Source organism: Mesorhizobium sp. M0028 (genome assembly GCF_040323855.1).
Taxonomy (GTDB): domain Bacteria; phylum Pseudomonadota; class Alphaproteobacteria; order Rhizobiales; family Rhizobiaceae; genus Mesorhizobium.
Window position 1 is genome coordinate 55,588 of record NZ_JAMYVG010000023.1, and the last position, 53,591, is coordinate 109,178.

60 protein-coding genes and 1 pseudogene (2 of these 61 only partly in view) are annotated in these 53,591 nt (G+C 62.9%); 39 read left to right on the top strand and 22 right to left on the bottom strand.

Annotation, left to right across the window (positions count from 1 at the left end; all coding sequences use genetic code 11):
* Window positions 1-699 carry the 5' portion of a thioredoxin-disulfide reductase gene (gene trxB, locus NKJ93_RS28390; protein ID WP_023719101.1) on the bottom strand. 276 nt of this gene lie to the left of the window's left edge, so only the first 699 of its 975 coding nucleotides appear in the window; its start codon is at window positions 697-699; its stop codon lies beyond the left edge, outside the window.
* 268 nt (window positions 700-967) lie between these two features.
* On the opposite strand from trxB, the gene NKJ93_RS28395 reads away from it, so the two are divergent.
* Both NKJ93_RS28395 and NKJ93_RS28400 read left to right on the top strand, forming a co-directional pair.
* The gene (locus NKJ93_RS28395; protein WP_352494920.1) at window positions 968-1,444 is read left to right on the top strand and encodes an Lrp/AsnC family transcriptional regulator; all 477 of its coding nucleotides are present in this window, start codon (window positions 968-970) and stop codon (window positions 1,442-1,444) included.
* Between the two features lie 210 nt (window positions 1,445-1,654).
* Window positions 1,655-2,551, top strand: a complete 897-nt coding sequence (locus tag NKJ93_RS28400) for a DMT family transporter (RefSeq protein WP_352592447.1) — start codon at window positions 1,655-1,657, stop codon at window positions 2,549-2,551.
* A gap of 517 nt (window positions 2,552-3,068) precedes the next feature.
* Here NKJ93_RS28400 and NKJ93_RS28405 read toward each other — a convergent pair.
* From NKJ93_RS28405 to NKJ93_RS28415, 3 genes are all read right to left on the bottom strand, one after another.
* The gene (locus NKJ93_RS28405; protein ID WP_023678348.1) at window positions 3,069-3,644 is read right to left on the bottom strand and encodes a D-sedoheptulose-7-phosphate isomerase; all 576 of its coding nucleotides are present in this window, start codon (window positions 3,642-3,644) and stop codon (window positions 3,069-3,071) included.
* A gap of 7 nt (window positions 3,645-3,651) precedes the next feature.
* On the bottom strand, window positions 3,652-5,130 hold the full coding sequence (rfaE1, locus tag NKJ93_RS28410; RefSeq protein ID WP_352592450.1) for a D-glycero-beta-D-manno-heptose-7-phosphate kinase: 1,479 nt from the start codon (window positions 5,128-5,130) through the stop codon (window positions 3,652-3,654).
* 139 nt (window positions 5,131-5,269) lie between these two features.
* Window positions 5,270-5,902, bottom strand: a complete 633-nt coding sequence (locus NKJ93_RS28415) for a LysE family translocator (RefSeq protein ID WP_352592453.1) — start codon at window positions 5,900-5,902, stop codon at window positions 5,270-5,272.
* Window positions 5,903-6,077: 175 nt separating this feature from the next.
* Here NKJ93_RS28415 and rfaD point away from each other — a divergent pair, with 175 nt between their 5' ends.
* Genes rfaD through NKJ93_RS28435 form a run of 4 tightly spaced genes read left to right on the top strand, consistent with a single transcriptional unit; the run spans window position 6,078 to window position 9,407 of the window.
* A complete protein-coding gene (gene rfaD, locus NKJ93_RS28420; RefSeq protein ID WP_352592456.1) occupies window positions 6,078-7,028 on the top strand; it encodes an ADP-glyceromanno-heptose 6-epimerase in 951 nt (316 codons plus the stop codon).
* A complete protein-coding gene (gene waaF, locus NKJ93_RS28425) occupies window positions 7,001-8,008 on the top strand; it encodes a lipopolysaccharide heptosyltransferase II (RefSeq protein WP_352592459.1) in 1,008 nt (335 codons plus the stop codon). The genes rfaD and waaF overlap by 28 nt, the downstream gene beginning before the upstream one ends.
* Window positions 8,005-8,979, top strand: a complete 975-nt coding sequence (gene waaC / locus NKJ93_RS28430) for a lipopolysaccharide heptosyltransferase I (protein WP_352592461.1) — start codon at window positions 8,005-8,007, stop codon at window positions 8,977-8,979. The genes waaF and waaC overlap by 4 nt, the downstream gene beginning before the upstream one ends.
* A gap of 44 nt (window positions 8,980-9,023) precedes the next feature.
* Window positions 9,024-9,407, top strand: coding sequence for a hypothetical protein (locus NKJ93_RS28435; RefSeq protein ID WP_352592464.1), 384 nt, complete (start codon window positions 9,024-9,026; stop codon window positions 9,405-9,407).
* A 42-nt stretch (window positions 9,408-9,449) separates the two neighbouring features.
* On the opposite strand, the gene greA is transcribed toward NKJ93_RS28435, so the two are convergent.
* Entirely contained in the window at window positions 9,450-9,923 is a 474-nt protein-coding gene (gene greA, locus NKJ93_RS28440; protein WP_023719113.1) for a transcription elongation factor GreA, read from the bottom strand.
* A 330-nt stretch (window positions 9,924-10,253) separates the two neighbouring features.
* Window positions 10,254-10,811 (bottom strand): tetratricopeptide repeat protein, encoded by a 558-nt coding sequence (locus NKJ93_RS28445; protein WP_352592467.1) that lies wholly within the window; start codon window positions 10,809-10,811, stop codon window positions 10,254-10,256.
* A gap of 238 nt (window positions 10,812-11,049) precedes the next feature.
* Between NKJ93_RS28445 and NKJ93_RS28450 the strand changes: the two genes are divergently transcribed.
* The 3 genes from NKJ93_RS28450 to NKJ93_RS28460 all read left to right on the top strand — a co-directional run bounded on the left by NKJ93_RS28450 (window position 11,050) and on the right by NKJ93_RS28460 (window position 13,493).
* Window positions 11,050-11,475 (top strand): DUF3775 domain-containing protein, encoded by a 426-nt coding sequence (locus NKJ93_RS28450; RefSeq protein ID WP_023719115.1) that lies wholly within the window; start codon window positions 11,050-11,052, stop codon window positions 11,473-11,475.
* Window positions 11,476-11,551: 76 nt separating this feature from the next.
* On the top strand, window positions 11,552-12,523 hold the full coding sequence (locus NKJ93_RS28455) for an extensin-like domain-containing protein (RefSeq protein ID WP_352592470.1): 972 nt from the start codon (window positions 11,552-11,554) through the stop codon (window positions 12,521-12,523).
* Between the two features lie 115 nt (window positions 12,524-12,638).
* Window positions 12,639-13,493, top strand: coding sequence for an extensin-like domain-containing protein (locus NKJ93_RS28460; protein ID WP_352592473.1), 855 nt, complete (start codon window positions 12,639-12,641; stop codon window positions 13,491-13,493).
* A 53-nt stretch (window positions 13,494-13,546) separates the two neighbouring features.
* Here NKJ93_RS28460 and NKJ93_RS28465 read toward each other — a convergent pair whose 3' ends face one another.
* Window positions 13,547-14,266: a gamma-glutamylcyclotransferase gene (locus NKJ93_RS28465; protein ID WP_352483135.1), complete on the bottom strand. Its 720-nt coding sequence runs from the start codon at window positions 14,264-14,266 to the stop codon at window positions 13,547-13,549.
* 117 nt (window positions 14,267-14,383) lie between these two features.
* On the opposite strand from NKJ93_RS28465, the gene NKJ93_RS28470 reads away from it, so the two are divergent.
* Window positions 14,384-15,091 carry an LssY C-terminal domain-containing protein gene (locus NKJ93_RS28470; RefSeq protein WP_352483134.1) on the top strand — a complete coding sequence of 236 codons (708 nt, stop codon included), beginning with the start codon at window positions 14,384-14,386 and terminating at the stop codon, window positions 15,089-15,091.
* Window positions 15,092-15,138: 47 nt separating this feature from the next.
* Here the strand turns inward: NKJ93_RS28470 and NKJ93_RS28475 are convergent, their stop codons facing one another.
* Window positions 15,139-16,158, bottom strand: a complete 1,020-nt coding sequence (locus NKJ93_RS28475) for a zinc-dependent alcohol dehydrogenase family protein (protein WP_352592476.1) — start codon at window positions 16,156-16,158, stop codon at window positions 15,139-15,141.
* Between the two features lie 126 nt (window positions 16,159-16,284).
* Here NKJ93_RS28475 and NKJ93_RS28480 point away from each other — a divergent pair, with 126 nt between their 5' ends.
* The 3 genes from NKJ93_RS28480 (at window position 16,285) to NKJ93_RS28490 (ending at window position 19,514) form a co-directional block, all read left to right on the top strand.
* Window positions 16,285-17,199: a LysR family transcriptional regulator gene (locus tag NKJ93_RS28480; RefSeq protein WP_352592479.1), complete on the top strand. Its 915-nt coding sequence runs from the start codon at window positions 16,285-16,287 to the stop codon at window positions 17,197-17,199.
* A 190-nt stretch (window positions 17,200-17,389) separates the two neighbouring features.
* Entirely contained in the window at window positions 17,390-18,700 is a 1,311-nt protein-coding gene (locus tag NKJ93_RS28485; RefSeq protein ID WP_352592482.1) for a hemolysin family protein, read from the top strand.
* Between the two features lie 76 nt (window positions 18,701-18,776).
* On the top strand, window positions 18,777-19,514 hold the full coding sequence (locus NKJ93_RS28490) for a class I SAM-dependent DNA methyltransferase (protein WP_352592485.1): 738 nt from the start codon (window positions 18,777-18,779) through the stop codon (window positions 19,512-19,514).
* Window positions 19,515-19,646: 132 nt separating this feature from the next.
* Here the strand turns inward: NKJ93_RS28490 and arr are convergent, their stop codons facing one another.
* The gene (gene arr / locus NKJ93_RS28495) at window positions 19,647-20,054 is read right to left on the bottom strand and encodes an NAD(+)--rifampin ADP-ribosyltransferase (RefSeq protein WP_502895871.1); all 408 of its coding nucleotides are present in this window, start codon (window positions 20,052-20,054) and stop codon (window positions 19,647-19,649) included.
* Window positions 20,055-20,253: 199 nt separating this feature from the next.
* Here arr and NKJ93_RS28500 point away from each other — a divergent pair, with 199 nt between their 5' ends.
* Entirely contained in the window at window positions 20,254-20,547 is a 294-nt protein-coding gene (locus NKJ93_RS28500; RefSeq protein WP_352494911.1) for a hypothetical protein, read from the top strand.
* Between the two features lie 53 nt (window positions 20,548-20,600).
* Here the strand turns inward: NKJ93_RS28500 and NKJ93_RS28505 are convergent, their stop codons facing one another.
* The gene (locus tag NKJ93_RS28505; protein WP_352494910.1) at window positions 20,601-20,891 is read right to left on the bottom strand and encodes a hypothetical protein; all 291 of its coding nucleotides are present in this window, start codon (window positions 20,889-20,891) and stop codon (window positions 20,601-20,603) included.
* A 189-nt stretch (window positions 20,892-21,080) separates the two neighbouring features.
* On the opposite strand from NKJ93_RS28505, the gene NKJ93_RS28510 reads away from it, so the two are divergent.
* From NKJ93_RS28510 to NKJ93_RS28520, 3 genes are read left to right on the top strand one after another with little or no spacing between them, the layout of a single operon-like run.
* Window positions 21,081-21,923: an N-acyl homoserine lactonase family protein gene (locus NKJ93_RS28510; RefSeq protein ID WP_352494909.1), complete on the top strand. Its 843-nt coding sequence runs from the start codon at window positions 21,081-21,083 to the stop codon at window positions 21,921-21,923.
* Window positions 21,920-22,393, top strand: a complete 474-nt coding sequence (locus tag NKJ93_RS28515; protein ID WP_023719127.1) for a MarR family winged helix-turn-helix transcriptional regulator — start codon at window positions 21,920-21,922, stop codon at window positions 22,391-22,393. The genes NKJ93_RS28510 and NKJ93_RS28515 overlap by 4 nt, the downstream gene beginning before the upstream one ends.
* Before the next feature lie 7 nt (window positions 22,394-22,400).
* A complete protein-coding gene (locus tag NKJ93_RS28520; protein ID WP_023719128.1) occupies window positions 22,401-22,811 on the top strand; it encodes an SRPBCC family protein in 411 nt (136 codons plus the stop codon).
* Between the two features lie 58 nt (window positions 22,812-22,869).
* Here NKJ93_RS28520 and NKJ93_RS28525 read toward each other — a convergent pair whose 3' ends face one another.
* Window positions 22,870-23,346 (bottom strand): GFA family protein, encoded by a 477-nt coding sequence (locus NKJ93_RS28525; protein ID WP_352592488.1) that lies wholly within the window; start codon window positions 23,344-23,346, stop codon window positions 22,870-22,872.
* Window positions 23,273-24,187, bottom strand: coding sequence for an NAD(P)-dependent oxidoreductase (locus NKJ93_RS28530; RefSeq protein WP_352592491.1), 915 nt, complete (start codon window positions 24,185-24,187; stop codon window positions 23,273-23,275). The genes NKJ93_RS28525 and NKJ93_RS28530 overlap by 74 nt, the downstream gene beginning before the upstream one ends.
* A 142-nt stretch (window positions 24,188-24,329) precedes the next feature.
* On the opposite strand from NKJ93_RS28530, the gene NKJ93_RS28535 reads away from it, so the two are divergent.
* Together NKJ93_RS28535 and NKJ93_RS28540 are read left to right on the top strand one after the other, a co-directional pair.
* Window positions 24,330-24,668 (top strand): winged helix-turn-helix transcriptional regulator, encoded by a 339-nt coding sequence (locus NKJ93_RS28535; protein WP_352592494.1) that lies wholly within the window; start codon window positions 24,330-24,332, stop codon window positions 24,666-24,668.
* Between the two features lie 143 nt (window positions 24,669-24,811).
* A complete protein-coding gene (locus NKJ93_RS28540) occupies window positions 24,812-26,857 on the top strand; it encodes an ABC transporter ATP-binding protein/permease (RefSeq protein ID WP_352592497.1) in 2,046 nt (681 codons plus the stop codon).
* 41 nt (window positions 26,858-26,898) lie between these two features.
* Here the strand turns inward: NKJ93_RS28540 and NKJ93_RS28545 are convergent, their stop codons facing one another.
* Window positions 26,899-27,150, bottom strand: coding sequence for a hypothetical protein (locus NKJ93_RS28545; RefSeq protein WP_156948077.1), 252 nt, complete (start codon window positions 27,148-27,150; stop codon window positions 26,899-26,901).
* Here NKJ93_RS28545 and NKJ93_RS28550 point away from each other — a divergent pair.
* Entirely contained in the window at window positions 27,143-27,616 is a 474-nt protein-coding gene (locus tag NKJ93_RS28550; RefSeq protein WP_352483215.1) for a VOC family protein, read from the top strand. The two genes, NKJ93_RS28545 and NKJ93_RS28550, sit on opposite strands and share 8 nt — an antisense overlap.
* 120 nt (window positions 27,617-27,736) lie before the next feature.
* Window positions 27,737-28,513, top strand: coding sequence for a class I SAM-dependent methyltransferase (locus tag NKJ93_RS28555; protein WP_023719131.1), 777 nt, complete (start codon window positions 27,737-27,739; stop codon window positions 28,511-28,513).
* 61 nt (window positions 28,514-28,574) lie between these two features.
* On the opposite strand, the gene NKJ93_RS28560 is transcribed toward NKJ93_RS28555, so the two are convergent.
* Window positions 28,575-29,468, bottom strand: a complete 894-nt coding sequence (locus NKJ93_RS28560; protein WP_352592530.1) for a transcriptional regulator GcvA — start codon at window positions 29,466-29,468, stop codon at window positions 28,575-28,577.
* Between the two features lie 206 nt (window positions 29,469-29,674).
* Between NKJ93_RS28560 and NKJ93_RS28565 the strand changes: the two genes are divergently transcribed.
* The 6 genes and pseudogenes from NKJ93_RS28565 to NKJ93_RS28590 all read left to right on the top strand — a co-directional run bounded on the left by NKJ93_RS28565 (window position 29,675) and on the right by NKJ93_RS28590 (window position 32,789).
* Window positions 29,675-29,860: a DUF1127 domain-containing protein gene (locus NKJ93_RS28565; protein WP_352592500.1), complete on the top strand. Its 186-nt coding sequence runs from the start codon at window positions 29,675-29,677 to the stop codon at window positions 29,858-29,860.
* Between the two features lie 72 nt (window positions 29,861-29,932).
* Entirely contained in the window at window positions 29,933-30,418 is a 486-nt protein-coding gene (locus tag NKJ93_RS28570) for a VOC family protein (protein ID WP_352483124.1), read from the top strand.
* Window positions 30,419-30,453: 35 nt separating this feature from the next.
* Entirely contained in the window at window positions 30,454-31,182 is a 729-nt protein-coding gene (locus NKJ93_RS28575; protein ID WP_352592503.1) for an SDR family oxidoreductase, read from the top strand.
* Window positions 31,183-31,419: 237 nt separating this feature from the next.
* A complete protein-coding gene (locus NKJ93_RS28580; protein WP_023719136.1) occupies window positions 31,420-31,854 on the top strand; it encodes an FKBP-type peptidyl-prolyl cis-trans isomerase in 435 nt (144 codons plus the stop codon).
* 90 nt (window positions 31,855-31,944) lie between these two features.
* Window positions 31,945-32,028 (top strand): annotated as a pseudogene (locus NKJ93_RS28585) (helix-turn-helix domain-containing protein); the annotation flags it as partial.
* A gap of 83 nt (window positions 32,029-32,111) precedes the next feature.
* Complete coding sequence (locus tag NKJ93_RS28590; RefSeq protein WP_352592506.1) at window positions 32,112-32,789, top strand: HAD family acid phosphatase; 678 nt, start codon at window positions 32,112-32,114, stop codon at window positions 32,787-32,789.
* Between the two features lie 48 nt (window positions 32,790-32,837).
* Here NKJ93_RS28590 and NKJ93_RS28595 read toward each other — a convergent pair whose 3' ends face one another.
* Window positions 32,838-33,818, bottom strand: coding sequence for a quinone oxidoreductase family protein (locus NKJ93_RS28595; RefSeq protein ID WP_352494902.1), 981 nt, complete (start codon window positions 33,816-33,818; stop codon window positions 32,838-32,840).
* 98 nt (window positions 33,819-33,916) lie between these two features.
* On the opposite strand from NKJ93_RS28595, the gene NKJ93_RS28600 reads away from it, so the two are divergent.
* Complete coding sequence (locus tag NKJ93_RS28600; RefSeq protein ID WP_352483120.1) at window positions 33,917-34,309, top strand: winged helix-turn-helix transcriptional regulator; 393 nt, start codon at window positions 33,917-33,919, stop codon at window positions 34,307-34,309.
* A 75-nt stretch (window positions 34,310-34,384) separates the two neighbouring features.
* Here the strand turns inward: NKJ93_RS28600 and NKJ93_RS28605 are convergent, their stop codons facing one another.
* Window positions 34,385-34,990: an NADPH-dependent FMN reductase gene (locus NKJ93_RS28605; protein WP_352494901.1), complete on the bottom strand. Its 606-nt coding sequence runs from the start codon at window positions 34,988-34,990 to the stop codon at window positions 34,385-34,387.
* 90 nt (window positions 34,991-35,080) lie between these two features.
* Here NKJ93_RS28605 and NKJ93_RS28610 point away from each other — a divergent pair, with 90 nt between their 5' ends.
* Window positions 35,081-35,449, top strand: coding sequence for a winged helix-turn-helix transcriptional regulator (locus NKJ93_RS28610; RefSeq protein ID WP_352494900.1), 369 nt, complete (start codon window positions 35,081-35,083; stop codon window positions 35,447-35,449).
* Window positions 35,450-35,499: 50 nt separating this feature from the next.
* On the opposite strand, the gene NKJ93_RS28615 is transcribed toward NKJ93_RS28610, so the two are convergent.
* Window positions 35,500-35,865, bottom strand: coding sequence for a hypothetical protein (locus NKJ93_RS28615; protein ID WP_245278591.1), 366 nt, complete (start codon window positions 35,863-35,865; stop codon window positions 35,500-35,502).
* Window positions 35,866-35,962: 97 nt separating this feature from the next.
* On the bottom strand, window positions 35,963-36,358 hold the full coding sequence (locus NKJ93_RS28620) for an acyl-CoA thioesterase (protein WP_023678380.1): 396 nt from the start codon (window positions 36,356-36,358) through the stop codon (window positions 35,963-35,965).
* A 361-nt stretch (window positions 36,359-36,719) separates the two neighbouring features.
* Here NKJ93_RS28620 and NKJ93_RS28625 point away from each other — a divergent pair, with 361 nt between their 5' ends.
* The 4 genes from NKJ93_RS28625 to NKJ93_RS28640 all read left to right on the top strand — a co-directional run bounded on the left by NKJ93_RS28625 (window position 36,720) and on the right by NKJ93_RS28640 (window position 41,061).
* Window positions 36,720-37,148 carry a YybH family protein gene (locus NKJ93_RS28625; RefSeq protein ID WP_352592509.1) on the top strand — a complete coding sequence of 143 codons (429 nt, stop codon included), beginning with the start codon at window positions 36,720-36,722 and terminating at the stop codon, window positions 37,146-37,148.
* Between the two features lie 209 nt (window positions 37,149-37,357).
* A complete protein-coding gene (locus NKJ93_RS28630; protein WP_352592512.1) occupies window positions 37,358-37,930 on the top strand; it encodes a GNAT family N-acetyltransferase in 573 nt (190 codons plus the stop codon).
* 306 nt (window positions 37,931-38,236) lie between these two features.
* Window positions 38,237-39,853 carry a GMC family oxidoreductase gene (locus NKJ93_RS28635; RefSeq protein ID WP_352592515.1) on the top strand — a complete coding sequence of 539 codons (1,617 nt, stop codon included), beginning with the start codon at window positions 38,237-38,239 and terminating at the stop codon, window positions 39,851-39,853.
* Window positions 39,850-41,061: a mandelate racemase/muconate lactonizing enzyme family protein gene (locus tag NKJ93_RS28640; protein WP_352494896.1), complete on the top strand. Its 1,212-nt coding sequence runs from the start codon at window positions 39,850-39,852 to the stop codon at window positions 41,059-41,061. Before NKJ93_RS28635 ends, NKJ93_RS28640 begins: the two co-directional genes overlap by 4 nt.
* Before the next feature lie 105 nt (window positions 41,062-41,166).
* Here NKJ93_RS28640 and NKJ93_RS28645 read toward each other — a convergent pair whose 3' ends face one another.
* A complete protein-coding gene (locus NKJ93_RS28645; RefSeq protein WP_352494895.1) occupies window positions 41,167-42,105 on the bottom strand; it encodes a diacylglycerol/lipid kinase family protein in 939 nt (312 codons plus the stop codon).
* Window positions 42,106-42,840: 735 nt separating this feature from the next.
* On the opposite strand from NKJ93_RS28645, the gene NKJ93_RS28650 reads away from it, so the two are divergent.
* From NKJ93_RS28650 to NKJ93_RS28660, 3 genes are all read left to right on the top strand, one after another.
* Window positions 42,841-43,275, top strand: a complete 435-nt coding sequence (locus tag NKJ93_RS28650; protein ID WP_023719157.1) for a DUF4383 domain-containing protein — start codon at window positions 42,841-42,843, stop codon at window positions 43,273-43,275.
* A 6-nt stretch (window positions 43,276-43,281) separates the two neighbouring features.
* On the top strand, window positions 43,282-44,412 hold the full coding sequence (locus NKJ93_RS28655; RefSeq protein ID WP_352494894.1) for a hypothetical protein: 1,131 nt from the start codon (window positions 43,282-43,284) through the stop codon (window positions 44,410-44,412).
* Between the two features lie 160 nt (window positions 44,413-44,572).
* Window positions 44,573-45,088, top strand: a complete 516-nt coding sequence (locus NKJ93_RS28660) for a hypothetical protein (RefSeq protein WP_352494893.1) — start codon at window positions 44,573-44,575, stop codon at window positions 45,086-45,088.
* A gap of 8 nt (window positions 45,089-45,096) precedes the next feature.
* Here NKJ93_RS28660 and NKJ93_RS28665 read toward each other — a convergent pair whose 3' ends face one another.
* Window positions 45,097-46,719 carry an FAD-binding oxidoreductase gene (locus NKJ93_RS28665; RefSeq protein ID WP_352592518.1) on the bottom strand — a complete coding sequence of 541 codons (1,623 nt, stop codon included), beginning with the start codon at window positions 46,717-46,719 and terminating at the stop codon, window positions 45,097-45,099.
* A 118-nt stretch (window positions 46,720-46,837) separates the two neighbouring features.
* Between NKJ93_RS28665 and NKJ93_RS28670 the strand changes: the two genes are divergently transcribed.
* Complete coding sequence (locus NKJ93_RS28670; protein ID WP_352494891.1) at window positions 46,838-47,332, top strand: YegJ family protein; 495 nt, start codon at window positions 46,838-46,840, stop codon at window positions 47,330-47,332.
* 15 nt (window positions 47,333-47,347) lie between these two features.
* Here NKJ93_RS28670 and NKJ93_RS28675 read toward each other — a convergent pair whose 3' ends face one another.
* Both NKJ93_RS28675 and NKJ93_RS28680 read right to left on the bottom strand, forming a co-directional pair.
* Complete coding sequence (locus NKJ93_RS28675; protein ID WP_352494890.1) at window positions 47,348-48,319, bottom strand: hypothetical protein; 972 nt, start codon at window positions 48,317-48,319, stop codon at window positions 47,348-47,350.
* A 73-nt stretch (window positions 48,320-48,392) separates the two neighbouring features.
* Window positions 48,393-49,433 (bottom strand): CapA family protein, encoded by a 1,041-nt coding sequence (locus NKJ93_RS28680; protein WP_352592521.1) that lies wholly within the window; start codon window positions 49,431-49,433, stop codon window positions 48,393-48,395.
* A gap of 142 nt (window positions 49,434-49,575) precedes the next feature.
* Here NKJ93_RS28680 and NKJ93_RS28685 point away from each other — a divergent pair, with 142 nt between their 5' ends.
* Window positions 49,576-50,829 (top strand): hypothetical protein, encoded by a 1,254-nt coding sequence (locus tag NKJ93_RS28685; protein ID WP_352592524.1) that lies wholly within the window; start codon window positions 49,576-49,578, stop codon window positions 50,827-50,829.
* Window positions 50,830-50,942: 113 nt separating this feature from the next.
* Window positions 50,943-53,591: part of an excinuclease ABC subunit UvrB coding region (gene uvrB, locus NKJ93_RS28690; RefSeq protein WP_352592527.1), annotated on the top strand (this coding region is incomplete at its 3' end). The annotated region continues 447 nt past the right edge of the window; the window shows 2,649 of its 3,096 annotated nt.

The following is a 53,591-nucleotide window of genomic DNA, read 5'->3' on the forward strand; positions in this document are numbered from 1 at the left end:
CTGCCCGGTCACCACATTGCGCAGCTTCAGCCCTTCGACCGAAGGCGGCATCGGCGCCTTGCCGGGCCGGCCGGTGATCTCGTCGACGACCGTATCCCAGATGACGCGGACATTGTCCTTCTGCAGCAGCCGCTCGCGCAGGATGCGCTCGGCGCGGAAATCGCTGCGCCTGTGGATGACGGTGACGCTCTTGGCCAGGTTGGAGAGATAGAGCGCTTCCTCCACCGCCGAATTGCCGCCGCCGATCACCGCGACATCCTTGCCCCGATAGAAGAAGCCGTCGCAGGTGGCGCAGGCCGAGACGCCAAAGCCCATGAAGGTGTGTTCGCTCGGGATGCCCAGCCACTTCGCCTGCGCGCCGGTGGCGATGATCAGCGCGTCGGCGGTATAGGTCGTACCGGAATCGCCCTTGGCGCGGAACGGCCGCACATTGAGGTCGACCTCGGTGATGATGTCGTTGACGATGTCGGTGCCGACATGCTCGGCCTGCTTGAGCATTTCGCTCATCAGCCATGGGCCCTGGATCGGGTCGGCGAAGCCCGGATAGTTTTCGACATCGGTGGTGATCATCAGTTGCCCGCCCTGCTGCAGGCCGGCGACCAGCATTGGCTTGAGCATGGCGCGGGCGGCATAGATCGCCGCCGTATAGCCGGCAGGGCCGGAGCCGATGATGAGAACAGGCGCGTGCTTGGTGATCATGAAAAGCCTCTGCGGGGGAGCAGCCATGGATTGTGGCATGAACTCTCGTCGATTGTTGCGCGTAATGTAAGTGTTGCCTGCGACGCCAGCAAGGCAAGTTGCCGTTCGTCCCCGGAAAGCTTCCGCACCGGCGACGGCGACAAGCAACCGGTAGCAAGATGATGCGAAAATCCTCGATCCACCGGATGGAATAGACAGCAAAGTCGTTTAACTACAAAGTCGCGAAAGATTCTTTCGCGTCACCACGGAAGCCCGCACGGAAGCCGCCATGCCGATCAAGGCCGATCTCGATGCCATCGACTGGAAGATCCTGCGCGAGCTTCAGCAGGACGGGCGCATGACCAATGTCGAACTGTCGAGCCGCGTCGGCATTTCGGCGCCGCCATGCCTGCGCCGCGTCAGGCGGCTGGAAGAAGCCGGCATCATCCGCGGCTACCGCGCCTTGCTCAACGCGCCGGCGCTCGGCCTTGACGTCGTCGCCTTCTGCCTGATCGGCCTGCATCACCAGGCCGACGCCGAGCTCAAGACCTTCGCCGAGCGCACCCGCGGCTGGCCGATCGTGCGCGATGCCTGGATGGTGTCGGGCGAGTCCGACTTCCTGCTGCATTGCGTGGCGAGCGACCTCGGCACCTTCCAGACCTTTGTCATCGAGGAACTGGCCTCGGCAGCCAATGTCGATACGGTGCGAACCGCGCTGACCATCCGCCGGGTCAAGGATGAAGGGCTAGTGGCGTTCCACGCCTGATCCGGACCGCAGCAACGGAAGCTTTGATATTCGACAATAGGAATTCTAAAACACTTTAGAATATTAATTCCAATATTAATATTCTAATAAATCTCGTCGATTCAGGCAAAACTTCCAATATAATCGCCAGTTTAATTCGTATTATCGTCTGCACTTACACTCCGAAATTAGACAGGCGAAGCGTTGAGCACGACAGCACCGACACGCTCAATGTCGGCAAGCGACTGGGGGCAGTTGCTGCTTCTGGGTTTTCTGTGGGGCGGCACCTTCTTCTTCGCGCGTATCGCGGTAGCCGAGATTCCGCCACTGGCCCTTGTCCTTTATCGGGTGTCGATCGCCGCCTTGGTTCTGCATTTATGGCTGAGGACATGTGGCATTTCGTTCGCTCCCGCACTGGCGAGGTCCGGCTCCTTCCTGTGCCTGGCTTTGCTCAACAACGTGATTCCGTTCTCTCTGATCTTCACAGGACAAACCGAGATTGGTGCGGGTCTTGCCTCTATCTTCTACGCAACAACACCTCTGTGGACGATCCTCATTGCAAACCTGCTGACGGCGGATGAGAAATTGTCGGCAACCAAGCTTGCGGGAGTGGGGCTCGGAATCGCCGGAGCCGCCATCATGATCGGCCCCGGGCTGCTGTCCAATCTTGGTGGCCCTGCCTGGGCGAAGCTCGCCGTGATCGGGGCGGCCATCTCATACGGCTTCGGCGTCGTCTACGCCAAGCGGTTCAAGAACATGAAGCCATCGGTGGTGGCGACCGGCCAACTCACTGCCTCCACCATAGTCATGTTCCCGATCGTTTTCCTTCTCTACAGTCCGGCGGCGATCGTGACGTCAAGCGTCCCCATATGGGCGGCAGTGGCTGTTCTTGCGGTCTTCACGACGGCGCTGGCATTCATCCTCTATTTCAACCTGATCGCCTCGGCCGGAGCGACAAACGCTTCCCTCGTGACGCTTCTGGTGCCTGCCAGCGCGATCCTGCTTGGCACAGTGTTTCTCGGGGAAAGGCTGGAGCCGTTCGAGTTCGCGGGGATGACATCGATCATTGCAAGCCTGCTCATCATAGATGGCCGGCTTTTTCGCCGCTGGATGACGCAAAAATCCTAAACTTCGCGACATTGGCAGAAGCCAACTAATTGTGCTCTGACCCAAGCGCCTCGGTCGATACGGTGCGAACCGCGCTGACCATCCGCCGGGTCAAGGACAAAGGGCTGGTGGCACTTTCAGCTTGAGAGACCAGGCAAAGCGCCTGCGAAACAAAAACCCGGAAACAAAAAACCCGCCTCGGCGGGCGGGTCGTTGGTGGAAATCATCACCATACCCAAATTAATAGCATAGCTGCCGGCACAAAGCAAGAACAAAATTGTCTTCAGCGTTGAAGATTGGCGAAAACCGAGGCTACATCCAATCTCCCCCCTCGTGGGGGAGATGTCCGGCAGGACAGAGCGGGCGTGAAGGAACGCCAACCTCGTTCACCTGCGACCAGCCGATAACATGTCTGAGGGCATGATTGAAAATCCATCGACAGGTCGGCGGGACAGCGCCCCCCTCTGCCCTGCCGGGCATCTCCCCCACAAGGGGGGAGATCGGCAGCTTCAGCGCTGGCGCCTAATCGAATACCCAATCACCCCGCGTCGCAGAGGCGCGTTTCGACCATTTCGCAGAGATGGTGGTAGAGGCACAAATGCCCCTGCTGGATGATCGGCGTCGAGGTCGAGGGTACGTTGAGCAGGATGTCGGATAGCGGCTTCAGCTTGCCGCCGGTGTCGCCGGTCAGGCTGATGACCGTCATGCCCATCATGCGCGCCTGCTGGGCGGCGGCGAGAATGCTTGGCGAATTGCCGCTGGTCGAGATGGCGAGCAGCACGGCGCCCGCCGAGCCATGCGCCTCGACCTGGCGCGCAAACACCGTGTCGAAGCCGTAGTCGTTCCCCCAGGCTGTCAGCACCGCCGCATTGGCGGGCAGCGCGATGACGTTGTAGGCCTTGCGCTCCCTGAGGAAGCGGCCGACCAGCTCGCCGGCAATGTGGATGGCATCGCTGGCCGAGCCGCCATTGCCGGCGATCAGCAACGCCTTGCCCTGCGAAAGCGCGGCGACGACGGCGCTGACCGCCCGCTCCATCTCGCTGGTCAGGTCGCGCTCGACCATCGCCGAAATGGCGGCCGCCGAGCGGGCCAGGTAATCGTTCAGTTCGGACATGAAATCCTCAGTTTCCGGCGCGTAATCTGCCAATGGTGCCGGTGGTGCTCTTGCCGGCGACGAGGTCGACCAGCACGACGCGCCCGCCGGCCTTCTGCACGACATCGGCGCCAACCACCTGATCGACCGTATAGTCGGCGCCCTTGACCAGTATGTCGGGGCTCAGCGCCTCGATCAGCGAAAGCGGCGTATCCTCCTCGAAGATGACGACGGCGTCGACGGAGGCAAGTGCTGCCAGCACGCAGGCCCGGTCATGCTGGTCGTTGACCGGGCGCCCCGGCCCTTTCAGCCGGCGCACCGAGGCATCGCTGTTGAGGCCGAGCACCAGCCGGTCGCACAGGCTGCGCGCCGCGTGCAACAGACTGACATGGCCGGCATGCAGGATATCGAAACAGCCATTGGTGAAGCCCACGCTCAAGCCCTCGTCCTTCCAGCCCGCCACCAGCCGCGCGGCGGCGGCGGCATCGAGGATGGCATCCTTGTGGGCAACCGGACCATGCGAGCGAAACAGCGCGCCGGTGAGTTCCTCGATCGTCAGCCGCGCCGTGCCGCGCTTGCCGACGACAACGCCGCCGGCGGCGTTGGCGATCGATCCGGCCATGACGCGATCCGCCCCTGCAGCAAGCGCCAGTGCAAACGTCGCGATCACCGTGTCGCCGGCGCCTGAAACGTCGAACACTTCGCGCGCCTGCGTGGCGATATGCCGGGCGTCGTCCGCACCGATGACGCTCATGCCCTTTTCGCTGCGCGTCGCGACGACGAAATCGAAACCGTGCGCCGCAATCAGCTGGCGCGCCGCCGCCTCGATCTCGTCGTCGGCGAACACCGCGCGGCCGACCGCCTCGCCGAGCTCCTTACGGTTGGGCGTGATTGCCGTCGCGCCGGCATAACGCGCATAGTCGCTGCCCTTCGGATCGACCAGCACCGGCTTGCCCGCTTCCCGACAGATCGAGATCAGCTCGCCGGCGACGCCGTCGAGCAGCACGCCCTTGCCATAGTCGGACAGGATGACGATGTCGGCGCCGACCAGCGCGTCGCGGAAATGCCCGACCATCATCGCCCGCTCGGCATCGCCCAGCGGCTTGATTTCCTCTTCGTCGAAACGCAGCACCTGCTGGTTGAGCGCGCTGAAGCGGCTTTTCGACGACGTCATGCGATCGGCATCCTGCGCCAGCCCGCCGGTGTCGACGCCAAACTCGTCGAGCATGCGCATGAGGTTCTTGCCGGCCTCGTCAGCACCGATCACTGAGACCGGTATGGCGGCGGCGCCGAGCGAAACGATATTGGCGACGACATTGCCGGCGCCACCCATCGCCAGCGTTTCGCCGCGCCCGTGCAGCACGGGGATCGGCGCTTCCGGCGAAATGCGCTCGATTACGCCATTGACGAAACGGTCGAGGATGAAATCGCCGACCACCAGCACGGTGGCGCTGCCGAAGCGCGAGATGGCGCGGTGAAGAGGTTCGGGTGAAGGCAGCTTGATCATGTCAACGCGCGGGAGAGCCGATTTCAGTGACAGGGAAATTCGATTGGCAGGGCCGGCCGTTCATGGCGATGCCGATATACCGCAATTCCAGCCAACGCAACGGCAGGCCTTCGACCGATCGCCGCAGCGCGACGGTGCGTCAGCTTTTCTGCAACGCGACATGCACGCCCAGCCCGACGAGCACCGCACCGCCGGCGCGCCGCATCAGTCGTTGCGCCCGGCTCGAGCGCCGCAGCCTGGCGGTCACCGCGCCGGCCAGCATCACGCAAACAATGTCGGCCGACGAGAACATCAAATTGACGATCGTTCCAAGCACGACGAACTGCAGCCAGACCGGAAGCCCTGCCGAGGCATCGATGAATTGCGGCAGGAACGCCATGAAGAAAATCGCCGTCTTGGGATTGAGCACCTCGACGGCAACGCTCTCGAAAAAGGCGCGGCGGGCGGATTTCGGCTGAATTCCCGGCAAAACCGCATCGCCTTGGGCCTTGGCGCGAAACAGCGAAACACCGAGCCAGATCAGATACAGTGCACCGACCAGCTTGACCGCCATGTAAAGCACCGGCACGGCATGGAAAAGCACCGACAGGCCGACAGCGGCGGCGAAGACATGGACATAGCCGCCGAGATGGATGCCGAGCGCCGCCATCAGGCCGGACCAGCGGCCGCGCGCCATGGTTTGCGCGGCGGCATAGAGCATCGCCGGACCGGGGATATAGGCGAAGATCGCCGTGGTGGCGAAAAAGGCGACAAGCAGTTCGGTTGACGGCATTACCTTGCTCCTGTCGCCGGTCGGCCGGCAGGCCGACCGAAACGAGACCTTTGCGGCGCCACTATGACGCTCATCCTGCCGCCCGCCACCTGCTTTGTCGACAGCCCGGCCCGGCTCCCCTATAAGGCCAGAATCCCACAAGGGCTACAACCGGCACAAGGTACCAGAGGCTTTCATGATCATCGTCACGGGCGGCGCCGGCATGATCGGTTCCAACATCGTCGCCGCGCTCAACGCCGACGGTTTCAGCGACATCCTCGTCGTCGACGACCTCACCGACGGCCACAAGATCGCCAATCTCGCCGATCTCGAGATCGCCGATTATCTCGACAAGGACGATTTTCTGGCGCGGATGGAGGCCGGGGACCTCGGCCGCATCGAGGCCGTCTTCCACCAGGGTGCCTGCTCGACCACCACCGAATGGAACGGCAAGTTCATGATGGAGGTCAACTACACCTATTCGAAGCACTTGCTGCACGCCTGCCTGGCCCTGCGCGTACCCTTCCTCTATGCCTCGTCCGCTTCGGTCTATGGCGGCGGCGCCGAGTTCCGCGAGGATCCGCAATACGAACGGCCGCTCAACGTCTATGCCTATTCGAAAAAGCTGTTCGACGACTATGTCCGCCGCACCGTGTTCGATACCGACCATTCGCCGGTGGCGGGCCTGCGTTATTTCAACGTCTACGGACCGCGCGAGGCGCATAAGGGCGCCATGGCCTCGGTCGCCTTCCATTTGTTCAACCAGGTCGAACGCGGCGAAAACCCCAAGCTGTTCGGCGCCTATGATGGTTTCGGGCCCGGCGAGCAGAGCCGCGACTTCATCCATGTCGGCGATGTCGCCGACGTCAATCTGTGGCTGTGGAAACGCGGCTCGAGCGGCATCTTCAACTGCGGCACCGGCAAGGCCCAGCCGTTCCGCGCCATTGCCGAAACGGTGATCGATACGCTCGGCCAAGGCCAGATCGAATTCATCGAGTTTCCCGACCACCTCAAGGGCAGCTACCAGAGCTTTACGCAAGCTGATATGTCCCGCTTGCGCGCAGCCGGTTACAATGGCCAGTTCCGCACAGTGGAAACCGGCGTCAGAGACTATGTCGAATGGCTGAAAGCCCAACGATCCTCGTGATCGGCCCACGCTGGGTGGGCGACATGGTGATGGCGCAGTGCCTGTTCCAGGCGCTGAGGGAGCTTCATCCGAACGCCGCCATCGACGTGCTGGCGCCGGCCTGGGCAGCCCCCCTGGTCAAGCGCATGCCCGAAATACGCCAGCAGATCGATCTGCCGCTGAAATCCGGCGCGTTCGAATTCCGCGTCCGCAGGCGCTTCGGCCGCCTGCTGCGCGGCCGCTACGACATGGCCTATATCCTGCCGGGCAGCTGGAAGTCGGCGCTGATCCCGTTCTTTGCCGGCATTCCGCGCCGCGTCGGCCATCTCAAGGAGATGCGCTACGGGCTGCTGACCGACATCGTGCCCTTGCCCGATCGCCTGAAACGGCGCACCGCGCAGGCCTATTTCGGCCTTGCCCAGGGCGGCGCCTTCCGGGCTCCCAAGCTTGCCGTCGATCAGGATAACCAGGCGGCACTGCTCGGCCGTTTCGGGCTGACGGCGAGGAAATTCGTCGCACTTATGCCCGGCGCCGAATTCGGCCCGGCCAAGCGCTGGCCGAGCGAACACTATGCCGGCCTTGCCCGCGAGATGATGGCGAAAGGGTTTGGCGTGGCGCTGTTCGGATCGAAGAACGACGCTGGGGTGACGGCGGAAATCGCCGCGCTTGCGCCGGGCGCCGTCGATCTTGCCGGCCAGACGCGGCTGGAGGATGCCATCGACCTGATCGCGGCGGCCAGGCTCGCCGTCTCCAACGACAGCGGGCTGATGCATGTCGTCGCCGCGGTCGGCACGCCGGTTGTCGCCGTCTACGGCTCGACCTCGCCCGACAACACGCCGCCGCTCGCAGAGCGTCGCGAACTGGTCTGGCTCGGCCTGTCCTGTTCGCCGTGCCACAGGAAGACCTGCCCACTCGGTCATCTCAACTGCCTGAAGACGCTGGACGTCGAACGCGTCGTGGTGGCGGCGGAGCGGCTGCTGGAAATGCCGGCCGCCGCATGAAGGTGCTGATCGTCAAGACGTCGTCGATGGGCGACGTCATCCACACCTTTCCCGCGATCGAGGATGCGCGCCGCGCCCGGCCCGGCCTGTCGTTCGACTGGTGCGTGGAAGAGGCCTTTGCCGGCATCGTGGCGCTGCATCCAGCCATCCAAACCATCCACAGCGTGGCAATCCGGCGCTGGCGCAGGAAGCTGCTCGAGCCCGGCACATGGCGGGAAGTGGTCGCCTTGTGCCGCGCCTTGCGCGATTGCCGCTACGACCTCGTTCTCGATGCGCAAGGCTTGCTGAAATCGGCGCTGGTGGCGCGGCTGGCGGCAGGACCGATCGCCGGGTTCGACCGCTCGAGCGCCCGCGAGCCTTCGGCGAGTTTATTTTATGGCCATCGCTACGCCGTGCCGCGCGGCCTGCACGCAATCGAGCGCACGAGACGGCTGTTCGGGTTGGCGCTCGGCTACGAGCCGGATTTTTCCCGGCTTGACTCCGGCATCGTTCCGCCAGCCGGAAGATCGACTTTTGTCGGCGAAAAGACCGCCTTCCTGCTGCACGGCACCAGCCGCGAGGACAAGAAATGGCCGGTCGCGGACTGGATCGAAACCGCCCGGCTTCTCGTGGCACGAGGGATGACGCCGGTCACCACCTGGTCGAACGACCGGGAAAAGGCAGTTGCCGAGGCGATCGCCGGCGCCGTTTCGCAAACCGTGGTGGTTCCCAGGTCGCCGCTTGCCGAGATCGCCGCTGTCATCGGCGGCTCGGCGCTGGTCATCGGCGCCGACACCGGCCTGACCCATCTCGCCAGCGCTTTCGGCCTGCCGACGGTGGCGGTATTCCTGGCCTCCGAGCCCGGTCTGACCGGCCCGCGCGGCCCATTCTCATCGACGCTGCTGGCCAAGCCCGGCCGCGGCGTCACGCCGCCGGAGGTGATGGCGGAAGCAGAGAGATTGCTGACACTCAAATCGCAGGCTGCGATGTAGAATTTTAGCGGGCGGCAATTGCTGGCTGCGCGTCGGAGGGATGTATGTCGAAGTTTCAGATGCAGATCGAGACTGCCCACCCGATTCTATTCCTCTCCGACTCCTCGCCGCTGGTGTCGATCCCAGACAATGCGGGCGAGATATTCGCCACTGCAACCAGCGATTGCCTGTGCTTTTGCGGATTGTCCTTTGTCGATGGAGCGACCCTCGTAACCATCACGGATCAGAATTGTGAGGGTGGCGGGGCGAAATTCTTCTGCGGAACAATCGACGTCCCAAGCGGAGTGGCCACTTTGAGCGACAGCAGCTCGTTCCGCTATGTGAACATACCGGTCCCGCCGGGACCGGTGTCCATCGAAGTTTGGGCTGACAACGACCAAAATCCCGATTGGGTCTGGGTCAAGCTTGGGGCGATCCGCGCCCGCTGAGCAGCCTTTCGCCCGCAAGCACGCTGTTTATCGGCTCGCGGCCTAAATAAACTGCACCTGGACGATCTCGTAGCCCCTGGCGCCGCCCGGTGCGTTGACCTCGATGGCGTCGCCGACTTCCTTGCCGATCAGGGCACGCGCGATCGGCGAGGAGATCGAGATGCGGCCGGATTTCACGTCCGCTTCCTGGTCGCCGACGATCTGGTAGGTCTTTTTCTCTTCGGTGTCCTCGTCGACCAGCACCACGGTGGCGCCGAACTTGACCTTGTCGCCGCTGAGCTTGGTGACGTCGATCACCTCGGCCCGCGCGATCAGGTCCTCGAGTTCGTTGACCCGGCCCTCATTGAGGCTCTGTGCCTCTTTTGCCGCGTGATATTCGGCATTTTCGGAGAGGTCGCCATGCGAGCGCGCTTCGGAAATCGCCTCGATGATACGCGGCCGCTCTTGTTGCTGGCGCCAGCGCAGTTCTTCCTTCAATGACGCGAACCCCTCGCCTGTCATCGGGACCTTGTTCATAATGCCTGACCTTTCCTGCCGCCGCCCCCGCAATCGGGAGCGACCTTGTCGATGGTACAAAAAGAAAACGGTCCGGCAGCCTCGGGCTAACGGAACCGTCTCACCACAATTTCGCAAGATATAGCAATCTTCGCGGGTTTTTCACGTCCAAAAAGTCGGTTTTTGAAAAATCATCCACCAATTGCGCGGCTGACCCGACGTCAAGCGCGGTTTCCAAGATCGCATCGTGTGTACTGTGATGCCAAATCCCGGTTGTGGCCAAACGTGCGCAGCATAGCAAAAAACCGGCTGCGATCGCTCACAGCCGGTTATGAGGAGCGTTCCGGAGGATCAGCTCCTCATGAAATGATCGATCTGCTCCGACAGCATGCCGTATTCGCGAGACCCCTTGCCCGTGCGCTTCTCGATTTCGCGGAGCTGTTCCTGGGCGCCGGCAAGATCGCCGATCTGCAGGTGCGCCTCGCCGAGATATTCGCGCACCAGCGTGTAATTCGGGTCGATGCGCAGCGCTTCCTCGTAATAGCCGAGGCCGACGGTGACACGGCCGGAATGGCGGTGCGAATAGCCAAGATAGTTGAGGATGCGCGGATCCTGCTTGTTGGCGGCGAGGCTGAGCACGGCGATCGCCTCGTCATAGCGTCCATCCATCGCCAGCGCGCGACCGGCATCATAGATGCTGTCGTCGTCCAGCATACCTTGCTTCGGCGAGACACATTTCTTCTGCTTCTTGTCCCAGGCCTCCCCCTTCTTGCACTGGCTCTGGCCGCCGCCGCCATTGCCGCCGCCGCCGCCACCACCTCCCCCGCCTTCACCAGCCGAAAACGCCGGAGCCGCAATCAGCGGCAGGGCGGCCATGGCCATGGCACAAATCAGCAATCGTCTGCGCATCGAACTCTCCTTAGAACCTGACAATGCAACACTAACGCCGGGCCGAAGCCGTTTCGTCCCCGGAAAATGTCCATTCTATCTCAAAACCGCGATCTCTCCCAGCAAGGCCATCTTATCCCTGGAACAGAGGGCATCGGAAATCATGGTTCACGATCAACGCCGACGCGCAAGAGAACGTGACGAGCGCTGCAAATCCGCTATCATCGGGCCGACCGAGCACGAAGCAGGGAGACGGCCGGTGCAGCAACGCGTTGAACGAGACTGGGAGCTTTCGATCGGTCCCGACACCGTGCGCCTGTTCATCCTGAAGGCGAAGGCGCTCAGCGCCGCCGTCAACGAAGACTATGCCGACGGCGCCGAGCACGAGGTAGAGCTCGACGGCAACGCGCACGACAACCACCATCACGACGGCCTTGCCGAGGAAAGCTCCGAAAATCTCACCGAGGAGGAACTGCGCGAACTGATCGACGACCTCAATGTCGACGAAGCGGCCGAACTGATTGCGTTGGCCTGGGTCGGCCGCGGCGACTATGACGCGACGGAATGGACGGACGCGCTGACCGCCGCCCGCGAGCGCGCCAACAAGCGCACGGCAAAGTACCTGCTCGGCATGCCGCTGCTGGCGGACTGGCTCGAGGAGGGCCTGGAAGCGATCGGCGCGTGACGGCGCGGTTACCGATTGTGATCGCCGGCCCGCCTCGCCCAAGGCAACTTCCCTGCATTCTGGCCGTTGCGAAGTAATGGCGGCGTTTGGCTTTTTCAGATTGGGTAGATTGCTCCTGGCCGTTACGGCTACGTCGCTGACGGGACCCGCTCTGGCCAAGGCGCCCGAACTGCCGCAAACTGCACCGGTTCCGCAGTTCAACCAGGAAGCCACTCCGCCGTCGCCAGCCGACATCCCGGTCCCCGAACCGCGCCCGGCGGATGCCCCGGAGGCTGAGCCGCCCCAAAACGAGCAGCCGCAAAACGGGCAGCCCCAAAATGGCCAGCCCAAGACCCAGCAGCCGGAGCCGCCGGCGATTGCACCACAGCCTCCTGAAAAGCCGGCGCAGGCTGAGCCGCCGGCAAGCCCACCGGCCGCGCCACCAAACCCGGCCGAGGCAGACAAAAAGGCGGAGCAAGAAATCCTTCCAGATCCTCGCTCGGCCGCCATTGCCGGGAAGGAAATGCCGGCCGAAGAATTGGCCTGCCGCAGGCGGCTGAAGTCCATGGGCGTCGATTTCGAGGAGCGCAAGCCCGAGCATGATACGGCGGTCGGTTGCTCGATCCCTTACCCGGTCGTGCTGAAAACGCTCGGCAAATCCATCGCCATCGGTCCCGAAACCGAGCTCAATTGCCAGATGGCGGAAGCGGCCGCCCGCTTTGCTGCTTCGGTCATCCAGCCTGCCGCAAAGGCCGAGTTCGGCACGGACATCAAATCGATCGGCCAGGCCTCCGCCTTCGTCTGCCGGCCGCGCCACGCCGGCGGCAAACTGTCGGAGCACGCCTTCGGCAACGCCCTCGACATCGCCAGCTTCACGCTTTCCGACGGGAAAGAGATCGATGTCGGTCCAACGCCGCCGCAGAAGGACGCGGAATTCCTGGATGCAGTGCGCAAGGCCGCCTGCGGGCCGTTCAAGACCGTGCTTGGCCCGGGCAGCGACGCCGATCATTCCCTGCATCTCCACTTCGACCTCGAACCGCGCCGCAATGGCGGCACGTTTTGCCAATGACGCCGGGCGCCGACAGTGGCGCCGCAATTTGGCCGCAGGCGTGAACGGCGCCGCTGATTTTTCCTTTACACTTCAGGTTTAGAGTCTGTGCCATCCAGGGACAGGGACCCTTCCGATGGCCGGGCTATTTGGCGCTGCGCTTGCCGCTGCGCGGCACACAGGACGCGCGCGCATGGCCGGCAGGCTTGCCGCCATGCTTGCCATTGCGGCGATCTCCGCCTGCAACACCGGCAGCGTATTGTCGCTGCAGCCGGCCGTCGATGTCGGCAGCCAGACCGCTGCCGTTCCGCCCAATTCCGACCCGCAAGATTCCGGCCCCCAAGATTCCGGCCCGGAATATTCCGGCATGCAGCGCCTCGTCCCGTCCAACCCCTATTTGACGGCCGCCTATCCGCGCTTGGACAACCCGATGTCGCCGGCCGAACAGATGCCGGCCGCAGAGATCGATTGCCGCAAGGAACTGAAGCGCCTCGGCATCATCTACACCGACGTTGCGCCGATCCACGAAGGCCAGTGCGGCATCGACTATCCGGTCAAGGTCTCGGCCATCGGCAGCGTCGAGATGAAGCCGGCCGCGACGCTGACCTGCGACATGGCCGCCACCTTTGCCGGCTGGACCAGGAACGAACTCGTCCCGTCGGCCCGCTGGCGCTATTTTTCAGGCGTCAGGACCATCCACCAGGGCTCGAGCTATTCCTGCCGCAGGATTGCCGGCGAAGGTGTTTTGTCGGAACACGGCAAGGGCAATGCGCTCGACGTGATGAGCATCGAGCTCAACAATGGCGACGACATCGACGTCCGCAAGCCCGGCCTGTTCGCCTTCCGCACACGCGGCTTCCTCAACAATGTGCGCGCCGACGGCTGCCAGTACTTCACCACCGTGCTCGGCCCCGGCTACAATTACGATCACCGCAACCATTTCCATTTCGACATCAAGAACCGCAAGAACGGCTACCGCGCCTGCCGCTGACCGTTCCGGTTTTCAGATGAAATTGGAACAAGTATTTCGCGAGAGCGTCCGGATCAGCTGCGTTGCGTGCCGCCGGTGGAAGCCTTGATGTGCTGCGCGACCAGACCCTGGACGTGCCACAAGTTTCTGTCGCGGATTCCGCTTTCCTCGAGCATGCTGACGGTGCGGAACAGATACTGGGCGGACGAACCCCAATGTCCGGCTGCGCGCGCCAATGTCTGTGCCACCTGATCGAGCGGCAGCCGCCCGGCATAAGCCTTGCCGTCGGGCGCCGCGACGAATGCCAGGGCGCGTAGCGGACCATCGCTGGTCTCGACCCAGATCCAGCGCGGCACGTTGGTAGGCGGGTTGGCGTCGATCTCCCGTCGCATCAGCCGACCGAGTTGCCCGAAATGATCTTCTGCCGGAAGTCTGTAGACAACGCCTTTGCAGCTGCCGCCACGGTCCAAAGCCAGCATCAAGGCCGGAACATCACGGGTTCCCCGCCAGCGGGTCAGCTTCATGCAGAACGAGCGGTGCCACCCTGGCGCCGTGGCCGGGCGCTGCTCGACATAGTCGAATTCGGGATTCCAGATCAGCGAGCCGTAGGCAAAGACCCAGAGCATTTCGGGCCGGTATTTCAGCAGCAGTTGCTCGACAAGACCATCGAACTCCGCGTCGGTGTGCTCTGTCGTCCCGGGCTCGGGGCCGGGGTCGGGCTCGACACGTTCGACCAGCGCGACAAGGTCGGCGGTCAACGCCATGGCAGTGCCGCGCGCCGGTTTGCCCTTCATCACGCCCTCATTCGTGCTAGCCGGTTCTACGCCATTTCATGCTACGATAGACCGGCTGCGCGCCGCTTGCCAAGGATTTCGACGGCCTGACGGGCCTGCCAATTCGAGCGCCAATGCATGAGCCAACGAAGCCTTCGACGACGTGCAACGACCTGGCTGGTGGCATGCTGTGCCGCTTATCTTTCGCTCGCCTATTTCGCCGCGCCTGAGTTCTGGACGTTGCGGGACCGCAATTTTCGCAGCCGGCAATTCGAGATGGTGACGCACACGCCGCAAGGCATTCTGGGCGATCCGATCAATGTCGGCCTTGTCGGCACCAGGAAGGAGCTTGTCCATGCTTTTGCCGTCGCCGGCTGGGATACGGCAGACGCGATCACGCTGAAGACCGCGATCGAGATCGGCGAAAGCGTGCTGTTTAACCGCCCCTATCCCGATGCGCCGGTCAGCCGGCTGCTGTTCGAAGGCCGCGCCCAGGACCTCGCCTTCGAAAAGCCGGTCGGCGACAGCGCCGACCGGCGCCACCACGTCCGTTTCTGGCAGACCGATGCGACCGGCGACGACGGCCGGCCGCTTTGGCTTGGCTCGGCAAGCTTCGACCGCGGCGTCGGCCTCAGCCACGATACCGGCGCGATCACCCATCACATCGGCCCCGACATCGACGCCGAGCGCGACGGGTTGATGCGCGACCTCGCCGCTGCCGGCATGCTGATCTCGACCAGCCAGATACCAGGCGTCGGCGCCACAAAGGCCGGGCGCAACGGCGAAGGCGATCCCTATTTCACCGACGGCAAGGCCATTGTCGGCGTGCTGCTGCAACTGCCGTAGGCGCCATCAGCCTTCCCGTCTGACAGCCATTTTCGTGCCGACGGGGTTCAGGGCACGGCGATCACGATCTTGCCGAACGGTCCCGTCTCCAATCGCTCAAATGCCTGCGGCACCTCGTCGAAGCCAAACACCTTGTCGATCACCGGCTTGATCGCAAGCGTCTCGATCGCCTGGTTCATCCGCTCGAAAGCGCGGCGATGGCCGATCGATATGCCCTGTACGACGATCCGGTTGCGCAGGAACGGAATGATCGGGAAACTAAGCTCCATGCTGCCGAGAAGGCCGATGAGCGACAGCCTGCCGTCGGCGCCCAGCGCATTGAGCGAGCGCCGCGCATTGTCGCCGCCGACCATTTCCAGCACATGCCTGACGCCGGCGCCGTTTGTCAGCTTGCGCGCCGCCTCGTCCCATGCCGGCTGGCTGCGATAATTGATTCCCTTCCAGGCGCCGAGCGCCTTCGCCCGCTCGAGCTTCTCGTCGCAGCTCGAGGTGACGATGGCGCGCAGGCCTAAGGCGGCGGCAAATTGCAGCGCAAACAGCGACACGCCGCCAGTGCCCTGGATGAGAACGGTTTCGCCCGGGATCGGCTTGGCCGCCTCGACCAGCGCGAACCAGGCCGTCAGCGCCGCGATCGGCAGCGTCGATGCCTCGATGTCGCTGAGCGACGGCGGCGCCGCCACGGCGGCATCCTCATGAAACAGCACATGCTCGGACAGCGTGCCGGGCAGTGACGAACCCAGCGTATGCTTGTGCAGCACGGGCGGCGCGTCGCCGTCCGGCCAGTCGGCGATGACCTGGCCGAGCACGCGCTGCCCGATGCCGAAGCGGCTGACTTTGCCGCCGATCGCCACCACCTCGCCAACCGCGTCCGATGTCGGCACGAACGGAAAGCTGAGGTCCGGTATCAGCACGCCATCGACGATCATCCTGTCCTTGTAATTCAGCGATACCGCTGTGACGCGCACCAGCAGGTCATGCCGCCCGGGTTGGGGCAGCTTGCCCTCAGCCGGCTTCAGCCTGGACAGACCGAAACCGTTCATCTGCCAGGATTTGTTTTCGGTGCTCATTTGGTTCGCGCTCCGCGGTTGATGGCTGCGCGGACATTTACGCCGTTTCACTATGGAGAAAAGAGCTTCTATGTGGCATGTTTTGCAACGGATTAATGAGTGAAACTCTACAATAGGAGCGCTTCATTGGAATCGGCCAATCTGCAGGGCATCGTCGCATTCGTTCATACCGTGGAGGCTGGCAGCTTCACCGGCGCCGCTGTCCGGTTGCATGTCACGAAATCGGCGGTCGGCAAGTCGATCGCACAGCTGGAACAGCGGTTGGGCGTTCGCCTGCTCAACCGTACCACCCGTAGCCTCAGCCCAACCAGCGAGGGCCTGAGCTACTATGAAGCCTGCGTCAGGGCGCTGGCCGAGATCGAAGCCGCCCAGTCACTGCTCGCTTCCCGCAAGCAGGTGCCTTCCGGGCGGCTGCGCGTCGACCTGCCTCTGGCTTTCGGCCGGCGATGCGTCGCCCCGGTGCTGTTCGACATTTCCAAAAAATTCCCGGATCTGACGATGGAAATCTCGTTCAACGACCGGCGCGTCGACCTGATCGAGGAAGGCATCGATCTGGCGGTGCGCATGGGCGATCTCGACGACAGCCTTTCGATCGCCGCGCGCCGCATCTATGCCCAGCGTTCGGGCATCGTCGCCGTCCCCGCCTATCTCGACGCCCATGGCAGGCCGCAATCGATCGAGGATCTCGCCAGGCATAGCCTCATCGGCTACGGCCGCGACGGCGCTGTCCATCCCTGGACCGTCAGGCATGCCGACGGCCGTCTCGAAAAATTCGCGCCCAAGGCGCGGCTGGTGCTCGGCCACGGCGAACCGATGCTCGATGCGGTACTGGCCGGCTGCGGCATCGTCTTTCTGCCGACATGGCTGACGGCCGACAGCATCAGGCGCGGTGAGCTCGAAATGGTTCTGTCGGACTGTCTTGTCGAAAATACCGTGGTGCATGCCATCTGGCCGGTAACACGCAACCTCGCGCCAAAGGTGCGCGTCGTCGTCGACACCCTGATCGAGCATTTTTCCGCGCCGCCCTGGGATGCCGCTTGATTGCTCCGCCGGCTAGTTGAAAAGACAAAGGGCCATTGCTTAAGGTTTGCGCTGCCAGGGCGGCGCCGACTTCGACAATTGATAACCTCCAACACGAATTGGGCATTATCTTTTCTGTCTGAAGCGATTGCCCTGAAAAATCGCGACCGTCCTATTTTCGAAAACCGCGTGGCAATGCTATGGACCCGGCATGCTTTATGCTGAAATTGCCATCGTGGTCGTCCTCATCTGTGTGAACGGCCTTCTGTCGATGTCCGAGCTCGCCATCGTCTCGTCGCGGCCGGCGCGCCTCAAGGCGATGATCGACCGCAACGTCAAGGGCGCTGGCCGGGCTCTGGCGCTCGGCGCCAATCCGGGCAAATTCCTGTCCTCGGTGCAGATCGGCATCACTTTGGTCGGCGTCTTGTCCGGCGCCTTTTCCGGCGCCACGCTTGGCGAGCGGTTGGCCACCTTCCTGGTGTCGGCCGGTATCCGCGAAAGCCTCGCCGACCCGCTCGGCGTCGGCATCGTCGTCGCCCTAATCACCTATGGCTCGCTGATCATCGGCGAACTGGTGCCCAAGCAGATCGCCTTGCGCGACCCCGAACGGGTCGCCGTCAGGGTCGCTCCGGCAATGACCATCCTCGCCAGCATCTCGGCGCCGCTGGTTTTCCTGCTCGACTTTTCCGGCCGTGCCCTCCTGTGGCTGCTTGGCCAGCGCGGCCAGAGCGAGGAGAAGGTTACCGACGAGGAGATCAAGATGCTGGTCGCCGAGGCCGAGCACCACGGCACCATCGAATCCGACGAACGCCGCATGATCGCGGGCGTCATGCGGCTCGGCGACCGTGCCGTGCGCGCGGTGATGACGCCGCGCACCGAGGTCGACTGGATCAATTTGCAAGCCGACGAGGCCGCCATCAGGAAGCTGCTGATGGATACCCAGCATTCGCGCCTGCCGGCCGGCGACGGCGGCGTCGATGCCATGATTGGTGTCGTCCAGACCCGCGACGTGCTGGCCGCGATGCTGGGCGGCCGCGCCCTGGACCCGCGCCGGCACGTGCGCACCGCCCCGATCGTGCATGACCAGGCCGACGCGCTGGATGTGCTTGCGACGCTGAAGGAATCCGACGTGCCGATGGCGCTGGTGCACGACGAATACGGCCATTTCGAAGGCATCGTCACCCCGGCCGACATACTGGAAGCGATCACCGGCGTCTTCCGCTCGGACCTCGATGCCGGCGACGAGGAAAACGCCGTCAAGCGCGAGGACGGCTCATGGCTGCTCGCCGGCTACATGCAGGCCGACGAGATGGCGGAGGTTCTCCGCATCGATCTGCCCGAGAACCGCGACTACGAAACCGTCGCCGGCTATGTGCTGTCGCATATGCACCATCTGCCGGCGACCGGCGAATGCGTCGACGCGCAAGGCTGGCGCTTCGAGGTCGTCGACCTCGACGGCCGCCGCATCGACAAGCTCATCGCCACCCGACTGCCCGGCGCCCACCGCGAGGTCGTGCGGTAACGATCGACGCGACTTATGGGCTATATGCTCGCGGCGCCACCGCTCGCACAATCAAAGTTGATTGGGAATACCGCCTATGGTCGACCACCTTTTCGCCGACCCATATCTCGCTGCCGTCTACGATGCCTGGCACCCGAGATCTGCGCGCGACGACTATGATTTCTACCTGCCCCGCATTCTAACAGCAGACGCGGTGCTTGATGTCGGATGTGGAACGGGCACCCTCCTTCACGAGGCACGCCTGGCCGGACATTCAGGGCGGCTCTGCGGCATCGACCCAGCACCCGGCGTGTTGAATCGCGCACGAACGCGCACGGATATCGAATGGGTCCTCGGCGATCTCCAATCGGCCGGCTGGACAGCCGAGTTTGATCTCATTGTGATGACGGGGCATGCATTCCAGGCCCTTGTCAGCGACGAAGACCTGCGGGATTTGATGGCGGCTGCGCGACAGGCCCTTGTGCCAGGCGGATGCTTCGCGTTCGAGACGCGGAACCCTTCTGTGCGGGCGTGGGAGCGCTGGACACCCGAAAATGCGGTCGTCGTTGAGCTACCTGACGGGTCTCTGGTGCAGATCACAACAGAGGTGATCATGCCGTTCGATGGACAGACGGTGACATTCACCCACAGGTTCGGCGGAAAGCATCCGAGCCTTCCGCAAGTTAGTCGCAGCACCTTGCGATTCCTCGACACGGACGCCTTATCGAGCCTGCTGGGGAACGCGGGGCTACGGATCGAACAGCAATTCGGCGGCTTTGACGGCAGCCCACTTGGCCCTTCGAGCCCCGAGATCATCACGTTCGCGACGAGATGAAAAGGAGCATCCGCTCTCCAACCTGCAAGGAACGACAACTCGCGGACCCATTGCGGACGTGGAGCCGTATTTCGCGGCGACTGCCGCCGACCGTAGGTCAGAGCCAAGCTTGGCAATCGCAGGATTTAGCGATCAATCGATTGCCTCGATGCCTTGCGCCTTCAGCCGTTCGATATGGTCCTTCATCTCTTTCAGCCGCTCGGGGGAGTGGCCCTGCCACTCGGCGACCTCGCCCGTGATCCTGAGCGGCTCACGGGAGCGATAGGACTGCGTCGGATTGCCGGGAAATTTCTTGCCCGTAAGATTGGGGTCGTCCATGATCGGGCCGGTTGGCTCCACGATATAGACCCTTTCCCGTCCGTCACCAGCGGCCAGCTCTGCACCCCAGATGGCCGCATCCAGAGTGCCGGTCAGATAGACCCAGGCTGCCTGCTTTCTCGCGCCGTAATTGGAGCTGTAGCCGGCTTCTATCAGGTCTCCCGGTTTAAGGTCGACCCGGGTGCCGTGGTAGAATTGGCGTGCGTTGTCGGGGGCTGTCATCGGCTCGCTACCCATCCTCGCTGTCTCAGGCATCATGGTGCCGTGGTGCGCACTATTTCATGCACGTCACCAAATCAAGCATCTGGCCGTGCGGTTATCGGCTCCCGACACCCATTCCGGTTATGCCGCCCGATGCACGCTATCGGTCGGCTGCCGGTGCAGGTATTATCGGCGCCCTGTACGTTGCTAGGGTGGAAAAATGGATCTGCAAACCTTCAGGGATTCGATTGCGAAACCACAGCCGCCAGACGGTTTGAGCCCTGCCCTGCAGGCGCTGTGGTGGGATGCAAAGGGCGATTGGGCTAAGGCGCACGAGTGCGCGCAGCGGCGCGACGATACTGCGGGCATGCACGTGCATGCCTATCTCCACCGCAAGGAAGGCGACCAGTCGAATGCCGAATATTGGTATCGCCGCTGCAACGCCGCGCCATCGACCTTAAGTCTTGACGAGGAATGGGAAGAGTTGGCGCGTGCACTTTTAGGGCAAAGCTGACGCCTGCTCGGCCCCTCGCAAAATAGCCGGTCCTGCAACCACTTGCCGGGGCTTCAGCTGGCGCCCTGTGGCATGTCCCTGCCGTTCCATTCCGCAGTGCGCGCCCGCGCCTCTTCGGCGATCAGCTTGAACTCCCGCATCTTCGCAGCCTCGATGGCGAATGCGCTGCTTGGCAGGACGCCGGGGTCCTCCTGACTGTTCTGAAACTGAAAACGGGCCTCCAGCTCGGCCCATATTCGCTCGGGTGCCGTATCCTTGCTGGCAAGCAGTGCGACGACCAGCGCCAAAGTCTCGCGCTGGGCGTTCAGCCGCCCTTCGATCTCTTCATTCGGCAATTCGGACATGCGGGTCGCTTCCAGTTTCTGGCTCAACGGCAAAATCGCACCCTTGTTCCGGAATTCAGCGCCTGCGCGGTCGGGCTGAGCGGCAGATGCTCGCGATCGCTGTCGCGCTGATCTTTTCTCCTCCGTTCTATTGACTCCTCAATATATGACGTGTCATACGATGACATATCATCTAATGGAGAGGAAAAAATGAAAGTACATGCCATCCGGACCGGGTCGGTCCGCATCAAGACGGCCCAGATCGAAGGACGCGGCCATGGGCTTGCCAGCATCTTTGCCGACAGGAACTGGTCCGGCTGGTTGCCGACCTTCGCCTGGGCCATCGAGCATGACGAAGGCGTCATTGTTGTCGACACTGGACAGGCGGCGCATCTGCTGAACGGGCACGGACGCTCGCTGCATCCGTTCTTTCGCTGGGAAGTGCACTTTCGTATCGAGCCGGAAGAAGAGATCGGGCCGCAGCTGCGTGGCCTGGGCATCGGGCCGCGCGACGTCAAACGGGTGGTGCTCACGCATCTGCACATGGACCACGATGCGGGCTTGGTGCATTTTCCCCATAGCCAGATACTCGCCGCCCCCAGTGAGATCGACACGGCGTCGGGTTTCATGGGAATGCTCCGCGGCTACCTGCCGCAGCGCTGGCCCGACTGGTTCAACCCCATACGGCTCGAGCTCGACGATGGACCGTTCGGCCAATTTGCGGCGAGCAAGCGCTTGACCAAAGCGGGCGACGTCGTGGCGATCGCAACTCCTGGTCACACTGCCGGTCATCTTTCGGTGCTGGTGGAGGATGGCGACGCAACGCTCTTTCTCGCCGGCGACACGTCTTACAACCAGGCACTGATGCTTGCCGGCAAGGTGGACGGCGTGGGACCCGATACAAAAATTGCCGCCGCCACCCTGCGAGCCGTCCGGCACCTCGCCGAGCAGCAGCCGACGATCTATCTGCCGACCCATGATCCGGAGAGCGCCGTGCGGCTGGCGACGCGTCAGCTGGTGACCGCCCCGGTCGAACTGGGAGCGGCGGCATGAAACCAGAAGAGGAGCTCCGATTCCTCATTCTCGGCGCCCAGCGCGAAGGCAACAGGCTGCTTACCGACTTGCTCTCGCCGCTTGGCGTCACCCCTTCCCAGGCTGAAGTCATCAGCTGCCTGAAGGCCGGCGGACCAATGTCGCTCAATGCTGTTGGCAAGCTGCTGGTCTGCGAGACCGGCAGTCCCAGCCGGCTGGTAAGCACGCTGGTCGAGCGGGCGCTCGTCGTCAGGCGGGAAAACTCCGACGATCGCCGGCAGGTGGAGCTCGAACTGACACAGGAGGGGCACCGGCTCGCCGCCGAAATCCGGCAGGTCGAATCCCGGCTTTACGGATGGCTGGGCCAGCGGCTCACGCCGAACGAGGTCACAACCGCCGTCGGGCTGCTGCGAGTTCTGGTCGCCGGAACAGCCGCCGGCAACGCAATCGCCCGGCGCGATGGGCCATCATCCGATCTCCCGAAGGAATAAGTCACAAATGTTCGACATATCAATCGAGATCGACAGGCCTGCCCAGACCGTCTTCCGTCATATCGAGGATATTGAAGCGGCTCCGGCCTGGTACTCGGCTGTGCAGTCCGTAGCCAAGCTCACGGCCGGCCCGGTCGGGCGGGTCCTCGAAAACATCGTGGAGGTCACCGAGTTCGAAGTCGATGCACTGCTGACTTTGTCCAGCTTGAGCGGGCCGACGCCATTCACCTACCGCTTTCGGCTGGCGCCGACAGGCCACAGAACGCATCTCCACCTCGAGGGTTCGATTACCGGAAAAGGGCTTCCCGGGCCGATGGCGCTTCTCGCGCCGCTCGCGTCCAGCTTCTTCGAACGCGGCATGCGAATAAATCTTGAGAGCCTGAAGCGAATTGTCGAGACTGCTCGTCCAGCAGAGTGATCCCTGAAGTTCTGTTGCAACTCTGTGCCAGCGTCTGCACGCATCGCCATTTCGCTCCTCAAGCGACCTTGGGCAAGCCTTCCAAACAAAGCCATTTATGTTTCCTGTCAGGCCAGTGGAGCGTTGCCGGGGCCGGAAAATGCGGGTCCTCCAGACAGCCGACCGAGACCGACAGCGCATCCTTCAATCCTTCTGCCCGCATGAAAACGACCGATCCGCAAATGGTGCAGAATGTCTGCTCCAACCATTGTCCCGACGACCAGGTTCTGCGCCAGAATCTGGTCTCCCCTTTCTGTCCGACGAGGGCCGCGTCGGCGTAGATGGCCCGGTACGAAAACGCCGTCCCGGTGCATCGCTGACACTCCAGGCAACTGCACGCGTAGACACGCCGCGGCTCTCCGGTGAGGATAAGTTCCACCGCCCGGCATGAGCAGGTCGCGGTTCGTCTCGTCTTACCGCCGCTATGCATGCGCCGTTTCCCTGCTCTGATGCGGCGAACCGTTCCGAAACAGAGGCGCGAGAGATGCAAAATCATCTTCCATGCGCCCGAGCGAAAGCGCCTGCCGAAAGATCGTATCCATGGCGCGAGGCATAGCCGCGTCGAGCCCTCGCTCGTCACAAACCTCGAGCAGGTGCTGGAAGGCGCTGTAGTGGGCCGCCAATGATGCCAGCGTTGCGTCGTCGCCGGCAAAGCGCCTGACATTTGTCCTATCGACCAGGTCGAAGAGAGCCGCATCGACCACCGGCTTGAATGCCGAGAGATGGCTCCGGAACATCTTCAGGCTGAGACCTTCGACCTCGGCAACAGCCATCCCCTGCAATGCTCCGAAGAGCCCGCCCCACATCTGGGTGAGCAGTGCAATATCGAGCGCCGAAGCCTGGCCGGGAATCTCCCCGACATAGCTGGTACCGCCGCCGAGCGCGAGAAGCAGGGATTTGTGCGTCTCGTAGACGCTGCGGGAACCCGAATAGAGCAATGCGGTCTCGGGTTTTCCGATGAAATCCGGAGTGGCCATGATTGCCCCGTCCAGATACCCGGCACCATGCGCCTCCACCCAGCGAGCTTCTTCCCGCGCCAGACGCGGTGAGCCGGAGGTGAGTTGCACGACGGCTTTACCGGCCAATACCGAAGCGACGCCGTCCTGCTTCAGCAAAGCGTCGCTGGCGGCATAGTCGAGAACATTGATGATCACGACATCGGCCGCTCGGAACCCATCCGCCACCGAAGGGGCGACCTTGGCGCCCAAAGCCGTCAGCGGGCTGCACTTTGCCGCGGTCCGATTCCAGACCCATGTTGGATAGCCGCGGTCGAGCAGTGTTCGAATAATGGACGAGCCCATTCGGCCCGCGCCGAGCACGCAGACATTCGATACCATGATAACTTCTCCGATAGGCGTTGGCCCTCGCGACGAGGGTTGGTTTATGTTTGGCGCGCCGGAGCCGAAGATATAAATTCTCAATGCGCTGAGAAGTACGCACCTTGAGGTAAGCTAGCGGCATCATGACAGGGACTGCCAAATGAGATGCAAGGAACCGGACAGCTGCGGTTTTGCCGCCGCACTGCAGGCCATCGGCGGAAAATGGAAAACCTCGCTGCTGTGGGAACTGCATCTGCGGCCATACCGCTTCGCGGAATTGCGCCGGTTGTTGCCCGGCGTCAGCGAGAAAATGCTCACGCAACAATTGCGGCAGATGGAAGCCGACGGCCTGATCAGCCGGCGCTCTTACGACGAGGTTCCGCCGCGCGTGGAATACTCGATCACGCCGCTGGGCTTTAGCCTGAACGATGCCGTGACGGTGATGTCGGCGTGGGGAAAGCACCACGAAGCATGGAAATCCCAGCGGAAGGCGGCCTGAGGCAGTCGCTTCGGGAAAAGCGATGTCAGGCCGACCTTGCAGCTAATTTAGCGCGGCGCTTCTCCAAGCCCAGGCGCTGTTGGCAGCTGACCATCTCGAGCGGACGCTATGAAACCTTCTGATTTTTAAGCCGTTATCGCCGGATGCCCGAGGCTAGATTCAAGCCGAAATCGGTTGACGCCGCCCAATTGCGCGATGCCGAGAAGTCGCGCCACGAGAAACAATCGACTGTCGAAGCCGCGTCCGAGGTCGTCGGCGAGGCCGCGCCGCCGCCGGATTTCATCGAACCCGATCCGGAGCTGACACCCGAAGAGGCCGAGCAGGCGCGCAAGAGGTACCTGCTGAAGCGTTTCTGGATCAGCGCGCGCGGTTACTGGGGCAGCATTGGCGATAGGCTCGCTTGGCCGTGCACGATCGGGCTGTTGGTCCTGATCGTCACCAATGTCGGCTTCCAGTATGGGATCAATGTCTGGAATCGCGCAATTTTCGACGCCATTGAGCAACGCGACGCCCATACCGTATATCGGCTGAGCGCCGTTTTCGTGCCGCTCGTGCTCGGAAGCACAAGCCTTGTGGTGGCACAAGTCTTCTTTCGTATGACGATACAGCGCCGCTGGCGCTCCTGGCTCACCACCGCAGTCATCGCGCGTTGGCTGGCAAGCGGCCGCTACTATCAGCTGAACCTCGTCGGCGGTGACCACAGCAATCCCGAAGCCCGCATCGCCGAGGATTTGCGGATTGCCACAGAATCGCCCGTCGATTTCATTGCCGGTGTCATCGTCGCATTTCTGTCGGCCTCGACCTTCATCGTGGTGCTGTGGACGATCGGCGGCGCCTTGACCCTGCCGATTGCAGGTTCGACCGTCACCATTCCCGGCTTCCTGGTCGTCACCGCGGTAATCTATGCCGCCATCACGTCCACCTCGATGGCGGTCATCGGCCGCCATTTCGTCCACCTCTCCGAGGAAAAAAACCAGGCGGAAGCTGAGTTCCGCTACACGCTGACGCGCGTGCGGGAAAACGGCGAGAGTATCGCATTGCTCGGCGGCGAGGAGGAGGAGCGCAGCGGCATGGACAAGACATTCGCCCATGTGCTCAGGCAGTGGGCGCTCCTTGCAGGCCAGCACATGCGCACAGCGCTGGTGTCGCAGGGGTCGAGCCTGTTTGCGCCGGTCGTGCCGGTTCTGCTTTGCGCTCCAAAGTTTCTCGAAGGCAGCATGACACTTGGACAGGTAATGCAGGCTGCCTCGGCCTTTGCCATCGTGCAGGGCGCGTTCGGATGGCTGGTCGACAACTACCCCCGTCTCGCTGATTGGAATGCCTGTGCACGGCGCATCGCCTCGCTGATGATGTCGCTCGACGGGCTTGAGCGGGCGGAACAGAGCAACACCCTTGGACGCATTAAGCGCGGCGAAACCGAAGGCGATGCGATGCTTGGGCTGAACAATCTCTCCGTGTCGCTCGACGACGGTACCGCCGTGGTCAAGGAAACCGAGGTCGTGATCAAACCAGCCGAGCGGGTGCTCGTTGCCGGCGAATCCGGCTCAGGCAAGAGCACGCTGGTGCGGGCCGTCGCAGGCCTGTGGCCGTGGGGTAGCGGCAGCGTCAACATCCACGCCGACAGACGGTTGTTCATGTTGCCGCAACGGCCTTACATCCCCACCGGGACGCTTCGCCGCGCAGTCGCCTATCCAGGCGCCGCCGACAACTGGACGCTGAAAAAGATCAAGGCGGCTCTCGACAAGGTGGGACTCGATTATCTCAACGCCAAGATCGAAGAGGACGCGCCATGGGACCAGACCTTGTCGGGTGGCGAAAAGCAGCGGCTCGCCTTCGCGCGTCTTCTGCTGCACAGCCCCGATATCATAGTGCTGGATGAAGCAACCTCAGCACTTGATGAGAAGAGCCAGGACAAGATGATGGAGATGATCATTCGCGAATTGCCGAAGGTCACCATCATCAGCGTAGCGCATCGCGCCGAGCTGGAAACCTTTCATAGCCGCAAGATCACGTTGGAGCGTCGCGAGGGCGGCGCAAAGCTTGTCAGCGATATCGATCTCGTCCCGCGCAAGGGCAGACGGAACTTGCTTGTGCGCCTCCTGAGGCACCGGGGCGCCCAACCGAAAGCCAGCACGCCCTTGAGCAAAGCGGCGCTGCCCCAAACAAAGCTGCCCCAGACAAAAAAGTGAAGGCCACCGGTCGGGACCCGGCGGACCGTCGCCCGTTCGAGTCACTGCCCACATCTGGTCTTAAAAGTGCCAGCCGTGATACCTTGATGCCGTGCAGGTGTTGCTGTCGGAACGTCAGATGGCACGAGCGCATTCCATTTTCGTAGTGCAACGCCGAGGCTGGCTGTGCAAAAGCCCGGATTGACTTCAAGGCCCGGGTTGATTTCAAAAGCCCAGGTTGTTTCCAAAAGCCCAGGTTGATCAAAAGCCCAGGTTGATTCAAAAGCAAAGGGACCAGCAATGACAATCGCCAAGAACACGATCTGCCTTTGGTATGACAAGGACGCCGAGGCTGCGGCCCGCTTCTATGCCGAGACTTTCCCCGACAGCTTGGTGAAATCCGTCCACCGCGCTCCCAGCGACTACCCGTCCGGCAAGGCGGGCGACGTGCTGACGGTCGAGTTCACGGTCGCCGGCATCCCCTGCCTCGGCCTCAATGGCGGTCCCGCGTTCAAACACAACGAAGCCTTCTCCTTCCAGATCGCCACCGACGATCAGCAGGAGACCGACCGCTACTGGAACGCCATCGTCGGCAATGGCGGCCAGGAAAGTGCCTGCGGTTGGTGCAAGGACAAATGGGGCATCTCCTGGCAAATCACGCCGCGCGTTCTGACCGAGGCGATGGCTGCCGGCGGCGACGAAGCAAAGCGCGCATTCGAGGCGATGATGGAGATGAAGAAAATCGACGTTGCCGCGATCGAGGCAGCGCGGCGCGGCTGATAGTGCTGGGGTGACCCGAAGCAGAAGTCGGTGCATCACCCGGCTGAGGAGATCATCGACAAGATCAGAGCGGAGCGGCTGGGAATGCCGCCGTGCCCATCATGTCCAGGCAGGCGTGCGATGGTGTTGAACTGCGCCGAGTTTTACGACGCCGAGCTGCGACGGCACAACGAGGTCTTCAGGGCTGCCGTCAAGGCGGGAACGCGTGATCGCGTGCTCGATATCGGATGCGGCTCGGGACAATCTTCTCGCGATGCTGCCCGCGTCGCGGTGGAAGGCAGCGTGCTCGGGGTGGACGTATCGGCCGAGATGCTCGAGTTCGCCCGGAGGCGTAGCGCGGACGAGGGATTGCGAAACGTCGCCTTCGAGCGCGGCAATGCGCAATTGCTGGCGTTTCCGCCTGCCGGCTTCGATCTGTGCATCAGTCGCTTTGGCGTGATGTTCTTTGCCGATCCGGCGGCGGCGTTCGCCAATATCGGCCGGGCGATGCGACCAGGGGCACGTCTTGTGTGGATGGTATGGCAGGGCCAGGACCGCAACGAGTGGGCGACTGCCATTCAGCGGGCGATTGCGCCGGGGACCGCCATATCGGCAGCCGCCGCCACCCCGTTTTCGCTCGGTGACCCCGTCATCACCGCGGAGGTCTTGCGTGCGTCCGGTTTTGTTTCGGTCGACTTTGCCGAAGTGCATGAACCGGTTTTCTATGGCCTGGACGTCGATGCGGCTTATGACGCTTTGCTTGGCCTGCAACTGGTGAAGGATCCGCTGGCTAGCGCGGATGTGGATGTCGCTGCGGCGCTGCGGCGGTTGCGCGAACTGCTCGACGCGCGCTTGACCGCGGACGGCGTGCTTTTCGACTCGCGTGCCTGGATCATCACCGCAGTTCGGGCGAGCTGATAGTAGCGGTTTTTCGGACATTGATCTGTAGGCGAACTGTCCCCTCGGCTCGGCCTTCCCGTCACCCCATTTGCGGCGTGACTTCTGAAAGCAGCCAATCCCGAAAAGCCCTGACTTTGCGCTGACGGATCGCCGCTGGCGGGTAGACGAGATAGAAGCTGGAGGGGGATTTCAGGGCGTGGCCGAAGGGCCGGACAAGTCGCCCGGCGGCAAGGTCGGCTGCAACGAGCATGGTCCGGCCCAGCACCACCCCTTCGCCTTGTGCTGCCGACTCCATCGCAAAGGTGGCAGAGTCGAAGGTAATCCCGCTCTGCGGGTCCACGCCGTCGACCCCGGCGCTTGCGAGCCAGGTCGCCCAGTCGATCGGAAAGCTGTCACGGATCAGCGTGTGATGTTTAAGATCCTGAGGAGTGCGGAGCGGATGTGCACCCTCAAGAAGCTTTGGGCTGCACACTGGAAACACCTCCTCGCCGGTCAAGAACTCTGACGTGAGCCCCGCATAATTTCCGCTGCCATAGCGGACCGCGACATCGATGCCGTCGCCGAGGAAGTTGGTCAGCTTCCCGCTCGTCGAAACCCGCACATCGATGTCGCCATGCGCACGGTGAAAGCGATAGAGGCGTGGCACCAGCCATCTCCCCGCGAAGCCATCGGAGGTACTGACGTTCAGTGTCGAGCTCGAATAGCGGGCCGTTGCTGCAGCGGTGGCGGCAGCCAACTGGTCGAGCACCTCGCGCACCGCCCGCGCATAGGGCTCGCCGACGGCGGTCAGGCTCACCGAACGCGTACCGCGCTCGAACAGCTGCACACCGAGCTGATCCTCAAGGTTCTTGATCGCCCGGCTGATGGCGCCGTGGGTGACATGAAGTTCCTCTGCCGCCTTGGAGAAACTCAACAGGCGCGCCGCCGCCTCGAAGCTCGGCAAGGTGGTGAGGGGAGGCAGTTTCCGGGGCATGATCGATACCTGCATGTGTGAGCGATGCTCACACATTGTCGCCGATAAGTCGTTTGTCGTCCAGACCGGAAGACGGCATGTTTGCTCACGTAATCAGCCATCCACCGCCGCTGCAAAAGGCAAGTCTGATGTGACTGATACTCTCGCTGACGAAAGTCGCGGGGCAACTACCAACACCAAAACTGCCGCAACCCTGGGAGAGCACCATGAGCGCCAAACGAGTTGAACCCATCGTCGACGTCCTGACCGGCATGGCCGGCCGCATCCTCGCCTCGAGCAGCCGGCGCCGGACCGAGCGGCTGATTGCACGCTTCTCGACCCGCCGGCTCGAAGACCTCGGGTTGGCCCGCGACTGGGACGGCTCGATCTATCGGCAGTCGGACCGCCGCTAGCCTGAACGAAAGTAACGGCGGACAGGTTCTTCGCGAAAGATCGCTGTCGCAAGGAATTAACGGAGAACGGACATGGCCACCATCCATCCATTCCTCTGGTTCAACACCGACGCCAAGGAGGCCCGCGATTTCTATCTCTCGGTCTTCAAGAACGGCAAAGTGCTCGAGACGATCGAATACACCGACTGGGTGTCCGGAACCAACAAGACGGTCCCGCATGCCACCTTCGATTTCGAACTCGAGGGACTGCACCTTACAGCGCTCAACGCCGGGCCGCAGCCGCCCTTTAACGAGCGGCTCTCGCTCTACATCGAGACCAAGGACCAGGCCGAGACCGACTACTACTATGAGGCGCTCACCGCCGGCGGCGGCAGGGAACAACCCTGCGGCTGGCTCACTGACAAGTTCGGCGTCTATTGGCAGGTCATCCCGGAAATCCTGCCGCGGCTCAGTGCCGATCCGGATCGCGAAAAGGCCAACCGCGTCCGGCAGGCGATGTATGGGATGCGCAAGATCATCATCGCCGACCTCGAAGCCGCCTACGCCGGCAAGGCTTGACCCTCACCTACATCGCAAACGAATGGAGACCTCCCGTGACATCGCTCGTGGACAGGAAAGTCATCGTCGTCGGAGGCAGCTCCGGCATTGGTCTTGGCGTCGCGGAAGCTGCGCTCAACAGCGGAGCGACGGTCGTGATCGTCAGCCGGTCGCAAGAGAAACTGCAGGCGGCCGAACGGACGCTCAATGCGGGTAATCGCGTGACAAGTTTGGTCGCCGACATGACCGACGAAGCAGACGTCGCTCGCCTGTTCGAAGAGGCCGGTCATTTCGATCACCTCGTATCGACCGCCGGAACACTGCCGCCCGGCGATCCCATCGGCGGTACCGACATGGAGGCGGTGCGGCGCTTCGTCGACAACAAGCTGATTGGCGCCGTCATGCTCGCCAAGCACGCTGTGCGCACCCTGAGGGCCGGCGGCTCCATGACCTTCACGTCGGGTATCAACAAGGACAAGCCGCCGGTGCCGGGAGGTGCAGTCGTCTCCGCGATTGCCGGCTCATTCAGCTACTTCGCCCGCGCCCTGGCGCTCGAACTGGCCCCGACGCGCGTCAATGTCGTGTCTCCCGGATGGGTCGACACACCGATGTGGGACATTGTTGGAGAAGCCAAATCCGGATTCTTTGCCGATATGGCTGCCCGGTTGCCATCGAGAAAAATTCCGACCGCTGCGGACGTCGCCGCCGCCTATGTCTACCTCATGGAAAGCGAGTTCACGACCGGCGAGACAATCCGCATCGATGGCGGCCATAACCTGATCTAGCCGCCATTTGCACGCCGCCTGAATGGGTTGAGGCGGCATGACCGCCAGTCCGGCGCACTCCTGCCGGAGGCGGCGAGCGCCGGCGGCGTCATACCGACGTAGCTCAATCGGGGTTTACATCGGCAGCCAGGCACCTAGTTTTAACGTCTCGCGCCGTGCACTTGAGTGCGTGGATGATCGAGGACGGGACCGTGAGCTCTGGCCGGCCCCTCAAAACCTTCCAAAAGGATGACTACCATGACACAGGCCAAGAATGGCGACACCGTGCGCATCAATTACAATGGCCGCCTCGCAGACGGCACCCAATTCGATTCTTCCGGCAACGAACCGCTGCAATTCACGCTGGGTGAAGGACAGGTGATTCCCGGTCTTGAAACCCATGTCGAGGGCATGGAGGTGGGCGCGAAAAGCACCGTGACTGTTCCCGCCGAGGCCGCCTATGGCCCCCACCGCCCCGAAGCGGTCATGACCGTTGACCGCGCCCGCGTACCAGACAACATCAACGTCGATATCGGCACTCGATTGCAGGTCAGAACCCCAGAAGGGCGCCCGATGCCGGTAACAGTCGTCGGCGTGGACGACGCCAGCGTCAAGCTCGACGGCAATCATCCGTTGGCCGGGCGGGATCTGGTGTTCGACGTTGAACTGGTCGAGATCGTTCAGGCGGCGTAGGGCACGGTCAAGGCCGTGTTGGCTATGACCTGGGGTGACGCACTTGCGCCGGAGATTTCGGCGGTGCGTCACCTGTCGGAGGAAAAGACCGCGAGCAGCGCGGCGTTCGCGGTCGGTTACGAAAGCGTGTCACAATTCACCCGGGAGCACGGTCGTCTGTTCGGTCTCGCTTGACAGCGGACTTCTCGTGACCGCAAAGTCTCGTGATGCGGGCGATTGGTTGGAATAGAATTGCGCGTGTCGGGGCAATCGTGCTGATGATCGGCACAAATGTTCCTGTGCCGGCACGTTCCGATTCGCTCCTTCTCACAAGCCCGTCCCAGCCAGCCAATGTCGGCGATGCGATGCTGGCGGCTGCCAATTATCATGATTCCGGCGACTATGATCGCGACCTTGCCGCAGTGGCGAAGCAGGCCGGCGACTGGGTCGTCAAGCGCGCGACGGAGGTGCCTCGCCCCGCACTGGTGCTCGACATCGACGAGACGGCTTTGGCCAACTGGGAAGTGATCACACGTGACAATTTCGGCCGCCCGATCAGCGGCGCCTGCGATATCGCAATCGACGGTCCCTGTGGCTGGGCCGCCTGGGACCAGCTTGCGAAGGATCCGGCCATTGACCCGGTGCTGGAGGTCTTCCGGCAGGCGCGAACGGCGAAAGTCGCGGTGTTCTTCATCACCGGACGTCCGGAGGACCAGCGTCAGGCAACCGAACAGAACCTGCAGTCGGCGGGCTATGCCGGCTATGAGCACCTTTACATGGTCCAGCCTGGAGCCAAATATGGTTCCGCCGCAGATTTCAAGGCACTCATAAGAGCCGAAATCGAAAAGGCCGGCTACACGATAATTGCCAATGTCGGCGACCAGCCATCCGACTTGTTCGGGGGGCATGCCGAGAAGCTGTTCCTGTTGCCAAATCCGTTCTATCGGGTTCGCTGACGGCCGGAACGGCACAAGCCCGGATCCCCGGCTCCTTGCCGAGCACTACTAGGGTATCAAGACGACCTTGCCGGTCGCGCCGCGCTCCTCCAGCAGGCGATGCGCCTGACTGGCCTGGTCGAGCGGGAAGCGACCGCCGTTGGTCACTTTAAGCTCACCACTTGCCGCCAGATTGAAGAGCCCCGACAGGTCGTCACGGAGCACGTCTGGAGACAGCAGCGGCAGCAGTGCAAAACCCCTCAGCGACTGGTTGCGGCCGATCATCGCCTCCATCTCCGGGGCGCCGAGCGCGTATCTGCCAAGTGCGGCAAACGCCAGCTCTCCGCGAGGTGCCAGAGCCTCCAGCGCAACCGCCGTCAGCGGGCCGCCGACAATGTCGTAGACGATGTCGACGCCGGCGCCGCCTGTCGCTACCCGGATGCGCTCTGGCCAGTCCGTTTTGCTGTAGTCGACGGCAACGTCGGCCCCCAGCGACAAAGCAAGATCGAGCTTGGCCTTGCTGCCGGCAGCCGCGATGACATTGCTCGCCCCTGCCCGCTTCGCAAGCTGGACAAGCAACGAACCGACGCCGCCCGCGGCAGCGGCGACCAGCACCGATTTGCCGGCCGGCGGGCTTTGCCGCGACAGATGCAACGCCGTCAGTCCTTGCACCATCAATGCCGTCGAGGCTTCGAACGAGAGCGCATCCGGCAAGGGCACGGCCAGGCTTGCGTCAATCGTCACATAATCGGCATAGCCGCCTAACGGGCGGCTCGAGGCGAACAACGGCGCGGCGACGCGCGTGCCGAGCAAGGAAGCATCCACCCCATGCCCGAGCGCCTCCACGATCCCGGCGGCCTCGACGCCAAGGATCATCGGCAGTTGCGGCGTCACCGCGTAGCGATCTGCGCGCATCAGCACTTCGAAGAAATTCACCCCGGCCGCACGAACGCGGACCAGGACCTCGCCGGCTTGCGGCTCGGGCTTCGGCACCTCAACCATTTCGAGAACGTCAGGGTCGCCGAAACGGTTCAGTTGAATGGCTCTCATCACACGCACCGATCGTTATTGGCATCGGCCGCTGTTTGCCACTATCTGCCTGGCTTCGACCACACACCGATTTGTCCGCCGCTGACCGGGAGGTGACCATGGCCAAGCTGATCAAGAGACTGCCGATGCTGCCGGCCGAGCGCGCGCTGAAAGTGATTTCGGGCCGCTGGAAGGCGATCATCCTCTACCATCTCTTCGACGGGCCGCGGCGGCTGTCGGCGCTGCAAGGATTGATGCCCAATATCACGCAGAAAGTGCTGATCCAGCAGCTTCGCGACATGGAAGAGCACGGCCTCGTTCGCCGCGAGATCTTTGCCGAGATCCCCTCGCGCGTGGAATATTCGGCGACGCGGCTCGGCCTCAGCCTCGAGCCCATCCTGCTGGCACTTTGCCAGTGGGGTCAGCACCACGCCGACGAGTTGAATGAGATGGACCGCCTTGCCGATTGCATCATCAGGCCAAGGCAAGCGCAGGACGCGCATGCCGTCTGAAAAAAACGGGCGGCGCATGCGCCGCCCTGAATCCTTGGGAGAATTAATCCTTGGGAGGATTGTTCGAACCTGCGCTCAGGCCGCCTTGACTTCCTCGGCGACGGCATCGGCCTGACGCGCCGTCTTCAGTACCCTGGCCCACCATGCAATGTCGTTGACGAGCGCGGTTGCCGCCTGGTTGAGGTGCTCGAATTCATCGAGCTTCTTCTCACCTTGCTTGACCGCAAGGAACTCGGCCCAGGCGATGTGGACGGCGGACTTCACCGGCGCCATCTGCAACTCGATCGCATGCAGCCTCAGCTGCTCGACCGCACGCGCGCCACCAACGCTGCCATAGCCGACGAAGCCGGCCGCCTTCTTGTTCCACTCGTTGGCGGCGTAGTCGATGGCGTTCTTCAGCACGGCCGTCGGGCCATGATTGTATTCGGCGGCGGTGAAGATGAAGCCGTCGAATCCGGCGACCTTCTTTTGCCAGCGCTGCGCCACTTCGTTCTGCGACGGCGCCCAGGCGGAGGATGCGACCTCATCGAAGAACGGCAGCGGGAAATCGCGCAGGTCGACGACTTCGACATCGATGTCGGCATGCGACCTGGCGATCTTGGCAATCCATTGGGCCGGGACGTCGGCAAAGCGCGCGGCGCGGGTCGAACCAATGACGATGGCGATTTTGGGTTTTGACATAGAGGGGCTCTCCTTACAGGAATACTGGTATCGTTTAGATACCTGCGCTATATGAGTAACTGGCCATTCAATGTGCAAGGAGGCACTTTTTTGTTACCAAGGCACCCGCACCGCACCGAGGACTGCCGCGCCATCTCGGAAATCCTGCAGCGCGTCGGCGACAAATGGACCGTGCTCGTCGTCGGCAAGCTCGGCGACGGGCCGCTGCGTTTCAACGAGCTGCGCAGCGCGGTCGGCGGCATTTCACAGAAGATGCTGACCACCACTTTGCGCGGGCTCGAGCGCGACGGCTTCGTCACGCGCACCGTGTTCCCGACCATCCCGCCGCGGGTCGACTACGAATTGACCGACCTTGGCTACGAGCTTCTGGTGCCGGTCGGTGCACTCGGCGAATGGGCGCGCAAGAACACCGAGCGTGTCAAGGTCGCGCGCGAAAAATTCGACGCCATGCACAGCTGAGCCCTTGCGCTGCAAGGGTTTGAACCTGACGGGGATCCTCCGGATGAGCCCTACTGCTGTAATTGCATCTTGCTCTTCGGCAGCTTCTCGATCCGGTTCCATTTCGGGTTGGGACTGACCACCTTGCCGCCAATCGTGCAGGTCGTGGTCGTCTCCTTCCGGCAATTGCTCACCGTCGTACCGCTGGTGTCGCATTTCGTCGCCGAGCAGATCTCGCACTTGGCCGCCTGCCCGTTGATGGTGCGGTTTTCCGACGTGCAGGTGGCGCCTGGATCGCCTTTTTTGACCTCGGCAAAAGCGCTTGCGGACGACAGGCAGAGCAAGGCTGCAAACGCACCGGCCAGGGCAGCGTTCAGCATGTGTTGACGCATTGTCTTTCCTCCCAAGATCCCGTCGCTCGCGCTGCAGGCGCGCATGCGGGAACCCGTTGGTCAAAGACCACGCCGCATCGCTGCCCGCATCCCCCGCGCGGGAGAGACGGCTGTTTAAATCCATCTTCTGGAATCAGGCCGGTCAGCCTTCCGCGGGAACCGCCTTCGGCTTGCCTTCGCCGTCCAGCGCCACCATGACGAAGTCGGCATGGGTGACCTTCTCCATCAGGTCGGAGAGATAGCGCTGCGCCCAGGCCTCGACCTTGAGCGTCATCGAGGTGCGGCCGACGCGTTCGACATGCGTGTAGATGCACAGCGTGTCGCCAATCTTCATCGGCTTGGCGAAGGACATTTCCTTCACCGCCGCCGTCACCACGCGGCCCTTGGCGCGCTCGGCGGCGCGGATGCCGCAGGCGAGATCCATCTGCGCCATCACCCAGCCGCCAAAAATATCGCCCGCCGCATTGGCGTCGGAAGGCATGGCCAGCGTCCGCAGAGTCAAATCGCCGATCGGCCGCCCGTCCGCGTAATGCACCATGCGGGAAATCCTTCGAGATCGATTGTCCCATCCCGTATCGGGGTGGCGACGATGCGTCAACGCACCGTCGGGAATGTCGCAGTTTGAAAATTCGGCTACGAGCTCAATGAGCCGTTGGGCGTACGTTGCCGTCGACCGCTCAGCGGGTGAAGCCGACCGCGGGAGGTGTCGGCGCTTTGTGGCGTCACCATGCATGGTCCCGCCGGATTCTCGCGACGCCGTACGCCAGGATGACTTTCGTTATCGTTTGAAAGGGTGAACGCTGGTTGTCGGGGAGCACCATCGGTGGTTACCCTGATGACGACGCGGGAGGACAGCTCACGCCCGGCAAGCGGGCGAAATGATGAGATTGGAGGAGACGATGCCAGGTGATGAAACCGCGATTAGGGAATTGCTGGACAGTCGATCGGCTGCCATGGGCGCCAAAGACATCGAGTGGCTTATGTCCCTTTACTCCGATGACATAGTCTATTTCGACCTCGTACCGCCGCTTCGGTATGTGGGATCGAACGCCCTTCGCGAGCGGTTCTTGGATTGGTTTCCTCGCTGGTCTGGTCCGATTGGCCAGCAGCTTGGCCAACTGGATGTCGCAGCCGGCGACGCGGTTGCCGCCGCATGGATGCTCATCCGAGCGCACGGCACCATGAAAACAGGCGCGAATGTCGACTACTGGGTGCGCGTGAGCAATGCGTTTCGTCGATCTGGAAACAGATGGACGATCACGCACGAGCACGTTTCCCTCCCCGTCAACATGCGGAGCAGGACAGCAGTCCTGGATTTAACCCCATAGGGTCGCAGGGACAACGTTGGACAAGGGATTTGATATCGTTTCTACACGCCTACGGAAAGCGACAGACTTGAGGGCCAGTCGCCTCTTTCAGAAGGGAAGCCAGAAGCCTCAGTGACGCCAGAGGCGCGCGCTGTCTGGGATAGAGCTTAATTTCCAAAGCCGCCCGCGTCCATCATGCGGACCTGTGATTTCATCGTGAAGAACATGACATGAAGCTCACCTTTCGCCCACTGACGCCCGATCTGTGGCCGGCGCTCGAGGACCTGTTCGGCGACAGCGCCGTCTGCAGTCGTTGTTGGTGTATGTACGGGCGGATCGGTCGTTCTTATCGAAAGCGGCCCGGCGAGGAAAACAAGGCAGCGTTCCGGCAAGCCGTACAGCATGGTCCGCCTCCGGGTTTGCTTGCTTTCGACCGCGATGTGGCTGTCGGCTGGTGCCAGGTGACGCCGCGAGATGCCCTGCCCTGGCTCGATCGGCTATGGCAGCTCAAGCGCGTGGATGACAGGCCGGTCTGGTCCCTGTCCTGCCTCTACGTGCGAAAACAATACCGCCGGCGGGGCGTAACATCCCAGCTGATTGCACAGGCCCTGGAAGTCGCAAGGCGCGCAAACGCTCCTGCCCTCGAAGCCTATCCTTTCGACGCCGACGTATCGCCGAGCGCTTCCGGCAGCGGATATGCCTCCACCTTCGCGCGCGCCGGGTTCAGGGTCGTCGCCCGCAGGACGCCGGCCCGCCCGATCATGCGCTATGATTTCAGGCAGATTGCCGATCATCGCCTGTGATGCTCGGACAGGCTTGCCGACAAAGCACAGGCGAAGGCGTGACCAACGTCCTGAGCTCAGATGGCGGGGCTTGAATTCGAATTACGAATTACGGTGACAGTGCACTAATTGATCGCAACCCGTTGCGCAGAGTTCGCGCTCCAATTAGTGGCACTGTCACTGTAACGCACTGTAATGCTTAGGGCAGGACACTGAATGCAAACGAAGTGCCGGTCGCTTTTTTCACAGGCGATGCCGGAAGCTCCGTGATCGCGGCGGTCCGCGGCGTCTAGGCTGAGCGAAAATTCGGAGCCAGCCGCAGCCACCATGCAGACCTATGACTTCATCATCGTCGGTTCCGGTTCGGCCGGCTCGGTCCTGGCCGAAAGGTTGTCGGCTTCCGGCCGCTTCTCGGTGCTGGTGCTTGAGGCCGGCGGCAGCGACCTCCGCTTCTACGTCCAGATGCCGCTCGGCTATGGCAAGACCTTCTTCGACCCGGCGGTCAACTGGAACTACAAGGCCGAGCCTGACCCCGGCCTCGCCGGCAATGTCGACCACTGGCCGCGCGGCAAGCTGCTCGGCGGCTCGAGCTCAATCAACGCCATGGTCTGGATCAGGGGCGCGCGCGAGGATTTCGACGCCTGGCGGGATGCCGGCAACCCCGGCTGGGGCTTCGACGACCTGCTGCCCGCTTTCAAGGCGCTGGAGGACAACCAGGCCGGCGCCGACCAATGGCGCGGCGTCGGCGGGCCGCTACATGTCACCGACTGCTCGACCTCCGTCCATCCGCTCACCAAGCGCTATCTCGCCGCCGCCAGCCAGGCCGGCCTGCCGCTCAACCCGGATTTCAACGGCGCCACGCAGGAAGGCGTCGGCGTCTATCAGATCACCACCAGGAACGGCCGCCGCATGTCGGCGGCGCGCGCCATCCTGCGCCCGGCGATGAAGCGCAAAAATGTCCGCGTCGAGATCAATGCGCTGGCGACAAAAATCCTGTTCGAAGGCAAGCGCGCCGTCGGTGTCGAGTATCTCCAAAATGGAGAGACGAAAACCGCCCGCTCCGGCCGCGAGATCATCCTGTCGGGCGGTTCGGTCAATTCGCCCCAATTGCTGCAGCTTTCAGGCATCGGCCCATCGGCGTTGCTTGGTGCGCTCGGCATTCCCGTCATTTGCGCCAACGAGAATGTCGGAGCAAACCTGCAGGACCATGTCGGCATCAACTACACCTTCAAGGGCAGGCTGCCGACGCTCAACCAGATCCTGCGCCCGTGGTGGGGCAAGCTGCTGGTCGGCATGCAATATATCCTGCTGCGCTCGGGCCCGTTGTCGCTGTCGATGAACAATGCCGGCGGCTTCTTCCGCACAGATCCGGCCGCGGCACGGCCCAACATGCAGCTCTATTTCCAGGCCTTCTCGACCGTCATTCCGAAGAGCGGCGAGCGACCGATCCTGACGCCAGATCCGTGGCCGGGTTTTTCCATCGGCCTGTCCAACTGCCGGCCGTCGAGCCGCGGCGAAATCATGATCCGCTCCGCCAATCCGCGCGATTACCCGAAGATCGTCGCCAACGCGTTTTCGACCGATGCGGACGTCGCCGAAATGCTGGCGGCGGTGAAATTCGTCAGGAAGATCGCCTCGATGCCGGCGATGGCCGAGATCATCGAGGAGGAGGTTTTGCCGGGTCCGTCGATCGCCTCCGATGCAGATCTCATTCAGGATTTCAGGGAGCGCTCGGGCACCGTCTATCACCCGGTCTCGACCTGCCGCATGGGGCCGGACCCGGCGCGCGCCGTCGTCGATCCGCGCCTGAAGGTGCATGGCCTGGAAGCCCTGCGCGTCATCGATGCCTCGATCTTTCCAGACAACATCACCGGCAACACCAACGCTGCCGCGATCATGACCGGATGGAAGGGCGCCGAACTGGTTCTGGAGGATCAAAAATGAAGATCACCGACGTCAAGACCTGGGTTGTCGGCAATCCGCCGCCCGGCATCGGCGGCAAGTATTTCATCTTCGTCAAGCTCACCACCGATGGCGGCGTCGTCGGCTATGGCGAGGCTTACAACGCCACCTTCTCGGCCCATGTCACCGCAAAAATGGTCGAGGATATGGCACAGCGCTATCTCGTCGGCCGCGATCCGCACGACGTCGAGACCTTCTTCCGCCGCGCCTATTCGTCCGGCTTCACCCAGCGCCCCGACGTGTCGGGCATGGGCTGTTTCTCGGCGCTCGAAATCGCCTGCTGGGACATTATCGGCAAGGAGGCCGGCAAGCCGGTCTACAAGCTGCTTGGCGGCCAGGTGCACGAAACGCTGCGTTCCTATACCTACCTTTATCCGCACAGCGGCAGCGTCCACTCCGAGGATGCGCGCGGCAAGAACGTCTACAACGATCCTGATCTGGCCGCCGCCTGCGCGCTCGAATATGTCGAGCAGGGTTTCAATGCGGTCAAGCTCGATCCGGCCGGCCCCTACACCGCCTTCGATGGGCACCAGCCGCGCCTCGTCGACATCGACCTCTCCGCCCGCATGGTCAAGGCGATCCGCGAGGCAGTCGGCACCAGAGCCGACATCCTGTTCGGCACGCACGGCCAGTTCACCGCTTCGGGTGCATTGCGCCTCGCCCGCGCCATCGAGCCCTATGATCCGCTGTGGTTCGAGGAGCCGGTGCCGCCCGACATGCCCGAGGTCATGGCTCAAGTGGCGCGCGGCACTTCGATCCCGATCGCGACAGGGGAAAGACTGACGACCAAGTTCGAATTTGCCCGGGTCATCGAGAACCGTGCCGCGACCATTCTTCAACCCGACCTTGGCCGCTCCGGCGGCATTCTCGAAACCAAGAAGATCGCCGCCATGGCCGAGGCCTATCACATCCAGGTCGCGCCGCATTGCTATTGCGGGCCGATCGTCGGCGCCGCCAACATCCAGCTTGCGGTGACGCTGCCCAACTTCCTCATTCTGGAATCACTGAAGCAGTGGGACGGTTTTCACGAGAAGCTGCTCAAGAAGAAGATCGAATGGCAGGACGGCAACGTCATCCCGTCTAAGGAGCCGGGCCTCGGCGTCGAGCTCGATGAGGCCGTCTGCGAGGCGCATCCCTGGACCGGCAAGGACCTGCATTTGCAGATGATGCAGACACCGTTGATGCCGTGAGTTGTCAAGCGAGACCGACCAACAATGTCACGCGATTTCAACGTGTTGAACCTAGGATCGGAATCACCGCCGAAACAACTTGAATCAATCCCTCAACGGCTTGATTCAATATCTCAGCGTCAATGCGCCGGGCAGGATCTCGAAGGTCGCCGGTATGCGACCCGGCGATTCGCCGTCTATGTCGATCAGCGCGGCGTTCTTTTGCACATCGCCGAGCGGCTCGACAACCACCTTCTTGCCGCGCAGGATGGTGATCGCCGGATGGTTGCGGTGCCGCCCGCCATAGAGCAGGCGGATGTCCCAGATCAGCTTCAGCTTGCCGGCGGCGCGCAGGATGACGATGTCGAACTCGCCGTCGCTAAGCTCGGCGTCGGGCGCGATCATCATGCCGCCGCCGAAGAATTTCCCGTTGGCCACCGCCACCAGCGCCATGCGCGCCTCGACCGGGGCACCGTCATCGACGGTGATCGCAACGTCCTGGAACCGGTAGCGAAGGAATTCCCAGACCGTGCGCCAGTAGAACAGCGCCTTGGCCGAAACCTTGCCCTTGCGCTTGTCGGCGTTGACGGCACGGTCGGTGGCGCCGGAAAGCCCGAGGCTGGCGATGTTGATGAAATGGCGGCTGGCCAGCGCGCCGTGGTCGTCGACATAGCTGATGCACCCGGCATCGACCTTGCGCCCCTTGGCCTCGGCAATCCGCTTCAGTGTCAGATCGACATTATTCGATAGGCCGAGCCCGCGGGCGAAGTCGATGCCGGTGCCGCACGGCAGCAGCCCAAGTTCGGCCGTCCGGCCGCTTTCCCGGAAAGCCTTCAGCAGCCCGTCGGCGACTTCGCTGGCGGTGCCGTCGCCGCCGGCCGCAATCACCAGCTCGAAGCCGATGGCGGCAAGGTCGAGCGCCAGCCGTTCGGCATCGCCCTCGGCCTGCGTTTCACGCAGCTCGAAATCGCCGAAATGTCTTTTCAGCGAAGCCGCAACCTCTGGCCAATGCCGCTTGAGCCTGCCGCCGCCGGCGATCGGATTGAGAACCACCGCGACCTTCAAGCCTGCCTCCCCAAGGCCATCGAACACGCCTTCCAATCATTTGCCGCCATTGAAGCCCGCGCCGGCCCGCGGGGCAAGATCGAATGTCCGACAATGCGGCCTCCGCATCGAGGCGGCAAATCCCGGCCGGCGTCGGCAGAGATCGGAAAGTCGCTATTTTGGCAGGGTCAGTCCCCGATAATCCCGCTATTCACAGGCTTGCGGCAGTTTCGCCAAACGCTTATCCGGCGTACATTAAACCCATCTCAGGCGGCTACCGATCGCCACGCCGAAAGGCAAAGCGGAACGGCGGATTTCCTGAGGCCCGTACGGCCCTGAACGAGAACAGGCTTGCTTGTTGGAGGGATGGAAGCCGAGACCTACGGGGCCGCGGAAAGCGTGCGAACGCCAACGGCGGACCGATGCTGCCATGAAGGACGGCAAAAACCTTCGATGGCGCGCTGGGCAAAGCTCGCAAGAGTGGAGACCGGCGTGGTCCGGAACGGACGCTGCCCTCGGGTGGCGACTGGCAGGACCGTCAAAATCAAGGCCGGCATGGCGCGACATCTTTCGGGAGTTGCCGCCGCGACCGTGTCCTGATCTGACAGGGAGGCGCTGGGAGAAATCCCGGCGCCGACTGTCTTTGTGGCTCTTCCTGACGATTTTGCCGGCGACGCTTCACCCTGCGCCAAAATCAGCTACTATCCATTAGCCGTCGGGGGCCGTTTGAGAAGGCTGACGGCAGGGGGATACTTCATGACGCTCATCCAGAAGCTTGCTGTTGCCTATGCTTTCCTGTTCTTCGGTGTTGTTGCGATCGGCTATGTGCCGGCCTTCAACGATGCCGGCGGCAATCTGTTCGGCCTGTTCTCGCTGCAATGGTATGACGATTTGCTGCACGCCTTCTCCGGCGTCTGGGCGCTGGCCGCCGCCTTCATCTCGCACCGCCAGGCGGTGTTCTATTTCAAGCTGTTCGGCTCGGTCTATCTGTTCGACGGCGTGCTCGGCCTGGTCACCGGTTCCGGCTGCCTCGATGGCGGCATTTTCATCAACGGCTTCCGCTCCTTGAACGACATCGAATTCCCGGCCCGCTTTTTCGCCAACCTGCCGCACATCGTCATCGGCGGCTTCGCCGTCTATGTCGGGTTCTGGCTGTCGAAACGCGTGTACGACCATTTCGCCACGGCCTGACCGGCCATGTTCCTGTTCCGCTTGCTGAAGCGCATCATCAAGGCGATCCTCTGGCTTGTCGTCATTGTTGTGTTGATCCCGATCGCCGGGCTGGCGTACGGCTTTCTCACAACGCCGTCGCTGGACACAACACCATTGCCGGGGATCGCCGAGGGTGCCCCGCCAAAGGCGCTGGCCGACAAGGTACGTGCCGAGATCCCCGGCTACCAGCGGCCGGAGGAATCGACCTTTCTGACCTATCCGGAATGGGCCATCGTCTACGCCGCCCGCGAATATGCCGGCTTCGTCGACAAGAACCAGCCGAGCGGTTTTCCCTATCTCTCCTATATCGGCCGCTTCTGGCAGGACTATGCGATGGTGGTCCGCGCCAGCTCCGCCTACAAGTTCAACCTCGACAACCACCAGATGCTGGTGATCATCGGCACCAGCCACACGATCGAGCACGCCATCCAATGGGCCTATGAAAATACGGTCGGCCGCATTACCGAAGCGACGGCCGGCAAGCGCACCGCCGTCGACATCTACCAGGCCAAGGTAGCGGCCGACTATGCTGGTTTTCTCGACCAGGTGCCGTGGTACCAGTTTCCCTATGCCGAAAAGCGTGCCGGCCTGTTTGCCGTCCAGCCGGCAGCGGACGACAGCGCCGTCCGCACCAGCGAACGCAAGCTCGCCTTCGGCCTCGCCTACACCATCAAGCAGGGTTACGCCGATCTGATCAAGTCGGCGCTCGCCGCCACCACCGACCCGGCCTTGCTCGACATCCACGTCTGGGCCAAGGGTCCGGTCAGCGAGGTGACCCGCAACGAGCCCGACACCTTGCTGGAGCGCGATCTCGGCGCCGACGGCACGGTCTTCGTCACCAGGCGCTATCAGGTGTTCACCGACATGATCCCGCGCCTGATCGGCAAGGGCGTCTCCTTCGTCGAGATCGGCGGCAATGACGAGATCATGGTCACCGTGCTTTCCAATGACGAGATCAATGTTCCCCAAGGCGCACGCACCTTGTTCAGCTACCCGCTTCCGGCGGAACCTTCGACGCGCCGCACCGGCCTGACCGTCGCCGTGCGCAAGCTGCACATCGTGCTGCCGGCGCTGATGACGGCAGGCGCCAGGCTCGAACACGTCTACGATTACTGAGGCCTTTCAGTCACAGCCGGCCTCGGCAAGACGCTGCGTGACGCTCCGCCACGCTCATTCCACAATCGCGGCCAAATCCCGCCTTGTTCCGCAACGATTGATGATGCCGTAGCACTTTGATCTTGCGCACATGCGCCGGGCAATTCGGAGGGACAAGACCGTGATCAAGACCGCCCTTGTCGCCATGACCATCGTCGGCTGCGACTGCGACGCCAGGCTTTGCGAATATATCGGCGAGACGCCCGCCAAGTGGTCGACCATCGCTGAATGCGAAGCGGCAATGAAAAGCCAGATGCTGCGCGAGCGCAATTTCGATTATCCGCTGGTCTCGGGCATCTGCCGGACACAGAACTCGTCTTCGTCATCGCAGCTCGCGGCGACCACTTCGGAGCCCGAATTGACGACGGCCAGCACGGCCGCGACAGACCCGCTGCCGCCGGAGCTGAGCCATCGGCCCAGTGCAGCGGTCGGAACGCAGGCGACGGCGACGGAAACAGAAGCCGTCCGGCCGGTCGCCTACGAAGCGGCGGTCGATGGCGGCAGCGCCCTGCTCTACCGCACGAAGACCGGGTACGCCGTGGTCAAGACCGATCTCGGCCGCGCCGCATCGGCAACGATCGGCATCGCCAGGCGCTCGGCGAACTGGCTGGCGGCGAAGCTGCCTGACGGTCTGTAACCGGCACTTCAGGCCGTGCCGATCAGTGCCTTGATGGCGCGGTAAAAAGTCGAGGAAAACAGCTCCCCCGGATCGTATTGCCGCTTCTTCGCCAGGAAGGACGGCAGTTCCGGATAGGAGGCAAGCAGCTCCTTGCCCGTGTAGTGGAGTTGGTAGGGCAGGAAAAAACGCCCGCCATACTTGATCGTCACGTCGATCAGCGCCCTTGTCAGTGCCCGCATCCTGGCATTGCCGTCGGCGTCGGTCGGCTGATTGATGTAGAGCACCAGCGAATAGGCCGGCTCCGGCGCATAATTCAGCGCCACATCCTCCTTGTGGACGATGCGTACCGACGCGTTGAGCACCGGCAGGCTCTGGTTGCGCAGGATCTCGCGCGCTTCCGCGATGAACGGGTTATAGGCCGCCCGCGGGATGAAATATTCGTGCAGTATGTCGGTCTCGTCGAGCAGGTCGTTGAACAGATAGGGCACTGAATCGTGCATCGGGTTGTTGCGCGTGACCAGGCAGGCCTCGCCCTCGGCCATTGCCGCCGTCCGCGCCACCGTGCAGCTCTCGAATTGCGGCTCCAGCGTCTTTTCGGTGAACCATTTCAGCTCCTGGAACAGGCTGCCCCATTTCGCCAGGTTGATGATCACCCGCTTGAGCCCAACCGAGCCCGGTTCACCGATTGCCGGCTGGTCGGCCGGCGGCTGGTCGGCGACCTTGTCATAGCGATAGACGATCATATCCTCGAGGAAATTGCCCGGCGCAGTCGACAGATGCCCATAAAACAGACCAATCGCCCTGTTTGGCTCCAGCACCTCGGCGAAGAACGTCGGGAAATCGTCCGATTTGATGATCTCGCGCGAGGTGCGGTAGACGGCGTTGTCGACGATGTCGAGTGTCGCCTCCAGCACCACGCCGAACAGGCCGTAGCCGCCGACGACGTGGCGGAACAGCTCGGTGTTTTCGGCCGGTGAGCAGGTCGTCACCGAACCGTCGGCCAGCATCACCCGCATCGAACGGATCGAGCCGGCGACCGAGCCGGCCTGATGGTCCATGCCATGCGCGTTGACCGACAGCGAGCCGCCGACCGAAAAGATGTCGGTCGACTGCATCGCCTTCACCGCGAAGCGCGGGTGCAAAAGGTTCTGGATGTCGTGCCAGCGCGCGCCCGGCTGCAAGGTCATCGCCTTCGCCGCCGCATCGACGCTGATCTTGTTGAATTTGCGCATGTCGAGGACCAGTGCGTTATCGTCGAAGGCGTGGCCGCCCATCGAGTGGCGCACCGCCGCGACCGAGACCTTCAGGCCATTGGTGCGGGCAAAGGCCAACGCGCTCGCAATGTGGTTTTCCTCGCTGACTTCGATAACGCCGTAGACCGGCGTCATCGAAACGCCGCTGGCATCGTTGATGTCGCCGCCCTTGGTCAGCCATGGCAGCGACGGATCGTAGGCTGGCGCGTTCTCCAGCGGCTTCAGCGCCAGGTCGATGCCGTCAATGTCGGCAATGCGCCCGGAATTCTTCTGCGCCGACGGGCCGCGGGCCAGCCGCGCCACGGTCGTGCCGCCCCAGACCATCGCGCCGCCGACCACCGCCGCACCAAGCAGCAGCCGCCGCGACAGGCGAAACCCCTTGCGTTCCTCGATCATAGCCCCACCCCACTGTCCCAGGAATAGCGCCTGATGGAGACAAAAACCAGTTGCCAATCAGACGTTCGGCGAATGATGATCCGGTTTGTCTGGCGGAAATGTCGAAAGCAGTCTCACCATGAAGCTTGCAGCCCGTACCGCGCTTGCCCTGTTGCTCGCGTTTGCTCCGGCATCAGCCGACGCGCAAACTCCTGGTCAGGGCGACGACAAGGTCGTCAGCGTAGCTGGCGACGATCCGGAGATGGCGGCCGCTATCGAGCAGGCGCGTGCCGGTCTCGACGACTTCCTGGCATTGGCCGACGCGCCTCCATCCGGAACCGCCGACTTCCAATTGAAAGTCATGGTCAGGGACGGGGACGCCACGGAACATTTCTGGGTCATTCCCTTCCACCGTACGGCGGCCGGATTTGCGGGAACCTTGGACAACGAGCCGCAGACCGTTCACAACGTCGTGGCAGGCCAGGAGATCGAATTCAGCCGGGACGATATTTCCGACTGGGGTTATATGAAGAACGGACGCCGGGTGGGAAGCTTCACTGTCTGCGTTCTCTTCAAAAAGATGTCGAAGGATGACGCCGACTATTATCGCCAGAACTATGGCTTCGGTTGTTGACGGCTGAATTCCAGTTCAACCGGCTTCTACATCGTTCACGCCGATCTTTCGCACCAGCGCCGCTGTCGCCAGGATCGCGCCCATGTCGGCGATCATCGGCGCGACATGCTTGGTGTAGTCGAGGCGCGTGGAGATATCCGGCAGCTCGAAGAAATTCCTTTCCTGCGGCAGCAGCAAGAAGCCGTCGCTGCCGCTGAGCGCAACGCGTGCCGGATCGTTCGGCCGGGTTTCGCCGAGCCATCGCAGCGCCTGCGCCAGCCGGCCGGTCACCAGCGGCTGCGCCGCCTCGATATTGTCGGTGCGGAACTCGTAGGCGGCATCGAGCTCCGGCACGCCGCTGGACAGTTCCTGCATCTTGCTGCCGAAGATGCCGCGGAAGAAGCCGACGACCTTGTTGGTCCGGCGCGCGGCGACCAATGTGCCGGGGAACGGCACGATCGTCTCGAAGGCGACGATGACGCCCTTGAACACTGCTGTCGTGCTCTTGCCCGTCCCTTCCCGGAGATCTGCTTCGTAAAGCTCGAACGGAAACCTTTCATAGCGGCCGGAAAAAACATCGTCGAAAGACTGCCGGCTGAACGGGCCAACCGTCTCACGCGGCAACCGGTCAAACGAATTCGGCTTGACGTTGTGCCGGTATTGCATGTTCTCGATGAAGCCGAAGACGATCGGCAGCAGAGTGCTGCGGAACGACTGCCGCAATTTGCCCGCCGGCTTGATCGCCTTGAAATAGAGCAGGATTGCCGCCAGGAAGCCGCCGATATAGAGGAACACATGCGGGGTCGAGAACCACTGCTCGTTCGGGTCGGCAACCCCGTTGAAAAGCCAGGCCACAAGCGCCACGAACACCAGCAGCAGTCCGATGAACATCGGCACCCGCCAGCGCGTCTGGCGATGGGCCGAAGCTCTTTCGGCCTCGTAGACCTCGATGTTCTTCCTGATGCCGGCGATCACCGCTTCGCTCGGCATGAAATCCGCTGTTTCCATCGCCCACCCGCCGCCACAAGCTTGCCTGCGTAGCGCATGATAGCCGGTTTTGTGGACCGCGTCAGCGCAGCCATCAGCGCCCGGCACCGAAGATTGCATCGAGGCGGGCCGAAACTCTTTGCCTGGATTTTCCCTTCAACGTTTCGACCGGGACCAGCCGCTCATGATCGCCGGTGCGCAGCCGCATGAAGGCATGCAGCCGGTAGGCGGCGATGGCCCCGCGCGTGCCGGGATCGGCGCTGATGTCGACGACGAGAATGGCGCCGATACGGCCCGGCCATGGCTGGCGCGCGAAGGCAGTGCCGAAGAAATCGCCGAGCCCGTAGGCAACGAGCGTCTTGCCGATCCGCTCGATCGGCTGCACGACGTGGGCATGATGCCCGGCGACCAAGCCGACGCCATGTTCGGCCAGAAGCCGCGCCAGTGCCCGCGTCTTCGCACGCGGAAAATGCCGGAACTCCCAATCCCAATGCGGCACCGCGCAGAGGAGATCGACACCCGATGCGGCACCGCGCGGCCATTGCGTCGGATCGCCTTGCATCGAGACTCGGCCCGCGAATTGAGCCGCGCCGGCGTTGCGCCACAGGGTAAAGCCGGCAAGGCCGATGGTCAGCGGCCCGACCGCAAACCGTTCGACTGGAGCCCCAGCACCGATGGTGCGGCTGCCGAGCCGCGCCATCGCGGCGACAGTCTCGTCGAAGCCGGCAATGCCCTGGTCGAGCACATGGTTGTTGGCCAGCGACAGCACCAGTCTTTCCAGCGAAATGCCGGCGGCGGCCAGCGCCTCGGCAAGAAACCGCTCGCTCATCGCATGGTGCGTGCCGAACCTCGTACCCAAAACAGAGCTCGGCCGTTCCACGACCGGGCTTTCGCAATTGCCGACCACGAGATCGGCCGAGGCGAGCAGCGCCGCGATCGCCGGATCGCAGTCCGGCACACGACGATTGGCCACCGCCGAGATGTCGCCGACGAATGCCAGCCGCACCGTCCGCGCCGGCGCCGGTTCGAGCAGGGCTGCCGCCATCGGAGCGAAGCCGCGAGCCGCGCCGCCGAGCGAAGGCCGGAGGAAACGGGGCAGCCAGGACAGTTTGTAGGAAAGCGGATAATTCGACACGCGACGCCCAATCGTTTGCCCTGTGTAGACCGTCCGCCGGATTGATTGAAGCGTCGACTGTTATCGGTGAACCACAGGGCTACAGGCGCGCGAACCAAATGCGTGTATGATCCACTGCGGAGCGACAAAAGGGGCGATCACGATGACGCGTTTTTCCAGGCTGATGGCAGGCGCCATCGTTCTTCTCCTGCCGCTGTCCTCGGCCAGAGCCGCGGCTCCCGAACCGACGGCCCTGTTCGAGGCAAAAACCGTGGCCGAGCGCGACAGCGCGCTAGCCGCGCTGGAAGCCGCCGCGCCCGGCAATCCGGCATCGGCCTATGCCGCCGGCGCCGGTGAATTCTTCACCGCGCTGGAGATCCTGGCGGGCGGTCTGCACCGCCACGGTTTCGACAGCCCGCAATCGTTCATGCTGCCGCTGATGCGGCTGCCGGTGCCGGACAATGTCGATCCCGAGCCGCTGACCTACGAACAATTCCGCGCCATTCTCGTCGCCTTCCGCGACCGGTTGGAGAAATCCGCAGCCACGCTGGGCTCGGTACCCGCCGACGCGGATATCGGCATGGTCATCGACCTGACCCGTCTCGGCATCGATCTCAACGAGGACGGCCAGATCGCGCCGGACGAAAGTGCCGCCGCGATCATGGCGTCCCTGTCACGCGGCGGCGGTGCGCCAGACGCGGCCGCACCCGCCCTCACCTTCCGCTTCGACCGCGCCGACGGCTACTGGCTACAGGGCTATTCCGAATTCCTGATGGCGCAGGCCGATTTCTGGCTGGCGCATGACTTCAGCAACACCTTCGACGGTTCGTTCCATATGCTGTTCCCGCGCGCCAACCTGCCGCTGCAGGACACGCTCGTTCCGCCGGACGGCGGCATGAGCGGCGGCATGTTGTCGTCCGAATGGCGCATCGCCGATTTCATCTCGCTGGTCCATCTCGTCAACTGGCAAGTGGTCGAGCCGGAGCGCCGGCAATCCGCGCGCCCCCATCTCATGGAAATGATCCGGCTGTCGCGCGAGGACTGGAAAGCCATCCGCGCCGAAACCGACAATGACCGTGAATGGCTGCGCGGGCCGCAGCAAAAAGGCGCCAGCCCGCTCACCGGCCTCGACGTCGGCGAGCAGCAGGTGCAGGCCTGGCTCGCCGCCTTGGCCATGGCCGAGGATCTTCTGGAAGGCCGCACCTTGCTGCCGCATTTCCGCATCGCCGACAAGGGCATCAACATGAAGCGCTTCTTCGACGAGCCGAAGCCCTTCGACCTGGTGCTGTCGATCACCGGCCCGGCCATCGCGCCCTATCTCGAGCGCGGGAAGATTCTCACCAGCGAGGAGTTCGACCAGATCCAGCGCCAATTCGGCGGCGCCGGGTTTCTGACGTTCGCGTTGTGGTTTAATTGAGCGGGAAGCTTGGAGGGTGCTCCTGACACCCTGCTGTCAGCAGCCAAATTGCGCGCAGCACCCCTCACCACTCCGCTCTTTCCATTTTGGCCGATACCTCCCATATTCGGGCCATGGCCAGACTCTCTGACAAGAAAACGCCGCCGCCGGCGAATGACGATCGCGCTTCGCCGCCCAAGCGGCGCAGCCCGCTGACCGATTTCCTCGATGCCTCGGAGCCACTGCACGGCTTTGCCGAAGCGCCGCAGGCCGAGTTCACCGGCGCGCCGCTAACCGGCTCGATCGCCGACTGGGCCGAGCAGATCGAGCAGGAAGCCGAGAAGGAAGGGCGCGTTTCCGGCAAAGTCGGCGGCAAATTAGCGAAGCCGGCGAAAAAGATCCCCGAGCGCTCGTCTTCCCCCGGCCGTACGGCACGCGGCACGTCGATGGGCGGCGCGGCTTCGGCGCGGGAGCGCACCGCGGCCGGTCTCAATCCTGTCGCCGGCCTCGATGTCTCACTGGAAGAGGCCGAGACCATGGCTTCGGGCGGCGTCACCGCCACCGTCGCGGCGCTGTCGGCGCTGATCGAATCCGGCAATCCGCTGCACAAGGACGGCGTGCTGTGGACGCCGCACCGCCCTGCCCGACCGGAGAAATCCGAAGGCGGCATCGCCATCAAGATGGTCTCGGATTTCGAGCCGGCCGGCGACCAGCCGACGGCGATCAAGGATCTGGTCGAGGGCGTCAACAGCAACGACCGCACCCAGGTTTTGCTCGGCGTCACCGGCTCCGGCAAGACTTTCACCATGGCCAAGGTGATCGAGGAGACGCAGCGCCCTGCTCTGATCCTGGCCCCCAACAAGACGCTTGCCGCGCAGCTCTATTCCGAGTTCAAGAAATTCTTCCCGGAAAACGCCGTCGAGTATTTTGTCAGCTACTACGACTATTACCAGCCTGAGGCCTATGTGCCCCGGACCGACACCTACATCGAGAAGGAATCCTCGATCAACGAGCAAATCGATCGCATGCGCCACTCGGCGACGCGCTCGCTGCTCGAGCGTGACGACGTCATCATCGTCGCCTCGGTCTCCTGCATCTACGGTATCGGCTCGGTCGAGACCTATACGGCGATGACCTTCCAGATGCAGATCGGCGACCGCCTAGACCAGCGCGCGTTGCTCGCCGACCTCGTCGCCCAGCAATACAAGCGCCAGGACATAAACTTCGTCCGCGGCTCGTTCCGGGTGCGCGGCGACACGATCGAGATCTTCCCGGCTCACCTCGAGGACCGTGCCTGGCGCATCTCGTTGTTCGGCGACGAGATCGAGGCGATCACCGAATTCGATCCGCTGACGGGCCAAAAGACCGGCGAGCTGAAGAGCGTCAAGATCTACGCCAATTCGCACTATGTGACGCCGCGCCCGACCTTGAACCAGGCCATCAAGTCGATCAAGGAAGAACTCAAGCATAGGCTGGTCGAACTCGAACGGGCCGGTCGGTTGCTGGAGGCGCAGCGGCTGGAGCAGCGCACCCGCTTTGACCTGGAGATGCTTGAGGCGACCGGCTCCTGCGCCGGCATCGAGAATTACTCGCGCTATCTGACCGGCCGCCAGCCGGGCGATCCGCCGCCGACCTTGTTCGAATACATCCCCGACAATGCGTTGGTCTTTGTCGACGAAAGCCACGTCACCGTACCGCAGATCGGCGGCATGTATCGCGGCGACTTTCGCCGCAAGGCGACGCTGGCCGAGTACGGGTTCCGCCTGCCGTCCTGCATGGACAACCGGCCGCTGCGCTTCGAGGAGTGGGACGCCATGCGCCCGCTGTCCGTCGCGGTTTCGGCAACGCCCGGCGGCTGGGAGATGGAGCAGTCCGGCGGCGTCTTCGCCGAACAGGTCATCCGCCCGACCGGCCTGATCGACCCGCCGGTCGAAGTGCGCCCGGCCAAGAGCCAGGTCGACGACGTTGTCGGCGAAATCCGCGAGACCACCAAGGCCGGCTACCGCACGCTGGTCACCGTGCTGACCAAACGCATGGCCGAGGATTTGACCGAATATCTGCATGAGCAAGGCATTCGCGTGCGCTACATGCACTCCGACATCGACACGCTGGAGCGTATCGAGATCCTGCGCGACCTGCGCCTCGGCGCCTTCGACGTGCTGGTCGGTATCAACCTGTTGCGCGAAGGCCTCGACATTCCCGAATGCGGCTTCGTCGCCATTCTCGATGCCGACAAGGAAGGTTTTCTGCGCTCCGAGACATCGCTGATCCAGACCATCGGCCGCGCCGCCAGAAACGTCGACGGCAAGGTCATCCTCTATGCCGACCAGATCACCGGCTCAATGGAGCGGGCGATGGCCGAGACCAACCGCCGTCGCGAAAAGCAGATGGAGTGGAACGCGGCCAACGGCATCACCCCGGAATCGGTCAAGTCGCGCATTTCGGACATCCTGGACTCGGTTTACGAGAAGGACCATGTCCGCGCCGACATCTCGCAGTTCACCGACAGCGCCGGCGCGATGATGGGCAACAATCTGAAAGCCCATCTCGACGCGATGGACAAGCAGATGCGCGACGCCGCCGCCAACCTCGATTTCGAGAAGGCGGCCCGCATCCGCGACGAGATCAAGCGGCTGCGCGAGATGGAACTGTCCATCTCCGACGATCCTTTGGCCAAATATGCCGACATGGAAAGCCCGGTCTCGGGCCGCGAAAAGGGCAAGCACAACAAGGGCGTGGCCAAACATCGTACATCAGAGGAACGGGAGCGTTTCCGCAAGCTC

Excerpts from the sequence above, each read along its gene's own strand:
- NKJ93_RS28460 (WP_352592473.1), top strand. The coding sequence starts at position 12,639 with ATGGCCGGGCTATTTGGCGCTGCGCTTGCCGCTGCGCGGCACACAGGA.
- NKJ93_RS28625 (WP_352592509.1), top strand. The coding sequence starts at position 36,720 with ATGCCAGGTGATGAAACCGCGATTAGGGAATTGCTGGACAGTCGATCG.
- NKJ93_RS28615 (WP_245278591.1), bottom strand. The coding sequence starts at position 35,865 with ATGCGCGCCTGCAGCGCGAGCGACGGGATCTTGGGAGGAAAGACAATG.
- NKJ93_RS28395 (WP_352494920.1), top strand. The coding sequence starts at position 968 with ATGCCGATCAAGGCCGATCTCGATGCCATCGACTGGAAGATCCTGCGC.
- NKJ93_RS28490 (WP_352592485.1), top strand. The coding sequence starts at position 18,777 with ATGGTCGACCACCTTTTCGCCGACCCATATCTCGCTGCCGTCTACGAT.
- NKJ93_RS28590 (WP_352592506.1), top strand. The coding sequence starts at position 32,112 with ATGATCGGCACAAATGTTCCTGTGCCGGCACGTTCCGATTCGCTCCTT.
- NKJ93_RS28485 (WP_352592482.1), top strand. The coding sequence starts at position 17,390 with ATGCTTTATGCTGAAATTGCCATCGTGGTCGTCCTCATCTGTGTGAAC.
- NKJ93_RS28520 (WP_023719128.1), top strand. The coding sequence starts at position 22,401 with ATGTTCGACATATCAATCGAGATCGACAGGCCTGCCCAGACCGTCTTC.
- NKJ93_RS28515 (WP_023719127.1), top strand. The coding sequence starts at position 21,920 with ATGAAACCAGAAGAGGAGCTCCGATTCCTCATTCTCGGCGCCCAGCGC.
- arr (WP_502895871.1), bottom strand. The coding sequence starts at position 20,054 with ATGACAGCCCCCGACAACGCACGCCAATTCTACCACGGCACCCGGGTC.
- NKJ93_RS28540 (WP_352592497.1), top strand. The coding sequence starts at position 24,812 with ATGCCCGAGGCTAGATTCAAGCCGAAATCGGTTGACGCCGCCCAATTG.
- NKJ93_RS28475 (WP_352592476.1), bottom strand. The coding sequence starts at position 16,158 with ATGAGCACCGAAAACAAATCCTGGCAGATGAACGGTTTCGGTCTGTCC.
- NKJ93_RS28530 (WP_352592491.1), bottom strand. The coding sequence starts at position 24,187 with ATGGTATCGAATGTCTGCGTGCTCGGCGCGGGCCGAATGGGCTCGTCC.
- NKJ93_RS28535 (WP_352592494.1), top strand. The coding sequence starts at position 24,330 with ATGAGATGCAAGGAACCGGACAGCTGCGGTTTTGCCGCCGCACTGCAG.
- NKJ93_RS28640 (WP_352494896.1), top strand. The coding sequence starts at position 39,850 with ATGAAGATCACCGACGTCAAGACCTGGGTTGTCGGCAATCCGCCGCCC.
- NKJ93_RS28470 (WP_352483134.1), top strand. The coding sequence starts at position 14,384 with ATGAGCCAACGAAGCCTTCGACGACGTGCAACGACCTGGCTGGTGGCA.
- NKJ93_RS28465 (WP_352483135.1), bottom strand. The coding sequence starts at position 14,266 with ATGAAGGGCAAACCGGCGCGCGGCACTGCCATGGCGTTGACCGCCGAC.
- NKJ93_RS28620 (WP_023678380.1), bottom strand. The coding sequence starts at position 36,358 with ATGGTGCATTACGCGGACGGGCGGCCGATCGGCGATTTGACTCTGCGG.
- NKJ93_RS28665 (WP_352592518.1), bottom strand. The coding sequence starts at position 46,719 with ATGATCGAGGAACGCAAGGGGTTTCGCCTGTCGCGGCGGCTGCTGCTT.
- NKJ93_RS28555 (WP_023719131.1), top strand. The coding sequence starts at position 27,737 with ATGGTGTTGAACTGCGCCGAGTTTTACGACGCCGAGCTGCGACGGCAC.
- waaF (WP_352592459.1), top strand. The coding sequence starts at position 7,001 with ATGGCTGAAAGCCCAACGATCCTCGTGATCGGCCCACGCTGGGTGGGC.
- rfaE1 (WP_352592450.1), bottom strand. The coding sequence starts at position 5,130 with ATGATCAAGCTGCCTTCACCCGAACCTCTTCACCGCGCCATCTCGCGC.
- greA (WP_023719113.1), bottom strand. The coding sequence starts at position 9,923 with ATGAACAAGGTCCCGATGACAGGCGAGGGGTTCGCGTCATTGAAGGAA.
- NKJ93_RS28500 (WP_352494911.1), top strand. The coding sequence starts at position 20,254 with ATGGATCTGCAAACCTTCAGGGATTCGATTGCGAAACCACAGCCGCCA.
- NKJ93_RS28595 (WP_352494902.1), bottom strand. The coding sequence starts at position 33,818 with ATGAGAGCCATTCAACTGAACCGTTTCGGCGACCCTGACGTTCTCGAA.
- NKJ93_RS28510 (WP_352494909.1), top strand. The coding sequence starts at position 21,081 with ATGAAAGTACATGCCATCCGGACCGGGTCGGTCCGCATCAAGACGGCC.
- NKJ93_RS28560 (WP_352592530.1), bottom strand. The coding sequence starts at position 29,468 with ATGCCCCGGAAACTGCCTCCCCTCACCACCTTGCCGAGCTTCGAGGCG.
- NKJ93_RS28655 (WP_352494894.1), top strand. The coding sequence starts at position 43,282 with ATGTTCCTGTTCCGCTTGCTGAAGCGCATCATCAAGGCGATCCTCTGG.
- NKJ93_RS28605 (WP_352494901.1), bottom strand. The coding sequence starts at position 34,990 with ATGTCAAAACCCAAAATCGCCATCGTCATTGGTTCGACCCGCGCCGCG.
- NKJ93_RS28455 (WP_352592470.1), top strand. The coding sequence starts at position 11,552 with ATGGCGGCGTTTGGCTTTTTCAGATTGGGTAGATTGCTCCTGGCCGTT.
- NKJ93_RS28565 (WP_352592500.1), top strand. The coding sequence starts at position 29,675 with ATGAGCGCCAAACGAGTTGAACCCATCGTCGACGTCCTGACCGGCATG.
- NKJ93_RS28650 (WP_023719157.1), top strand. The coding sequence starts at position 42,841 with ATGACGCTCATCCAGAAGCTTGCTGTTGCCTATGCTTTCCTGTTCTTC.
- NKJ93_RS28400 (WP_352592447.1), top strand. The coding sequence starts at position 1,655 with ATGTCGGCAAGCGACTGGGGGCAGTTGCTGCTTCTGGGTTTTCTGTGG.
- NKJ93_RS28445 (WP_352592467.1), bottom strand. The coding sequence starts at position 10,811 with ATGCGCAGACGATTGCTGATTTGTGCCATGGCCATGGCCGCCCTGCCG.
- NKJ93_RS28570 (WP_352483124.1), top strand. The coding sequence starts at position 29,933 with ATGGCCACCATCCATCCATTCCTCTGGTTCAACACCGACGCCAAGGAG.
- NKJ93_RS28505 (WP_352494910.1), bottom strand. The coding sequence starts at position 20,891 with ATGTCCGAATTGCCGAATGAAGAGATCGAAGGGCGGCTGAACGCCCAG.
- NKJ93_RS28675 (WP_352494890.1), bottom strand. The coding sequence starts at position 48,319 with ATGGAAACAGCGGATTTCATGCCGAGCGAAGCGGTGATCGCCGGCATC.
- NKJ93_RS28435 (WP_352592464.1), top strand. The coding sequence starts at position 9,024 with ATGTCGAAGTTTCAGATGCAGATCGAGACTGCCCACCCGATTCTATTC.
- NKJ93_RS28670 (WP_352494891.1), top strand. The coding sequence starts at position 46,838 with ATGAAGCTTGCAGCCCGTACCGCGCTTGCCCTGTTGCTCGCGTTTGCT.
- rfaD (WP_352592456.1), top strand. The coding sequence starts at position 6,078 with ATGATCATCGTCACGGGCGGCGCCGGCATGATCGGTTCCAACATCGTC.
- waaC (WP_352592461.1), top strand. The coding sequence starts at position 8,005 with ATGAAGGTGCTGATCGTCAAGACGTCGTCGATGGGCGACGTCATCCAC.
- NKJ93_RS28635 (WP_352592515.1), top strand. The coding sequence starts at position 38,237 with ATGCAGACCTATGACTTCATCATCGTCGGTTCCGGTTCGGCCGGCTCG.
- NKJ93_RS28415 (WP_352592453.1), bottom strand. The coding sequence starts at position 5,902 with ATGCCGTCAACCGAACTGCTTGTCGCCTTTTTCGCCACCACGGCGATC.
- NKJ93_RS28405 (WP_023678348.1), bottom strand. The coding sequence starts at position 3,644 with ATGTCCGAACTGAACGATTACCTGGCCCGCTCGGCGGCCGCCATTTCG.
- NKJ93_RS28600 (WP_352483120.1), top strand. The coding sequence starts at position 33,917 with ATGGCCAAGCTGATCAAGAGACTGCCGATGCTGCCGGCCGAGCGCGCG.
- NKJ93_RS28685 (WP_352592524.1), top strand. The coding sequence starts at position 49,576 with ATGACGCGTTTTTCCAGGCTGATGGCAGGCGCCATCGTTCTTCTCCTG.
- NKJ93_RS28580 (WP_023719136.1), top strand. The coding sequence starts at position 31,420 with ATGACACAGGCCAAGAATGGCGACACCGTGCGCATCAATTACAATGGC.
- NKJ93_RS28630 (WP_352592512.1), top strand. The coding sequence starts at position 37,358 with ATGAAGCTCACCTTTCGCCCACTGACGCCCGATCTGTGGCCGGCGCTC.
- NKJ93_RS28525 (WP_352592488.1), bottom strand. The coding sequence starts at position 23,346 with ATGATTTTGCATCTCTCGCGCCTCTGTTTCGGAACGGTTCGCCGCATC.